This window comes from Paenibacillus taichungensis (assembly GCF_013359905.1).
Lineage (GTDB): Bacteria > Bacillota > Bacilli > Paenibacillales > Paenibacillaceae > Paenibacillus > Paenibacillus taichungensis.
In genome coordinates this window covers 173,015-230,685 of sequence record NZ_JABMCC010000101.1, presented here as the reverse complement: position 1 = coordinate 230,685, position 57,671 = coordinate 173,015, and the positions used below count along the sequence as shown (strand labels likewise).

At 46.4% G+C, this 57,671-nt stretch carries 60 protein-coding genes (2 of these 60 running past the window's edge); 49 read left to right on the top strand and 11 right to left on the bottom strand.

The genetic code is table 11. The features are described from left to right. From dapA to HP548_RS07615, 32 genes are all read left to right on the top strand, one after another. Positions 1-684: the 3' portion of a 4-hydroxy-tetrahydrodipicolinate synthase gene (dapA, locus tag HP548_RS07770; protein ID WP_099853255.1), read on the top strand. Its footprint begins 192 nt before the window's first position; only the last 684 of its 876 coding nucleotides appear in the window; its start codon lies beyond the left edge, outside the window; the stop codon is at positions 682-684. 477 nt (positions 685-1,161) lie between these two features. Further along, positions 1,162-2,841: a ribonuclease J gene (locus tag HP548_RS07765; RefSeq protein ID WP_053783840.1), complete on the top strand. Its 1,680-nt coding sequence runs from the start codon at positions 1,162-1,164 to the stop codon at positions 2,839-2,841. Positions 2,842-3,056: 215 nt separating this feature from the next. Further along, positions 3,057-3,830: a ClpP family protease gene (locus tag HP548_RS07760; protein WP_373561665.1), complete on the top strand. Its 774-nt coding sequence runs from the start codon at positions 3,057-3,059 to the stop codon at positions 3,828-3,830. Beyond that, positions 3,827-4,057 (top strand): YlzJ-like family protein, encoded by a 231-nt coding sequence (locus HP548_RS07755; protein WP_063566367.1) that lies wholly within the window; start codon positions 3,827-3,829, stop codon positions 4,055-4,057. The genes HP548_RS07760 and HP548_RS07755 overlap by 4 nt, the downstream gene beginning before the upstream one ends. 90 nt (positions 4,058-4,147) lie before the next feature. Beyond that, complete coding sequence (locus HP548_RS07750; protein ID WP_175381341.1) at positions 4,148-6,889, top strand: FtsK/SpoIIIE family DNA translocase; 2,742 nt, start codon at positions 4,148-4,150, stop codon at positions 6,887-6,889. Positions 6,890-7,076: 187 nt separating this feature from the next. Further along, positions 7,077-7,907, top strand: coding sequence for a spore cortex-lytic enzyme (sleB, locus tag HP548_RS07745; RefSeq protein ID WP_175381340.1), 831 nt, complete (start codon positions 7,077-7,079; stop codon positions 7,905-7,907). A 126-nt stretch (positions 7,908-8,033) separates the two neighbouring features. Continuing rightward, positions 8,034-9,314, top strand: a complete 1,281-nt coding sequence (gene yfmF, locus HP548_RS07740) for an EF-P 5-aminopentanol modification-associated protein YfmF (RefSeq protein WP_099853249.1) — start codon at positions 8,034-8,036, stop codon at positions 9,312-9,314. 3 nt (positions 9,315-9,317) lie between these two features. Next, positions 9,318-10,598 carry an EF-P 5-aminopentanol modification-associated protein YfmH gene (gene yfmH, locus HP548_RS07735; RefSeq protein ID WP_099853246.1) on the top strand — a complete coding sequence of 427 codons (1,281 nt, stop codon included), beginning with the start codon at positions 9,318-9,320 and terminating at the stop codon, positions 10,596-10,598. A 1-nt stretch (position 10,599) separates the two neighbouring features. Next, positions 10,600-11,370 (top strand): elongation factor P 5-aminopentanone reductase, encoded by a 771-nt coding sequence (ymfI, locus tag HP548_RS07730; RefSeq protein WP_076289541.1) that lies wholly within the window; start codon positions 10,600-10,602, stop codon positions 11,368-11,370. A gap of 175 nt (positions 11,371-11,545) precedes the next feature. After that, a complete protein-coding gene (locus HP548_RS07725) occupies positions 11,546-11,809 on the top strand; it encodes a DUF3243 domain-containing protein (RefSeq protein WP_062833846.1) in 264 nt (87 codons plus the stop codon). 197 nt (positions 11,810-12,006) lie between these two features. Then, entirely contained in the window at positions 12,007-12,774 is a 768-nt protein-coding gene (locus HP548_RS07720; protein WP_024630282.1) for a DUF3388 domain-containing protein, read from the top strand. A 66-nt stretch (positions 12,775-12,840) separates the two neighbouring features. Next, positions 12,841-13,893, top strand: a complete 1,053-nt coding sequence (locus tag HP548_RS07715) for a helix-turn-helix domain-containing protein (protein ID WP_099853240.1) — start codon at positions 12,841-12,843, stop codon at positions 13,891-13,893. 68 nt (positions 13,894-13,961) lie between these two features. Beyond that, complete coding sequence (locus HP548_RS07710; protein WP_157258470.1) at positions 13,962-14,132, top strand: hypothetical protein; 171 nt, start codon at positions 13,962-13,964, stop codon at positions 14,130-14,132. A 152-nt stretch (positions 14,133-14,284) separates the two neighbouring features. Beyond that, entirely contained in the window at positions 14,285-14,776 is a 492-nt protein-coding gene (locus HP548_RS07705) for a YajQ family cyclic di-GMP-binding protein (RefSeq protein WP_017689115.1), read from the top strand. Positions 14,777-15,098: 322 nt separating this feature from the next. Continuing rightward, entirely contained in the window at positions 15,099-15,686 is a 588-nt protein-coding gene (gene pgsA, locus HP548_RS07700; protein WP_063566359.1) for a CDP-diacylglycerol--glycerol-3-phosphate 3-phosphatidyltransferase, read from the top strand. 107 nt (positions 15,687-15,793) lie between these two features. Beyond that, positions 15,794-17,050 carry a competence/damage-inducible protein A gene (locus HP548_RS07695; protein ID WP_076289543.1) on the top strand — a complete coding sequence of 419 codons (1,257 nt, stop codon included), beginning with the start codon at positions 15,794-15,796 and terminating at the stop codon, positions 17,048-17,050. 239 nt (positions 17,051-17,289) lie between these two features. Then, the gene (gene recA, locus HP548_RS07690) at positions 17,290-18,354 is read left to right on the top strand and encodes a recombinase RecA (protein ID WP_076289544.1); all 1,065 of its coding nucleotides are present in this window, start codon (positions 17,290-17,292) and stop codon (positions 18,352-18,354) included. 336 nt (positions 18,355-18,690) lie between these two features. Further along, the gene (locus HP548_RS07685) at positions 18,691-19,428 is read left to right on the top strand and encodes a regulatory protein RecX (RefSeq protein ID WP_076289545.1); all 738 of its coding nucleotides are present in this window, start codon (positions 18,691-18,693) and stop codon (positions 19,426-19,428) included. Positions 19,429-19,738: 310 nt separating this feature from the next. Continuing rightward, positions 19,739-21,280 carry a ribonuclease Y gene (rny, locus tag HP548_RS07680; protein WP_062326115.1) on the top strand — a complete coding sequence of 514 codons (1,542 nt, stop codon included), beginning with the start codon at positions 19,739-19,741 and terminating at the stop codon, positions 21,278-21,280. A 162-nt stretch (positions 21,281-21,442) separates the two neighbouring features. Beyond that, on the top strand, positions 21,443-22,237 hold the full coding sequence (locus HP548_RS07675; protein WP_024630289.1) for a TIGR00282 family metallophosphoesterase: 795 nt from the start codon (positions 21,443-21,445) through the stop codon (positions 22,235-22,237). Positions 22,238-22,354: 117 nt separating this feature from the next. Beyond that, positions 22,355-22,615, top strand: coding sequence for a stage V sporulation protein S (locus HP548_RS07670; protein WP_019005392.1), 261 nt, complete (start codon positions 22,355-22,357; stop codon positions 22,613-22,615). A gap of 93 nt (positions 22,616-22,708) precedes the next feature. Continuing rightward, positions 22,709-23,695 carry a dipeptidase gene (locus HP548_RS07665; protein WP_175381339.1) on the top strand — a complete coding sequence of 329 codons (987 nt, stop codon included), beginning with the start codon at positions 22,709-22,711 and terminating at the stop codon, positions 23,693-23,695. 212 nt (positions 23,696-23,907) lie between these two features. After that, the gene (gene pduL, locus HP548_RS07660; RefSeq protein ID WP_053783855.1) at positions 23,908-24,480 is read left to right on the top strand and encodes a phosphate propanoyltransferase; all 573 of its coding nucleotides are present in this window, start codon (positions 23,908-23,910) and stop codon (positions 24,478-24,480) included. A gap of 307 nt (positions 24,481-24,787) precedes the next feature. Further along, on the top strand, positions 24,788-26,344 hold the full coding sequence (gene miaB, locus HP548_RS07655; RefSeq protein WP_076289547.1) for a tRNA (N6-isopentenyl adenosine(37)-C2)-methylthiotransferase MiaB: 1,557 nt from the start codon (positions 24,788-24,790) through the stop codon (positions 26,342-26,344). A 251-nt stretch (positions 26,345-26,595) separates the two neighbouring features. Further along, positions 26,596-27,060, top strand: a complete 465-nt coding sequence (locus HP548_RS07650) for a RicAFT regulatory complex protein RicA family protein (RefSeq protein ID WP_217504645.1) — start codon at positions 26,596-26,598, stop codon at positions 27,058-27,060. 245 nt (positions 27,061-27,305) lie between these two features. Continuing rightward, positions 27,306-27,731, top strand: a complete 426-nt coding sequence (locus tag HP548_RS07645) for a PaaI family thioesterase (protein ID WP_175381338.1) — start codon at positions 27,306-27,308, stop codon at positions 27,729-27,731. A gap of 58 nt (positions 27,732-27,789) precedes the next feature. Then, positions 27,790-28,593, top strand: a complete 804-nt coding sequence (locus HP548_RS07640; RefSeq protein ID WP_062326181.1) for an NUDIX hydrolase — start codon at positions 27,790-27,792, stop codon at positions 28,591-28,593. Between the two features lie 64 nt (positions 28,594-28,657). Beyond that, positions 28,658-29,227 carry a cysteine hydrolase family protein gene (locus tag HP548_RS07635; RefSeq protein WP_175381337.1) on the top strand — a complete coding sequence of 190 codons (570 nt, stop codon included), beginning with the start codon at positions 28,658-28,660 and terminating at the stop codon, positions 29,225-29,227. A 200-nt stretch (positions 29,228-29,427) separates the two neighbouring features. Beyond that, positions 29,428-30,882, top strand: coding sequence for a nicotinate phosphoribosyltransferase (locus HP548_RS07630; RefSeq protein ID WP_063566350.1), 1,455 nt, complete (start codon positions 29,428-29,430; stop codon positions 30,880-30,882). A gap of 314 nt (positions 30,883-31,196) precedes the next feature. Continuing rightward, positions 31,197-31,844, top strand: coding sequence for a hypothetical protein (locus HP548_RS07625; RefSeq protein ID WP_175381336.1), 648 nt, complete (start codon positions 31,197-31,199; stop codon positions 31,842-31,844). A 97-nt stretch (positions 31,845-31,941) separates the two neighbouring features. After that, entirely contained in the window at positions 31,942-32,961 is a 1,020-nt protein-coding gene (locus HP548_RS07620) for an acrylyl-CoA reductase family protein (protein WP_175381335.1), read from the top strand. 74 nt (positions 32,962-33,035) lie between these two features. Continuing rightward, positions 33,036-33,590, top strand: coding sequence for a hypothetical protein (locus tag HP548_RS07615; protein WP_175381334.1), 555 nt, complete (start codon positions 33,036-33,038; stop codon positions 33,588-33,590). A gap of 41 nt (positions 33,591-33,631) precedes the next feature. Here the strand turns inward: HP548_RS07615 and HP548_RS07610 are convergent, their stop codons facing one another. Continuing rightward, positions 33,632-34,153 carry a MogA/MoaB family molybdenum cofactor biosynthesis protein gene (locus HP548_RS07610; RefSeq protein ID WP_099853702.1) on the bottom strand — a complete coding sequence of 174 codons (522 nt, stop codon included), beginning with the start codon at positions 34,151-34,153 and terminating at the stop codon, positions 33,632-33,634. A 166-nt stretch (positions 34,154-34,319) separates the two neighbouring features. On the opposite strand from HP548_RS07610, the gene HP548_RS07605 reads away from it, so the two are divergent. Continuing rightward, on the top strand, positions 34,320-35,459 hold the full coding sequence (locus tag HP548_RS07605) for a CobW family GTP-binding protein (RefSeq protein WP_175381333.1): 1,140 nt from the start codon (positions 34,320-34,322) through the stop codon (positions 35,457-35,459). A 67-nt stretch (positions 35,460-35,526) separates the two neighbouring features. Next, the gene (locus HP548_RS07600) at positions 35,527-35,862 is read left to right on the top strand and encodes a four-helix bundle copper-binding protein (RefSeq protein ID WP_076289555.1); all 336 of its coding nucleotides are present in this window, start codon (positions 35,527-35,529) and stop codon (positions 35,860-35,862) included. A 144-nt stretch (positions 35,863-36,006) separates the two neighbouring features. Here the strand turns inward: HP548_RS07600 and HP548_RS07595 are convergent, their stop codons facing one another. Then, on the bottom strand, positions 36,007-36,372 hold the full coding sequence (locus tag HP548_RS07595) for a hypothetical protein (protein WP_175381332.1): 366 nt from the start codon (positions 36,370-36,372) through the stop codon (positions 36,007-36,009). A 130-nt stretch (positions 36,373-36,502) separates the two neighbouring features. Here HP548_RS07595 and argS point away from each other — a divergent pair, with 130 nt between their 5' ends. The 5 genes from argS (at position 36,503) to HP548_RS07570 (ending at position 41,280) form a co-directional block, all read left to right on the top strand. Beyond that, positions 36,503-38,242 (top strand): arginine--tRNA ligase, encoded by a 1,740-nt coding sequence (gene argS / locus HP548_RS07590; protein WP_175381331.1) that lies wholly within the window; start codon positions 36,503-36,505, stop codon positions 38,240-38,242. A 4-nt stretch (positions 38,243-38,246) separates the two neighbouring features. After that, positions 38,247-39,290, top strand: a complete 1,044-nt coding sequence (locus HP548_RS07585) for an ATP-binding cassette domain-containing protein (RefSeq protein ID WP_175381330.1) — start codon at positions 38,247-38,249, stop codon at positions 39,288-39,290. After that, positions 39,287-39,997, top strand: coding sequence for a hypothetical protein (locus HP548_RS07580; protein WP_175381329.1), 711 nt, complete (start codon positions 39,287-39,289; stop codon positions 39,995-39,997). Before HP548_RS07585 ends, HP548_RS07580 begins: the two co-directional genes overlap by 4 nt. A 102-nt stretch (positions 39,998-40,099) precedes the next feature. Next, positions 40,100-40,651, top strand: a complete 552-nt coding sequence (locus HP548_RS07575) for a hypothetical protein (protein WP_175381328.1) — start codon at positions 40,100-40,102, stop codon at positions 40,649-40,651. Beyond that, positions 40,651-41,280, top strand: a complete 630-nt coding sequence (locus tag HP548_RS07570) for a YdcF family protein (protein WP_175381392.1) — start codon at positions 40,651-40,653, stop codon at positions 41,278-41,280. The genes HP548_RS07575 and HP548_RS07570 overlap by 1 nt, the downstream gene beginning before the upstream one ends. 79 nt (positions 41,281-41,359) lie before the next feature. Here HP548_RS07570 and HP548_RS07565 read toward each other — a convergent pair whose 3' ends face one another. From HP548_RS07565 to HP548_RS07545, 5 genes are all read right to left on the bottom strand, one after another. Beyond that, positions 41,360-41,533: a hypothetical protein gene (locus HP548_RS07565; protein ID WP_167434745.1), complete on the bottom strand. Its 174-nt coding sequence runs from the start codon at positions 41,531-41,533 to the stop codon at positions 41,360-41,362. A gap of 25 nt (positions 41,534-41,558) precedes the next feature. Beyond that, the gene (locus tag HP548_RS07560) at positions 41,559-42,323 is read right to left on the bottom strand and encodes a DUF4097 family beta strand repeat-containing protein (RefSeq protein ID WP_175381327.1); all 765 of its coding nucleotides are present in this window, start codon (positions 42,321-42,323) and stop codon (positions 41,559-41,561) included. Positions 42,324-42,343: 20 nt separating this feature from the next. Further along, entirely contained in the window at positions 42,344-43,027 is a 684-nt protein-coding gene (locus HP548_RS07555) for a TetR/AcrR family transcriptional regulator (protein WP_076289562.1), read from the bottom strand. A gap of 327 nt (positions 43,028-43,354) precedes the next feature. Next, on the bottom strand, positions 43,355-45,445 hold the full coding sequence (locus tag HP548_RS07550) for an ABC transporter ATP-binding protein (protein WP_076289563.1): 2,091 nt from the start codon (positions 45,443-45,445) through the stop codon (positions 43,355-43,357). Between the two features lie 12 nt (positions 45,446-45,457). Further along, positions 45,458-47,203 (bottom strand): ABC transporter ATP-binding protein, encoded by a 1,746-nt coding sequence (locus tag HP548_RS07545; protein ID WP_076289564.1) that lies wholly within the window; start codon positions 47,201-47,203, stop codon positions 45,458-45,460. A 532-nt stretch (positions 47,204-47,735) separates the two neighbouring features. Between HP548_RS07545 and HP548_RS07540 the strand changes: the two genes are divergently transcribed. After that, on the top strand, positions 47,736-48,032 hold the full coding sequence (locus tag HP548_RS07540; protein ID WP_024630313.1) for a HesB/YadR/YfhF family protein: 297 nt from the start codon (positions 47,736-47,738) through the stop codon (positions 48,030-48,032). Between the two features lie 71 nt (positions 48,033-48,103). Next, positions 48,104-48,553 (top strand): NUDIX domain-containing protein, encoded by a 450-nt coding sequence (locus tag HP548_RS07535; protein WP_076289565.1) that lies wholly within the window; start codon positions 48,104-48,106, stop codon positions 48,551-48,553. Between the two features lie 125 nt (positions 48,554-48,678). Here the strand turns inward: HP548_RS07535 and HP548_RS07530 are convergent, their stop codons facing one another. The 3 genes from HP548_RS07530 to HP548_RS07520 form a co-directional block, all read right to left on the bottom strand. After that, on the bottom strand, positions 48,679-49,194 hold the full coding sequence (locus tag HP548_RS07530; RefSeq protein WP_063566333.1) for a hypothetical protein: 516 nt from the start codon (positions 49,192-49,194) through the stop codon (positions 48,679-48,681). 185 nt (positions 49,195-49,379) lie between these two features. Beyond that, positions 49,380-49,823: a DUF441 domain-containing protein gene (locus HP548_RS07525; protein ID WP_024630316.1), complete on the bottom strand. Its 444-nt coding sequence runs from the start codon at positions 49,821-49,823 to the stop codon at positions 49,380-49,382. A gap of 5 nt (positions 49,824-49,828) precedes the next feature. Then, entirely contained in the window at positions 49,829-50,827 is a 999-nt protein-coding gene (locus tag HP548_RS07520; RefSeq protein WP_175381326.1) for a YpdA family putative bacillithiol disulfide reductase, read from the bottom strand. A gap of 174 nt (positions 50,828-51,001) precedes the next feature. Here HP548_RS07520 and HP548_RS07515 point away from each other — a divergent pair, with 174 nt between their 5' ends. The 6 genes from HP548_RS07515 to HP548_RS07490 all read left to right on the top strand — a co-directional run bounded on the left by HP548_RS07515 (position 51,002) and on the right by HP548_RS07490 (position 56,215). Further along, positions 51,002-51,595 (top strand): DUF2087 domain-containing protein, encoded by a 594-nt coding sequence (locus HP548_RS07515; protein ID WP_175381325.1) that lies wholly within the window; start codon positions 51,002-51,004, stop codon positions 51,593-51,595. A 484-nt stretch (positions 51,596-52,079) separates the two neighbouring features. Next, positions 52,080-53,171 carry a ribosome small subunit-dependent GTPase A gene (gene rsgA, locus HP548_RS07510; RefSeq protein WP_246317981.1) on the top strand — a complete coding sequence of 364 codons (1,092 nt, stop codon included), beginning with the start codon at positions 52,080-52,082 and terminating at the stop codon, positions 53,169-53,171. A gap of 56 nt (positions 53,172-53,227) precedes the next feature. Beyond that, the gene (locus HP548_RS07505; protein ID WP_076289569.1) at positions 53,228-53,566 is read left to right on the top strand and encodes a L,D-transpeptidase; all 339 of its coding nucleotides are present in this window, start codon (positions 53,228-53,230) and stop codon (positions 53,564-53,566) included. A gap of 66 nt (positions 53,567-53,632) precedes the next feature. After that, positions 53,633-54,166, top strand: a complete 534-nt coding sequence (locus tag HP548_RS07500) for a GNAT family N-acetyltransferase (protein WP_175381324.1) — start codon at positions 53,633-53,635, stop codon at positions 54,164-54,166. Positions 54,167-54,338: 172 nt separating this feature from the next. Further along, a complete protein-coding gene (locus HP548_RS07495; protein WP_175381323.1) occupies positions 54,339-55,814 on the top strand; it encodes an aldehyde dehydrogenase family protein in 1,476 nt (491 codons plus the stop codon). 248 nt (positions 55,815-56,062) lie between these two features. Beyond that, a complete protein-coding gene (locus HP548_RS07490; protein ID WP_170867771.1) occupies positions 56,063-56,215 on the top strand; it encodes a hypothetical protein in 153 nt (50 codons plus the stop codon). Between the two features lie 125 nt (positions 56,216-56,340). Here the strand turns inward: HP548_RS07490 and HP548_RS07485 are convergent, their stop codons facing one another. Further along, positions 56,341-56,580 (bottom strand): hypothetical protein, encoded by a 240-nt coding sequence (locus HP548_RS07485; protein WP_063566326.1) that lies wholly within the window; start codon positions 56,578-56,580, stop codon positions 56,341-56,343. A gap of 423 nt (positions 56,581-57,003) precedes the next feature. On the opposite strand from HP548_RS07485, the gene HP548_RS07480 reads away from it, so the two are divergent. After that, positions 57,004-57,324: a hypothetical protein gene (locus tag HP548_RS07480; RefSeq protein ID WP_090896181.1), complete on the top strand. Its 321-nt coding sequence runs from the start codon at positions 57,004-57,006 to the stop codon at positions 57,322-57,324. Positions 57,325-57,380: 56 nt separating this feature from the next. Then, positions 57,381-57,671 carry the start of a type VII secretion protein EssC gene (essC, locus tag HP548_RS07475; protein WP_175381322.1) on the top strand. The gene runs 3,714 nt beyond the window's last position, so 291 of the gene's 4,005 nt are visible here — the first part of the coding sequence; it begins with the start codon at positions 57,381-57,383; its stop codon lies off the right edge, out of view.

The window sequence follows — 57,671 nt, the reverse complement described above, 5'->3', positions numbered from 1 at the left end:
GCGGTAAAACATGCGGCTGGACGGTGCAAAATCATTGCTGGAACGGGTAGCAATAACACCGCTCATTCAATCCATCTGACTCAGGACGCTGAACGTGCTGGTGTAGATGGTGTTTTGCTGGTTGTTCCTTATTACAACAAACCAAGTCAAGAGGGAATGTTTAGACATTTTGAAGCGATCGCGAACGCGACGAAACTGCCAATTATGTTGTATAACGTTCCTGGACGTACAGCAGCTAGTCTTTCGGCTGCAACAACGATTCGTTTGGCACAGATTCCTAACATAGTAGCTACGAAGGAATGTGTATCGTTGGAGCAAGTCACGCAGATTGCTGCGGGTGCACCGGGACATTTCAGGGTGTATTCCGGTGACGATGCTTCTGGCTTGCCAGCCATTGCTGTAGGTGCTTACGGGATCGTTAGCGTTGCTAGCCATGTGGTAGGCGCTGAGATGAAACAAATGATTGATTCCTACTTCGGTGGTGCACCTGTACAGGCGGCTCAGATACATCAGAAGCTGTTTCCGGTGTTCAAAGGTCTATTTGAGTGCCCACAGCCTTTACCGAACCCTGTAGCGGTGAAATACGCTCTGACATTACGTGGTCTGAACGTAGGATCTGTACGCCTGCCGCTTATAGCTGCAACAGAGGATGAGCAAGGCTTTATTCGTACCTTGTTCAACTAGCAATAATACGATATTGAACTGATTCGTTAACTTTTATAGACCCATAGAAATTGCAGAAGAACCGCTCCTCATTTAAGAGGAGGCGGTTCTTTTTTTTGACGACGATGGTTAGGTTTCTTTTCACAACTGGAGGCAAACCTAGAGGTTAACGAGAGAGTGACTTGTTTTTTTTGTTTTTAATCATGTATAATGATGTCAAGTGACTGGGTGCGGTATTTTTTTGAAATTGAAAGCGACATCGTTTCTTGGTGTAGCTTTGTGGTGAAAAAGGAAGGAACGGCTAAGAAGGATCATTTCAAAATCCATCTTGTTGGTGAAGGGGAATAACTTCGAAGAACTTCTTCCAAATATCGTGAATAAAGGTGCTCTTTTGCATTCATCCCTATTTACGGGCATGGGTGTGATGGACTGCTTTTCTTAACTTACAATAAAATAATAAGGTACGACGTCCAACTACCATAGGAGGTTTAGATTCATTTGTCTAAGAAAAATAACAACGATAAACTGATGATTTTTGCTTTGGGCGGCGTAGGCGAGATTGGTAAAAATATGTACGTCATCCAATACGCGAACGACATTGTAGTCGTAGATGCTGGTCTTAAATTCCCGGAAGAAGATATGCTTGGAATCGACATTGTCATTCCTGACATCTCTTATCTAACTGAAAACCGTGACAAAGTAAGAGGTATTATTTTGACTCACGGACATGAGGATCATATTGGTGGTCTGCCATATGTTCTGAAACACTTGAATGTTCCTGTATACGGAACAAAGCTTACTCTCGGACTTGTGGAGAACAAGCTGAAAGAAGCCAATTTGCTGGGTGAAACAAAACGCATTCTGATTGATGCGGATTCCGAGATTCAACTCGGCTCTGTATTGAAAGCAACGTTCTTCGCTACTAACCATAGTATTCCGGATTCCGTCGGCGTATGTGTCGAAACACCGGAAGGCGCTGTTGTTCATACAGGTGACTTCAAATTTGATCACACTCCAGTAAATGGTCAATATGCAGATCTCCAGCGTATGGCACAGATCGGAACCAATGGCGTACTCGCCCTCTTGTCCGATAGTACCAACGCAGAGAAACCTGGATTTACACCTTCGGAGAAAAATGTGGGTATCGTTCTGGAAGATATCTTCCGTAAAGCAAGCCAACGTGTCGTTGTAGCAACATTTGCTTCCAACGTACACCGGATTCAACAGGTTATCAATGCAGCTGAAGTAACTGGACGTAAAGTCGCAGTTATTGGACGCAGTATGGTAAATGTGGTGGGTATTGCTTCTGAACTGGGTTACCTTGAGATTCCAGACGGCATGATCATTGAACCGGAAGAAGTAGGCAAAATGGCTGCTGACCGTGTAGTAATTCTCTGCACAGGTAGCCAAGGCGAGCCAATGTCAGCCTTGACACGTATGGCTCGTTCCACTCATCGTAAAGTAGATATTTTGCCTGGGGATACAGTAATTATTGCTGCAACTCCAGTTCCAGGTAATGAGAAGTATGTAGGCCGTACGATTGACGAACTGTTCCGTCTGGGTGCCAACGTGCATTACAGCGGTGCAAACAGTGGCGTTCACGTATCCGGTCACGGTAGCCAGGAAGAGCTGAAACTGATGCTTAACCTGATGAAACCGAAATATTTCCTGCCGATTCACGGTGAATTCCGTATGCAGCGCCGTCATGCGGTATTGGCTGAATCTGTAGGTATTGATCCAGACAACATTTTCATTACGGATATCGGTGAAGTGGTTGAAATTCAAGGCGGAGCAGCACGCAAGGCAGGTAAAGTTACTGCAGGTAACGTGTTGATCGACGGCTTGGGTGTAGGCGATGTAGGTAACATCGTATTGCGTGACCGTAAATTGCTGTCACAGGATGGCATTCTGGTTGTCGTGGTAACACTGAGCAAACAGGATGGCAAAATTGTTTCCGGTCCAGACATCATCTCCCGTGGATTTGTCTATGTACGCGAATCGGAAGGACTGCTTGATGAAGCCAATCGCATTGTCAGCAGCACACTGCAGAAGTTGATGAGTGAGAACGTTAACGAATGGGCTTCACTCAAAACGAATGTTAAAGATGCACTCGGACGCTTCTTGTATGAGCAAACTCGTCGTAGACCGATGATTTTGCCAATCATTATGGAAGTTTAAAATAAATCAAACAAAAACATAAATTCAGGCACACAGTCGCCCCTTCTCTACGAGTAATATTGGACGGTTCCTCGTAGAGAAGGGGCTTTTTTTGTTGTTTTCTGGCCCTACACCAGATTGTGGAGAAATTGATGAATAATCGGGTATAAGTCAGCTGGAACATTCCCCATACTAAGGAAATACATTACATGTTTCTGGAGAAGGGGAGTAATCGAATGAGCGAATACATGAAAAACAAGCAAACACCGAAATCGGAACAACCGGGCACCGAGGCACCGGAAGTGCCTGCACAAGAGGAAAAGGGTATGTCACCTGTAACGGAGGCTATTCAGCAATTTGGACAGACGCAGTCACCTGCAGCTGAATCGAACATTTTCTGTATGACCATTATCGGTCAGGTGGAAGGGCATTTAATTTTACCTCCGCAAAACAAAACAACAAAGTATGAACACCTCATTCCTCAGCTGGTTGCAGCAGAGCAGAATCAGCGAATCGAAGGCATTTTGATCATTTTAAATACGGTAGGAGGAGATGTGGAGGCGGGCCTGGCTATTGCCGAAATGATTGCTTCACTTAGTAAACCTACGGTTACCGTCGTCATTGGAGGAGGGCACAGCATTGGGGTTCCGATCGCGGTTGCCTCAACCTATTCCCTGATTGCGGGTAGTGCAACAATGACCATTCATCCGATCCGTATGAACGGACTCGTGATAGGCGTGCCTCAGACGTTTGAGTACATGGAGAAGATGCAGGAACGTGTCGTAAGATTTGTTACATCGCACTCCAATATCTCTGAAGAAATGTTCAAGGAACTGATGTTTAAAACGGGTGAACTCAACCGCGATATCGGAACAGCTGTGGGTAGCGCTGATGCGGTTAAATATGGATTGATGGATGCCGTAGGCGGGATCGGACAGGCCATCGCTCAGTTGAATCAACTCATAGGAGACAAAAGACAGACGCTGCAGGCAGGAGGCTATACCCAATGACACTTTACACAGTGATGCCACCTGAACTGCTGTGGTCAGGGATGTGGAATGAAGGAGAAGACACCCGTGAGATCAAGATGAACGGATTATTGATGCAGGTCAGACCTGTTAATGAAAATGAGGCTGTTATAGTACGTTTACTTGAATGCCCCTTGGAAGCTTATCTGAATCCCGCTAATATGCCCGGATCTATCGTTCCACTTTCGGGTAACCCGGGACCAACATAACGCGACCAAATAAGACAAATTGAGCAGAAAAAGAACATATGTACGGATTATATTTGTATGGTATAATATTCTTCTGGGGGTGACCTGATTTTGGCCAGAAGAAAAAAGAGGAAAAAAAAGGCCGCAGCTTTTAGCGGCGTTTTAAAATATGAAATTTACGGCATTGTGCTTATAACCCTTGCCGTCATTGCTTTGTCGGGTGAAGCAACCGTAGGGCGCTCGCTTTCCAAGATGTTTGGGTTGATGCTTGGCAAGTTCTATTTTGCGATTCCGCTTATAGGGATCTATTATGGCTTAATGGTGATGATTCATCGAAAATGGCCGAGCGGCTGGACAACGCGCAAGACAGGGCTCGTATTGCTGGTGTTTGCTTTAACACTGATGAGTACCGTCTCTGCCATGCACCAGAAACTTATACCAGTTGGAGCCCTGGAGCCAGGTGCTGTACTTACACAGATACATAATGATATGCAAACCGAGTTGCTCACGCCTGCTGCGCCAGGCGAACGGGATTCGATGCTCAATAAGGACATTAGCGGCGGTTATATAGGAGCGGCGCAGTTTGCCTTGTTCTTGTGGTTGTTTGGCAGCTTGGGAGCCCGATTGATTATGATCGTGATGTTCGTTATCAGTTTCATGTTGATTACCAATCTTTCTTATGTCGATCTGATTCGCATTTTCAGAACGAAAATATGGGATGCAGGTAGTGCGATGTACAAAAAGCTGGAGGCTAGACCAGTAGCACGTGCTACTTCAAGCTCTACGAGCAAGAAAAACGGGAATGTTCGCAAAGTGGTACCTGTTCCAGTAGACGACGAGGAAGATGATGACGATTACGATGATCTGCAGAATCAACAGCTACCGAAACGAAAAGCACCGATTTTTTTCCAACTCTTTGGAAAATGGGGTTCTGATCGGGAACGGACGAAGGCTGAGCGTGGAGTGGACGAGGATGATTCTTTAGACGCGGAACATGTCGTCTACCGTGCGGAGCAGGAAACTCCTGCGGATTCATGGCATGATGAGCCAATCATCGCATCCGATGTAATGGCTCCTGCAGCAGTTCCTGTGCAATCAAGACCTAATTCGGCTCCAATCATCCGTGACTTCTTTGAACATGTCAGATCCGAGGATGCTGGTAAAGATGATGATCTGGATGATGCGTATCCTTTCCCAGATGATCTAACGGATAACATGCAGGCAGAAGAGCCTCCAATTAAGATCTCAGATGAACTTGTGGATAACAATGAGTGGCCTGAAGCGGCGGATGCTGGAATAGCTACGATGGATGCTGTTGAGGGTAGTTCGGACGTTGGGTCTACGTTGAGTAATGGGGCTCAAGGTTCGGTTGTTTCAGATACGGAGGGGCAGGAAGTGCAGCCAGTTAAGCCACCACCACCACCTCCGAAACCTTATAAACTTCCGTCATTCAGACTTCTTTCCAAGCCTAACAATGGAGGTAAGGGTGGCGATCAGAAGGATTACATGCAGACTGCACGCAAGCTGGAAGCAACGCTGGAAAGCTTCGGTGTTCGTGCCAAAGTACTTGAAGTAGTCAGAGGCCCTGCTGTTACACGGTATGAGATCCAACCGGATATTGGTGTGAAGGTTAGCAGAATTGTAAGTCTGACAGACGATATTGCTTTAGCCCTGGCGGCTAAGGATATCCGAATGGAAGCACCAATTCCCGGCAAATCCGCAATTGGTATTGAAGTACCTAATGGAGAGGTATCCGTAGTAACAATGCGGGAGGTTATGGAGACTGCCACATTCCAGGAAGCCGAATCCAAAGTGACCATTGCATTTGGGCGAGATATCTCTGGACAGACGATCATCGGTAATCTGGCTCGTATGCCCCATTTGCTGGTGGCTGGTGCGACGGGTTCAGGTAAATCAGTATGTATCAATGGTATTATTACGAGCATCCTGTACAAAGCGAAGCCAGATGAAGTGAAATTTTTGATGGTCGATCCCAAAATGGTCGAGCTAAACGTATATAACGGTATTCCGCATCTGATGGCACCGGTCGTAACGGATCCTAAAAGGGCCTCACTTGCTCTCAAGAAGATCGTTGTTGAGATGGAGAAAAGATATGAGTTGTTCTCCAAATCCGGTACACGTAACGTTGAAGGTTATAACAATCTGATGAAAGACAACCCAGCGGCGGTTTTGCCTTACATCGTTGTTATCGTGGACGAGCTGGCTGACCTCATGATGGTTGCCGCCGGTGACGTGGAAGATGCGATTGCTCGATTGGCTCAGATGGCGCGTGCAGCGGGTATCCATCTGATCATTGCCACACAGCGCCCTTCTGTGGATGTTATCACTGGTGTAATCAAAGCCAACATTCCGTCCCGGATTGCCTTTGGTGTATCCTCTCAAGTGGATTCTCGAACCATTCTGGATATGGGTGGGGCCGAGAAGTTGTTGGGCCGAGGAGATATGCTGTTTATGCCTATGGGAGCTTCGAAGCCGGTTCGTGTACAAGGCGCTTTCATGAGTGATGAGGAAGTTGAAAATATCGTGAATTACGTGCGTGGTCAAGGTGAAGCGCAGTATGACGAATCCATTGTTCCTGAGGTGGATGATTCCGTTCAGGCAGCAGATGAAGTGCAGGATGAGTTATATGAACAAGCAGTACAGATTATTTTGGAGGCGAAGCAAGCTTCCGTTTCTCTATTGCAGCGCCGAATGCGAGTGGGTTACACGCGCGCAGCACGTTTGATTGACTCCATGGAGGCCCGAGGTGTGATTGGTCCTTACGAGGGCAGTAAACCAAGGGAAGTATTGATCTCACTGGAACAGTATCAACAGAATAAAATAAGCTCGTAATACACAGCATGTGTAAAAGATCCAAGCCCTTAACCTTACTGGTTGAGGGCTTTTTGCATGCCATTTGACTGAAGATTTGCCATGATGTCCAATGATCGGAGGATTTGGTGCATAGGAACGAAGTATGCTTGTCATAATAACCTTAGCGATTCTGTTAATCCCACAAGAGAAAGGTAGAGCACAGTCGATGCGAAAAATGAACATATGGCTTTTCACTGCTATTTTGCTGATGTCCGCATTGGGAATTCGTTATTTGCTTCCTGGGAATACAGCAACCGAAAGTCCAAACCCAAGTACCCCGCAAGTCGAAGAGCAGTCGTTACCCACCTTTAGCACCAATGCTGTGAAATATGGAAGTTACGGTCAGGATGTATACGAGCTTCAAGGCCGGCTAAAATATTTGGGATTTTACAATGGTAAAATTGACAGTAATTTCGGCAGCACCACATTGAAATCAGTAAAATGGTTTCAATCGGAATTCGGCATGAAGGCAGATGGTGTGGTTGGAGCCAAAACCAAGCTGAAACTTTACAATGCTTCAAAACAATGGTCGCCAACAGAAACACCGTTGCATAAGGATCAAACCTCAGGAGAGAGTGGCAACAATAACAATACTGCGGATAAAGAGCAGGACAATATGGGCTCTGCCAATTCCATGGGATTGTCAGAGAACGAAATCAAAATTATGGCTAACGCGGTATATGGTGAATCTCGCGGAGAGCCATTTGAAGGTCAAGTGGCAGTAGCGGCAGTTATCCTGAATCGTGTGAAATCGCCGAGTTTCCCGAACACACCATCAGGAGTGATTTTCCAGCCGGGTGCGTTTACTGCCGTTGCAGACGGCCAGATTTATCTGGAACCGAATGCTCAAGCTAAAAAAGCAGTTGAACAGGCGATGAATGGTTGGGACCCATCCGGTGGATGCCTCTATTATTTTAATCCGAAGACAGCTACATCCAAATGGATCTGGACACGTCCTCAGGTAAAAACAATTGGGCAGCATATATTCTGTATGTGATGATCTTGGAAGCAACCAGAAGGCGTGACTTCGGTTGCTTCTTGCCTTTTGAATGGGTTAAAATGGTTGTTACGTTTAAGCTTCACTTATTGCATGATAAATGACGCCGTAAAGGGGTTTTGACATTTGAATACATCAGGATTTGAACGAGGAAACCGGAAAGAATTCCGCATACATGTTCTTCCTACGAAACGTTTTAAGACATTTGCGATCTCGCTTTACGCAGGGGTTCCCCTGCAGGAAGATACGGTTACCAAAGTAGCCTTAACACCTTTCGTACTTCGGCGCGGGACCGAATCCTATCCGGAAACAACGCAATTTCGTGAACAATTGGAACATTTGTATGGAGCGGGTTTTGGCTTTGATGTCTATAAACGTGGCGATTACCAGATTGTACAGTTCCGTATGGATACCATTAATGATTCCTTTGTTGGCGGAGACGAGCAGCTGTTGGATCGTTCTTTTGCTTTTCTAGGTGAGGTCCTCACACGCCCTGCACAGGAAAATGGACATTTCAGAACTTCTTATGTACAAGCTGAGCGGGAGACTGTTCGCAAAATGCTGGAGTCCATCGTCAATGACAAGATGCGTTATGCTGCGGAACGTAGTATTGAGGAGATGTGTAAAAACGAACCTTACCGCTTGCACCCGCTTGGTGAACGCAAGGATTTGCCGGGCATTGATCCAGATACATTGACAGCTTCGTATCAGGAATGGTTGCAGCAGGCAAGTATGGACTTGTATGTGGTGGGCGACACCACGCTGGAAGAGGTAGAGAATCTGGTTCAGCGTTATTTCAATGTAGAACGAGCGACCTCTTCTGACTATCATACACAGGAAGCTATTCGTGGAGATAAAGAAGTGGAAACCGTTGTAGAACGGCTTAATGTTAATCAGGGTAAGCTCAATATGGGGCTTCGCACGTCTATCACTTATGGTGACCCTCAGTATGCAGCTGCTTTGATGTATAACGGCATTCTCGGAGGATATCCTCATTCCAAGCTGTTTGTTAATGTTCGTGAAAAAGAAAGTCTTGCGTACTATGCCTCTTCCCGTTATGACGGGCATAAAGGGATTGCAACGATCCAATCCGGGATAGAAATCCCCAATTACGAAAAAGCCGTCATGATTATCAAGCAGCAGCTGGATGAAATGAAGAATGGGAATATCACTGACCTGGAGATGTCCCAGACCAAGGCGATGATCCGTAATTTGCTCAAGGAAATGCAGGATTCTGCATTTGAGCTGATTGCTTATGATTTTAATCGACAATTGTCCGGCAAAGAACGGACCGCCGAGGAACTGCTGGCCCAAGTAGAACAGATCAGCAAAGAAAATGTTCGTGAGGCGGCAGAGAAATTCCGTCTGGATACGATTTATTTCTTGCGTGATGAGAAGGGGGAATAGTCGGTGGAGAGCATAACATACGATCGCTTGCAGGAAACGCTGTATTACGAAGTGATGGATAACGGGCTGCATGTTTATATTCTGCCTAAACCGGGTTTCCAGAAAACATATGCCACATTTGCAACCAAATACGGCTCTGTGGACAATCATTTTAAGGTTGAAGGACAAGAGGAAGTGAAGGTTCCGGACGGAATTGCCCATTTTCTGGAACACAAAATGTTTGAAGAACCAACAGGAGATATTTTCGCTACATTTGCTTCTCATGGAGCTTCTGCCAATGCTTTTACCAGTTTCGATCAGACGGTTTATTTGTTTTCGGCAACGGAACATGTCAATGAAAATATACAAACATTAGTTGATTTTGTGCAAAATCCTTACTTCACCGATCAGAATGTGGAAAAGGAAAAAGGGATCATCGCACAGGAAATTAATATGTATGCGGATAATCCGGATTGGCGCGTTTATTTTGGCCTGATTGAGGCGATGTATCAGAAACATCCTGTGCATATTGATATCGCCGGAACCGTTGAATCCATTGGTACTATAACCAAAGAAACGTTGTACACGTGTTACAACTCTTTTTATCATCCAAGCAATATGCTTCTGTTTGTCGTGGGTGGAGTAGATCCGCAGGAAGTGATCGATATGGTTCGTTCGAACCAGGCGAAGAAAAATTACAAGCCTCAAGGGAAAATCGAGCGGATTTTTGAACCGGAACCTAAGCAAGTGGGCGAAGCTAGACGTGAATCCAAATTGGCCGTTTCCCTGCCCAAATGTTTGTTTGGTTTTAAGGAAACTGAAGTGGGACTTACTGGAGAAGACCTGCTGCGCCGGGATATGACAACTAAACTAATGATGGATCTGTTATTTGGTTCCAGTACCCCGCTATTTCAAAAATTGTACGATGAAGACCTGATTTCGGACAGCTTTGGGCATGAATATAACAGTTCGCCGCAATATGCTTTTTCTGCTATTGGCGGGGATACCAAAGACCCGGATCAACTGCTTGCGCGTATTCGTGAAGAAGTCGATGCTATTGTGGAAAAGGGATTTGATGCAACCGACTTTGAGCGCGCACGCAAAAAGAAAATAGGTGGATATTTGCGTATGCTCAATTCACCAGAAAACATTGCGAATGAATTCACGCGTCAGCAATTCCGTGGTGGTGATTTTTTCAACATGCTCTCGTTGTATGAATCGCTCACACTGGAAGAGGTAAACCTTAGATTGAAAGAGCATATTCGTTGGGATCAACTGGCGATATCGCTTGTCGTGAGTCCTTAATATGGAGAGGGGAACAGGACAATTGAAGCCAATTGGAGAAATGACAGTACTTGTAACAGGCGCGAGCGGAGGCATTGGAGCAGCTATCGCAGAGCGTTTTGCCAAGGTGGGCATGAATGTAGTGATTCACTATATGAAATCGCATGAAGCAGCTAATGAAGCGGCGAGAAGGTGCATGGAACAAGGCAGTGGTAAAGTGATGACGGTGTCTGCTGATCTACGCAGTCGGGAGCAAATTGAACGAATGCGTGAGAAGCTGGAATCACATGGGCTGATGCCGGATATTCTGGTGAATAATGCAGGGATATCTCATTATGGAATGCTGTCCGATGTTACGGAAGAAATCTGGGACGAAGTGATGGCGATCAATCTGAAGGGCACGTTCTTGTGCACACAGGAAATGATGCCTCACATGATCTCCCAAAGATATGGTCGAATTATTAACGTGTCGTCTATCTGGGGACTATCGGGTGCCTCTTGTGAGGTGTTGTATTCTACAACCAAAGGCGGTGTAAATGCTTTCACCAAGGCTCTTGCCAAAGAGCTGGCTCCATCTGGCGTAACGGTGAATGCTGTAGCTCCTGGTGCAGTTCAAACATCCATGTTGAACCATCTGGACCAGGATGAACTAAAAATGCTGGAAGAGGAAATTCCGGCAGGAAGACTTGCCCAGCCAGATGAAATCTCATCACTGGTCTACTTCCTTGCACTTCCCGAGTCTGGATACATTAATGGGCAGATTATAAGTCCAAATGGTGGCTGGCTCACGTAATATATGGGGGAGCGCAATCAATTTTGTTTTAAATACGGGGTAGTTTCTTGATGGAAATTAATGATTTGTAGATGATCTTCGATTAATTCAAAAATGCTCGTATATAAAATGTCCGGGAAGCACATATTACAACTGTTGATTTTAAATCTCATGCGTCAGCTAAGGAGGATTTATCATGTCAACAGAAAAAACAGTGCTCTCAAGTTTTGACACATGGAAGAAGTTTTTGGGTGACCGCGTGCTGCAAGCAGAGAAGATGGGGATGAGTGAAGATACCATCAACAAACTTGCATACGAAATCGGTGACTTCCTGGATGAGAAAGTCGATCCGGCGAACCATTCCAACCGGGCATTGAAAGAATTATGGGATGTCGGCGATGCAGATGAGCGTCGTACGATCGCGTGCCTGATGGTCAAATTGGCCAAACAAAACGCATAAGATTACAGATGGAAAGCTCCCGCAAGGGGGCTTTTCTCTAATGATTACACATTGATTACAGACCTGTTCTTGTAATTCATTTTCATTTTATATATCATTAACGTGACCCATTTTTAGAAGATATCTCAGATTGTCGTCCAATGGACGCGTTCTGTTACTGTCGAATAATGTGGAATAATGCTTTACGGGGTGTTTAAATGGAATCTAAACAATGGTATATGGAGTATAAAATACATAAGAACAGACCCGGCCTTTTGGGGGATATTGCCTCTATGCTGGGGATGCTTGAAGTAAATATATTGACCATCAACGGTGTTGAAGGCAAAACCCGGGGGATGCTTTTGGAATCGGACGATGATGAGAAGATCCGTCTGCTGGGTGAAATGCTTGGCAAAGTGAACAGCATAACTGTGTCTGCTTTGCGTCAACCGAAACTGGTAGATATTCTCGCTGTCCGTCATGGTCGTTATATTGATCGTGATTCGGATGATCGCAAAACATTTCGTTTTACGCGGGACGAACTTGGGTTACTTGTGGACTTTTTGGGTGAAGTATTTAAGAGGGAAGGCAATCAAGTCATTGGTTTGCGTGGAATGCCGCGTGTAGGCAAAACGGAATCCATTATTGCAGGCAGCGTATGTGCGATGAAGCGCTGGACGTTTGTTTCCTCCACACTTCTTCGTCAGACCATAAGAAGCCAGATGTCAGAGGACGAATTGAATCCAAACAATGTGTTTATCATTGACGGAATTGTCAGTACGATTCGTTCAAGCGAACGGCATTATAATCTGTTACAGGACATCATGACGATGCCAAGCACCAAGGTTATTGAACATCCGGATATTTTTGTGCAGGAGTCTGAATATGATTTTAATGATTTTGACATTATTATTGAACTGCGCAACAATCCGAATGAAGAAATTATTTATGATACGTTTACGGCTAGCTACACCGACGAACTGTAACGCTCCGTACGGGATCATGAAATAGATAAGCAACAACCATAGAGATAAACATAAGGAGGAGATGGCATGTCTGAACTGGGTCAGCAGTTAAGGGAGGCCCGGCTGCAAAAAGGGATGAGTCTTGACGATGTACAGGAAATGACTAAAATTCGCAAGAGGTATTTGGAGGCAATAGAGGCAGGAGACTACAAAGTGCTGCCTGGCAGCTTCTATGTGCGTGCATTTATCAAAACCTATGCGGAAACGGTGGGACTAAATCCTGATGAGCTGCTGGAGGGACATAAGAAAGATGTACCTGCAGAAGAAACGGAAGCAACCATGGAGCCAGTTATTCAAAAGCGTTCAAGCCGCCCGGTAGAGCGCAGTAACCGCTGGATGTCTGTTGCGCTGATGTGGACTTTTCCGGTATTAATTCTTGTACTGTTGTACGTGTATGTAGTGATGAACAAAGATGATTCGGATACACAAGGGCTGGATCAGACGAAGATCACAGACAGCCAGCAGCAACCTCAAGATAAACCGGATGAGCCTACAGATAATGGCCAAGCTTCTAATCCTCCAGCTAATGAACCAGGTAGCGGAGAAACGAATGAAGGCGAAGCAGGCGGTAACGGTGGCGGAACAGCAGAGGGGCAGCCTGACGGACAAACTGACGGACAGACGGATGGTCAAACAACGGGTGAAAATGAAGAGAACCCAACAGACAATCAGCCAGCTTCTGTAACTGTTGCTGAAGACGGAAAATCAGGCAATATTACGAACTTCAAAGTGAACGGCAGTGCAGGGCAGCCTGTGACGGTTACAATTAAAGCAACGGGGCATAGTTGGCTGGAAGTATACAAGGGCGAGAACTCTAGTGGCGAGAAGTTGGAATACGGCAACACCGCTGAGGGAGACAGTTATACTTTTGAATTGGACAGTGCAGGAATGTATATTAAGTCCGGTTACGCTGCAGCGACCACAATTGAGGTTGCAGGGCAGGTTGTGACAGACGGGAAAGCGACGAACCGCATTCGGTTAAGACTTGGTGAGGATACGTCCTCCACTGGTACTGAAGGCACAACGACGAATGAAACAGGAAGCAATACTGAAGGAAGCACCGGCACTAGCGGCGAATAACCAAAGTTTCTGCGGGAGACACTAACCTTGTCTTCAACTTGCAGTCAACTTTTGGTGAAGTGAGGTGGATGGCTGTGACAGTCAGCTGGATCGTAACAGGTTTGGGGATCATTGTCAGCCTCCTGGGTTATTACTTGACTCCAACTGCTTGGGGTTACGGAATTTTGGGTTTTGGACTTGCACATGTACTTCTGGGTGTGCTTGACATGTTCAGACAACCTAATCGCAGCCGTTATTAGAAGGACAGCCGCACAAAAAGCATTTTTGGCAACCATCATAAGTGGCAGCCAAAAATGCTTTTTTATTTTGAAAAACTTCATAAAATTAGACTTTTGCTTGGCGTATCCTCTATAATGTTACAGAACATATGATTACTGAAAGGGTGACTGGTTTGAGTTCAGAAAATTCATTTGATATCGTGTCCAAAATGGACTTGCAGGAATTGACAAATGCCGTTACACAAACGGAAAAGGAAATTGGCACGCGTTATGACTTCAAGGGCAGCAAGAGCAGTCTGAAACTGGATAAGGATGCGTTAACGATCGTATCTGATGATGAGACCAAACTCAAGGCTGTTATCGATGTATTGCAATCCAAGATGGCTAAGCGGGGTTTACCTCTAAAAAACATTGATTATGCAAAAGTAGAACCAGCTTCTTCAGGTACAGTCCGCCAGCGTTTGAATTTCAAGCAGGGGATTGATCAGGATATCGCTAAAAAAATTAATATTCTGATTCGTGACTCTAAGATGAAGGTGAAGAGTCAGATTCAGGGAGATCAGCTCCGGGTAACAGGTAAAAGTAAGAATGATTTGCAAGCAGTTATGCAGTTGTTGAACGGTGCCAATCTACCTCTGGATCTGCAATATACAAACTTTAAGTAATATCTCCTCTTTGTAGCAAGGTATGTTTTTTGACACTACAATTGGCGTATATTATACTAAGTGTGCATTGCTGGCAGATAAGCATCAAAGCCCAGTCATCATCGTTTGCTGACTTTGTGAAAAGCAGTACATCTTCTGAAAGTCACCGGAACGTTTAAAACGGTTTTGCGTTTGAACGGTTGACTTTATTTTTTGCGTTTTTACATAGTGAGAGCACTTTAGTGCTGATTGACAGTGAAACTGTACATTTCATGTTCCGGATGATGAATACGGGATTAAGATGAATGTTTGGAGTAATGGAGGATAAGAGGGAGGGCGTCTTGTGAATTTACCCAACCGGATTACGCTTGCACGAATTTGCTTAATCCCTTTTTTGATGGTGTTCCTGCTCGTAGATTTTCCGTTTTATCCAGAGCCGTTGCAATTGGGAAGTTTATCACTTCCGTATAATCAGTTGATTGCTGCTGTCATTTTTATCATTGCAGCAAGCACGGATGGAATTGATGGCTATCTGGCGCGGAAAAATAATATGGTCACCAACCTAGGGAAATTGCTTGATCCGCTGGCTGACAAGTTGTTGGTTACTGCGGTGCTGATTTCACTTGTGGAAATGGGCAAGTTGGATTCCTGGATTGCTGTGGTCATTATTAGTCGTGAGTTTGCGGTTACCGGCTTGCGTCAGATTGCATTATTGGATGGTTCGGTTGTTGCAGCAAGTGCCTGGGGCAAACTGAAAACCGTCGTGCAAATTGTGGCGATTGTGCTGCTGTTGTTGAATAATTTCCCGTTCTCATTTACGGGTATTCACATGGACGTTATTGCCGTTTGGGCTGCAGCGATCATTACAATTTGGTCAGGTATTGATTACTTTATCAAAAACAAAAATTTGCTTCATTTATCAAAAGCGTAACGTTTGAGGTTAAATGGGTAAGCATGAAGAAATCATTTGTACGAAGGGCAATAGGAAATTATCCTATTGCCCTTTGATCACTCACCACGTGTACAGGAGGATGCTGAATGAAGGCAGAAATCATTGCAGTTGGCACAGAATTGTTGCTTGGACAAATTGTGAATACCAATGCCCGATATCTATCCCGTGAATTGGCTGCGATCGGGATTGATGTATATTTCCAAACGGTGGTTGGTGATAACCTTAATCGACTAAGTGACGCTATTCGCATCGCCCAGGGTCGTGCAGACGTCATTTTATTTTCCGGGGGCATCGGTCCCACACAGGATGATCTGACCAAGGATGCGATCGCGGCGGTCTTGAACCGCAAGCTGCATATAGATCGAATGGCTATGGACAAAATCGAGAGCTTCTTCAGAGATCGTAATGTGGACATGACCGAAAATAATCGCCGTCAGGCGATCGTTATAGAAGGTGGGACACCGCTGGCGAACGAAACAGGCCTTGCCGCAGGAAATGCGATTTCCGACAATGGCAAACATTATGTAGTGATGCCTGGACCGCCGAAAGAGCTGATTCCAATGTTTGAACAGGAAGTTAAACCTTGGCTGTTCCAGCATGTACTAACAGAAGAAATGCCGATTTACTCAAAAATGCTGAAGTTTGCAGGGATCGGAGAATCGGCATTGGAAGACCGACTCCTGGATCTGATTGATACGCAGACAGATCCAACGATTGCTCCTTATGCCAGTGAGGGAGAAGTTACGGTACGTGTATCTACAAAGGCTCCAAGTGAGAGTGAGGCGAAGCTGAAGCTGGACGCAATGGAAGTTCAGATCCGGGAACGATTGCCAGAGCATCTCTACGCGAACGAGGATGTGCCTATAGAGTACACAATCGTAACGATGATGTCTGATATGGGTCTGACCCTTAGCGCGGCTGAGAGCTGCACAGGAGGGCTCGTCATGCAAAGTCTGACGTCAGTCCCTGGCAGTGCTTCGATGCTTAAGGGTGGAATAGTATGTTACTCCAATGAAATTAAGGAGAAGCTGCTCCATGTGCCACATGCCTACCTAGAAGGTGAAGATGCACCGGGCGCAGTGAGTCCGGAAGTCGCCAAAGTGCTGGCAGAACAGATTCGCATGATTGGGGATGCCGACTTCGGTCTGTCGGTTACAGGTGTAGCGGGACCTGGTTATTCTGAACGCAAACCACCAGGACTTGTTTTCATCGCTCTGGCTCAACGTGGTAAAGAGACAGAAATTCATGAACTGCGCATTAATGGCAATCGGGAGACGGTGCGGATCCGTTCAGCGAAGGCGATTCTTTACCGTTTGTGGCGCAAACTTGTGGAGATGGACTAGTTCATAGCTCGGATTGCATTTGCTAAGGCAAGCAAGTATAATAAAGGAAGACGGAAGAACCGTAGAATCAGGCTTTACAGCCTTGTTTACGGTTCTTTTTTCTGTTTAATGGAAAGTTTGCTTGAGGAAGAGGCGCCTCGGCCTTCACAAAAAAAACGAATGTATGTTCGAAAAAAAGCTTGGCAAACGTGTTAAAACAAGGTATCATTATCTTATAAACAGTAAAGGGTGTGAGCTTATTGTCAGACCGTCGTGCCGCGCTTGATATGGCGCTCCGTCAAATAGAGAAGCAATTTGGTAAAGGATCCATCATGAAACTGGGTGAGTCGACTCACATGCAAGTGGAAATCATACCCAGCGGTTCCTTAGCTCTGGATATTGCATTAGGAACAGGCGGCTTGCCTAAAGGCCGTATTGTTGAAATATATGGACCAGAATCTTCCGGTAAAACAACTGTAGCATTGCATGCGATTGCTGAAGTACAACGGGTGGGTGGACAAGCTGCATTTATCGATGCAGAGCATGCTCTTGACCCGCAATACGCAAGCAAACTGGGTGTTAACATTGATGAGTTGCTTCTGTCTCAGCCAGATACGGGTGAGCAAGGGCTTGAAATTGCAGAAGCGCTTGTACGTAGTGGAGCTGTAGATATTGTCGTTATTGACTCGGTTGCTGCATTGGTACCAAAAGCGGAAATTGAAGGCGAAATGGGTGATTCCCATGTCGGTTTGCAAGCACGTCTGATGTCTCAGGCGCTGCGTAAACTGTCTGGTGCAATCAGCAAATCCAAAACCATCGCAATCTTCATCAACCAGCTTCGTGAAAAAGTCGGTGTTATGTTTGGTAACCCGGAGACAACACCTGGTGGTCGTGCCCTGAAATTCTACTCTACAGTACGTCTGGATGTACGTCGTATTGAGAGTATTAAATCAGGCAATGACATCATCGGTAACCGTACTCGTATCAAAGTTGTAAAAAACAAAGTGGCACCACCGTTTAAACAAGCGGAAGTGGACATTATGTACGGTGAAGGTATTTCGAGAGAAGGCAGTATCATTGATATTGGTACAGAGCTGGACATCGTGAACAAAAGTGGTGCGTGGTACTCTTACGAAGGCGAGCGTTTAGGTCAAGGACGTGAGAACGCCAAGCAGTTCATGAAAGAGCATCAAGATATTGCTCAAGTAATCGAGCAAAAAATCCGTGTAGCCAGCAACTTGACTACTGCAGTTCCTGTGCCTACGACTGAAGATCAACAAAAAGAAGCGGCAGAAGAACAAGAATTGTTTGAAATTAACGAGTAATGCTCTGAATCCCCGAAACTTGTCTGAGTGATCTTGGCTCGATCTAGATCTAGGCTAATGGGGTAAGGTGTGCGCTCGCGCTGTCCAACAGCCTCTGTCCGAATGGGCAGGGGCTGTTAGTACGTTTTCTGTTAGGGAGAGGCCGGACATTGTTTCCGGCCTTTTGTATTACATCTGGTGTCTCTGTGAAATTACGCTCTAAACGTATGCAGTTTATCTGTGTTATCTCCGTCGGAGATCTGCTAATCGGATTCAAGAAAGTCTTTTGTTTTGTTCTGTGCTATCAGTAGACACCAGGTGATACAAGTATCAAATGATGTGGAAGGGGAGACCGAAATGGATCAACATGAAGATGATTTATATGAAGAAGCCAAGCTGGAGGGAATCTCCCAATTCCCGGATAACGAAGAACTTATCATTACACGAGTTGAACGAACGAAGAGCAGGGAAGCTCGTTACCGAATTACCTTTGGTTTATATTCAATTACGGTGCTTGAAGATGTAATGATTAAATATCGGATGACCCGGGGAAATACGTTTCTGAAAAAGGACTTGGAAGATATCATTATTGCTGACGAGCGACAGCGGACGTATGTGCAGTCTTTGCGATATCTGGAGCATAAACCCCGCACACGCCACGAATTAAGTCAGAAGCTGCGTCAGAAAGAGTTTGCTGCATCGTTGATTGAAGAGGCCCTGGATCGGCTTGAGCGGGAGAACTTGGTCGATGACGAACTGTTTGCGAAGGAATGGACTCGTCAGCGTATGGAGGGCCAGCGGAAGGGAAAACTGTGGATAAGGCAAGAGCTGCGTCAGAAGGGCATTGCCAATGAGCTAATTGCTGAAGCGCTGGAAGGTGTAAGTACAGATGCGGAATATGAGACGGCTCTAACCGCCGGACGCAAAAAATGGAATCAGGTCAAAGGAGACATCCAGGAGAAGAAACGTAAAACGCTTCCCTTCTTGATGCGACGAGGTTTTTCCATGGATATGGTGCGTCGGGTCGTGAATTGTTTAATTGAAGAAGACGAGGCTAAAGACCTCGAAGATGACGAAGCGTTGTTATGGGATTAGCAGACTGGACCCACTATACTGCATTCTCTTGACAATTTCTTTCGTCAAATACTAAAATGGACATGAGTCTGTAAGAAATGGACAACCCTTTTTCCTTCCAAAAAAGCGGTTTCTGTTTTTTAAGATTTATACCATTCATGATTATGGGTTCGCTGGAAACGGTGAATAGTACATGGAAGCATGTACATGTGAAATGAAAATCGGCGGGGGATCGCCGTGAGTATTCGTTATTCCCAAAAATATGTAAGGCTTGAAAACAACAAATTGACCCAAGGAGTGCCTTGGAGGAACCAACGAGGAGGTGAACAGTATGGACATCGTAATCACGATCGTTCTCGTTGTGGCCGCGCTCGTTATTGGGTTCGGAGTAGGGTATTTTATTCGCAAATCTCTTGCAGAGGCTAAAATCTCCAGTGCGGAACAAGCTGCCGTGCAAATCGTGGAGAACGCGAAGAAAGAGGCAGAGGCACTGAAGAAAGAAACGGTGCTGGAAGCGAAGGACGAAATCCATCGCATTCGCGCCGAAGCTGAAAAAGACACTCGTGAACGTCGGAACGAAATTCAACGACAAGAAAGACGATTGTTGCAAAAAGAAGAGTCGCTGGATAAAAAATTGGAATCACTCGAACGTAAAGAAGAGCAAGTGGCTAACAAAGAGAAACGAATTGATGAGACACAGCAGCAGATCGAGATGATCTACAAAAACCAGGTGACGGAGCTGGAGCGCATATCCAACCTCACTATGGAAGACGCACGCAGTATCATACTGTCCAACGTAGAACAGGAAGTTCGTCATGAGACGGCTCAAATGATCAAGGACATTGAACAGCAAGCGAAGGAAGAAGCGGACAAAAAGTCCCGCGAGATTATTACACTCGCTATCCAACGCTGTGCGGCTGACCACGTGGCCGAAACAACGGTATCCGTTGTTACTTTGCCAAATGAAGAAATGAAAGGCCGGATTATCGGTCGTGAAGGACGTAACATCCGTGCGCTTGAAACCCTTACAGGGATTGACCTCATTATCGATGATACGCCAGAAGCTGTTATTCTGTCGGGCTTTGACCCGATTCGCCGTGAAATCGCCCGTACTGCCCTCGAAAAACTGGTGGCTGATGGACGTATTCACCCGGCACGGATTGAAGAGATGGTGGAGAAATCCCGCAAAGAAGTGGATGAGCGTATCCGTGAATACGGTGAGCAAGCTACCTTTGAAGTGGGCGTGCATGGTCTGCATCCGGACTTGATTAAAATTCTGGGCCGGTTGAAGTTCCGTACAAGCTACGGTCAAAACGTCTTGAAACATTCGATGGAAGTCGCTTATCTGGCTGGATTGATGGCTGGCGAACTCGGAGAAGACGTAACCCTAGCAAGACGTGCAGGTCTATTGCATGACATTGGTAAAGCGCTGGATCACGAAGTGGAAGGATCACACGTCGAAATCGGCGTGGAACTAGCGAAGAAATACAAAGAACATCCGGTTGTAATCAACAGTATCGCGTCCCATCACGGGGATTGCGAAGCGACTTCGGTTATTGCCATGTTGGTTGGCGCAGCAGATGCGCTCTCCGCAGCAAGACCAGGCGCACGCCGCGAAACGCTGGAAACGTATATCAAACGACTGGAGAAGCTGGAAGAAATTTCGGAATCGTTCGAAGGTGTCGAGAAATCGTATGCCATTCAGGCCGGACGCGAAGTTCGCGTCATGGTACAGCCTGAGAAAATCGACGATGCTGAAGCCTTCCGCCTCGCACGTGACATCACGAAGATGATCGAGAACGAACTCGATTATCCGGGTCACATCAAGGTCACCGTCATCCGGGAAACCCGTGCGGTTGAATACGCAAAATAGAGCATTACGGAAAAGTGGCCGCAGTAGTGGGCCACTTTTCCTGTTGATAGCCTGTTAAAAGGCATTTTTATAATAAAATTGATGAGCAAGAGATAGAGGTCCTGCGAAGTTTCGGATGCTTTGAAGAAGGCTGCGCATGGTAGGGATTAAGGAGGCAGTAAAATGAAAGTATTGTTTATTGGTGATATTGTGGGGAATGTGGGGCGTAAGGCACTGAAGGAGAACTTGCCCTACCTCAAAACGAAGTATAAGCCACATGTGGTCATTGTAAATGGGGAAAATGCAGCGGCAGGCCGGGGAATTACTGGGGCAATTGCGAATGAATTTTTCAACTGGGGTGTGCATGGCATCACCCTTGGTAACCATACCTGGGACAATAAGGACATATTTGATTTTATAGATGATGAGCCACGTATGATTCGTCCTGCGAACTTCCCTCCGGGAACGCCAGGCAGAGGGTACACGGTAGTCAAAGGAGAAGGCAAGGAGCTGGCGATTGTCAACCTGCAGGGCCGGACGTTCCTGCCTGCTCTGGATTGTCCATTCCGCGTTGCCGATGAGATTGTGGATGAACTGCGTCAAGACCATAAATGCATACTAGTCGATATGCATGCTGAAGCCACGTCAGAGAAGATTGCCATGGGCTGGCATCTGGATGGACGTGCATCGCTGGTCGTAGGTACACATACACATGTGCAGAGCAACGATGATCGTATTTTGCCTGGAGGAACAGCTTATTTAACCGACGCGGGTATGGTGGGGCCGCGTGACGGCATATTGGGCATGGAGCGTGAAGCGGTGCTTCGCAAGTTCTACACTCAGCTTCCGGTACGATTTGTTGTTGATGATGGCAAATGGCATTTCCACGGTGTATTTGTGGAGATTGATGAAGCCACAGGTGCTGCAACACGCATTGAGAAAATTCGTCTGATGGAGGACGAGTGGCGCATGGAATAGGGGTATTGTCCCATTTTGCAGGGAAACCCGTCTAAAAAGAAGGAATTTTTTTGCCTCCCGCGAATAACATCTAGTAAGTGGAAACAAACATTCAACATTCCCAGGGAGGTACTTACCATGGAAGTATTAAAAGTTTCAGCAAAGTCCAATCCCAATTCCGTAGCCGGCGCTCTTGCAGGTGTTCTTCGTGAACGTGGAAATGCTGAACTGCAGGCAATTGGAGCGGGAGCACTGAACCAAGCCATTAAAGCGGTAGCGATAGCCCGGGGATTTGTAGCACCAAGCGGAGTTGACTTGATTTGTATTCCAGCTTTTACAGACATTGTGATCGACGGCGAGGACCGAACGGCCATTAAGCTGATTGTGGAGCCCAGATAATACATGCGTTTATGCATTGAACCTGTTTACGAAGTAGACAGGTTTTTTTGCGTTTTAATTCCATAACATAACCGTGTAGAAGGAGAGATTTTGATGCACAACTGGCGAGTAGCCGATTTTCATTGTGATGCTTTGAGTAAAATGCTGATGAACCCTAGCCATTCATTTGAAAATGCTTCACAGCTGGATGTGAATCTGGAACGTATGAGGGAAGGTAACATTGGTTTACAGGCCTTTGCAATCTATTTGCCCGAAGTGCTTGGCAGAGGCAAGTTTGAACATGTGATGGGCCAGTTGGACATCTACCGCAAGCGAGTGGAGATAACCAAAGAACGAACTGAAGGCACACATACATTATTATGGCGAGAACAGCTTACGCAGATCGGGCAGACGGACAGACCATGGGGGCTACTCACACTTGAGGGTGTAGATGGACTGGAAGGCAATCTCTTTTATCTGGAGTTATGTTATCAAATGGGTGTACGGATCGTTGGGCTTACCTGGAACTATGCCAATTGGGCAGCTGATGGTGTACTAGAGAAGCGTGGAGCGGGACTTACGGAGAAGGGCAGGGAGCTGGTTCAACTGTGTAACCAAATCGGCATGCTGCTGGATGTTTCGCATCTGACCGAAAAAGGCTTTTGGGAACTTGCTGACCTTAGTGAACGTCCTTTTATCGCTTCGCATTCCAACAGTTATGCCATCTGCCCGCATGTGCGTAATTTGAAGGATGATCAGATTCGAGCTATTATTGCCCGGGAAGGGCGCATCGGACTGACGTTTGTGCCGTGGTTTGTGAAGCAAGAAGGCGAAGTATGTATTGAGGATCTACTGCCTCATATTGAACGGATATGTTCCCTGGGTGGGGAGCATCATCTGATGATGGGGTCTGATTTTGACGGAATTGCTACGTATATCCATTCGCTTGAACATACCGGGCAGTATCCAAAGCTGATAAATACGCTGCTCAAGCACTACGACGAATCAATCGTTCGAGGTTGGATGTGGGGCAATGCGATGAGTTATTTAGGAGAAAACTTGCCGGAGAAAAATTTGAAGATGGAACATGGGAAATCATGATACTGTTGGCCATCTGAATAAAACGAACTGAAAGCAAAAGTCGTACATCTTAGACGGATTTACCAAATGTTAGGGATTAATGATTGCAAAATAAGTGTATTTCATGAATTTTCAGCAGTTCGTTTTCATTTCACCTCAAAAAGGGGTATAATACCATAGGATTGTTAAGAGCCTGGCTACAGGCCATAGATAAACAAGGAGTGAAATTCACAATGAGCAAAACAGTACCTGTGGGCGTGTCTGCCCGTCACATTCATGTATCTCAAGAGCACGTTGAAATTTTGTTTGGTAAAGGCTACGAATTGACTGAGTTTAAACCTCTGTCCCAACCAGGACAATATGCTGCTAACGAAACCGTAGCGGTTATTGGTTCAAAAGGACAGTTTGATAAAGTGCGTATCCTTGGACCTGTTCGTCCGGAAACGCAACTGGAAATCTCAATGACAGACTCTTTCGCTATTGGTGTTAAGGCACCTGTACGTGAATCCGGAAGCATCGAAGGTACTCCAGGTATCACAATTAAAGGACCTGCTGGCGAAGTTACAATCGATAAAGGTGTTATCGTTGCTGCTCGTCACATCCACTTCCATACTTCTGATGCTGCTAAATGGGGTATTGAGGACAAACAATTGCTGAAAGTTCGTCTGGGTGGAGATCGTGGTCTGGTACTGGAAAATGTACTGGCTCGTGTATCGGACTCCTTTGCACTGGACATGCATATTGATACGGATGAAGCTAATGCAGCTGGCGCTCGTAACGGCGATACTGCTGAAATCATCGACTAATCACATGGAACCAATCTTCAGCCGTGATCCTGGCGGTTTGAATGAACTTATAAACCTGAGTATATCCACAGCGTCGCTACATTCGACCTGAGGATAGCTCAGGTTTTTGTGTTTTCGGGCTGTTTAGCACACCGGCGGGGATTTCGAATGAGGCGAAGAGGCAGCGGCTTTGGATGTGGAACTACAGCCCAATTCATGTTATAATTTGCTGTAATGCTCTTTTGATGTATAAAGCGTGCAAATCACGTGAAACAAGATGAAATAACGATTTTTTATTAATAGAGGCTGTAAGGAGTGACCGAAGGAAATGGCTAAAGACTCAAAAAAGGATTACTCCCAATATTTTGATTTCTCCGATGCCAAAGTAATTTCGCAAGATGAATTCAGCAAAAAGATAAGAATCCGGGGCCGGGAGATTAACATCAAGTCGGAACCCAATCATCGTCAGGAGAAACAACGGGGCAAGGAAGACGTCCAGGTGCTTTATGAAACGGCCGTACCCGATGAACTGAAAAACGTGGGGAAAGGCAAACACTATATCGTATATACGTACGGATGCCAGATGAACGAGCATGATTCGGAGACCATTAAAGGGTTACTTGAATCAATGGGGTATCAGGCTACCGAGGATCGCAAAGAGGCAGATATCATTCTGTTAAACACATGTGCGATTCGGGAAAATGCGGAAGATAAAGTGTTTGGTGAGCTGGGCCATCTGAAAACCTTGAAAACCGAACGTCCAGGCTTATTGCTGGGTGTGTGTGGTTGTATGTCGCAGGAAGAAGGCGTCGTGAACCGGATCATGCAGAAGCATGGCTTTGTGGATATGATTTTTGGTACACACAACGTGCATCGGCTGCCACATCTGATTCAGGAAGCACTGTTCAGTAAAGAAATGGTTGTTGAGGTATGGTCCAAGGAAGGCGACATCATTGAGAACCTACCGAAAAAACGTGAGGGCATGCGCGGCTGGGTGAACATTATGTATGGTTGCGACAAGTTCTGTACATATTGCATCGTCCCGTTCACACGGGGAAAAGAGCGCAGTCGACGTCCGGAAGATGTCATTGCTGAAGTTCGCGAACTGGCAAGACAAGGCTTCAAGGAAATCACGCTCCTCGGCCAGAACGTCAATGCTTATGGCAAGGATTTTACGGATCTGAAATACAGTTTCGGTGACCTGATGGATGATATCCGCAAAATCGATATTCCACGGGTTCGGTTTACAACCAGTCATCCACGTGACTTCGATGATCATCTGATTGAGGTGCTTGCGAAGGGCGGGAACCTGGTGGAACATATCCATCTGCCTGTGCAGTCTGGCAGCACGGAAGTGCTGAAACGTATGAGCCGCAAGTACAGTCGGGAACACTACCTGAAGCTTGCTGACAAAATTAAAACTGCAATTCCAGATGTCGTGTTAACCACTGATATTATCGTAGGTTTTCCGGGGGAGACGGAAGAGCAGTTCGAAGATACGCTGTCACTAGTCAAGGAAGTTGGCTACGACTTTGCCTATACATTTATCTACTCTCCGCGCGAAGGTACACCTGCTGCAGTGATGGAGGATAACGTGCCCATGGACGTGAAGAAGGAACGTTTGAAACGTTTGAACGAGACGATCAACGCATACAGCCATAGCAGCAATGAGAAGCAGCGCGGCAAGGTTGTTGAGGTGCTGGTCGAGGGTGAAAGCAAACGGAATTCCAATGTTCTGGCAGGACGTACACGCAGCAACAAGCTGGTGCACTTTGAAGGACCTAAAGAATTGATCGGTACTTTTGTACATGTGGAAATCACCGATCCAATGACTTTCTATATTCGGGGTAACCTGCTCACAGAGCCAGTAGCCGCCAATCAGTAATACACAAACCTAATAAGATGAAATTCTTTTTGCACTTGGCGGGTTACGGCCTAGCGTAGCGAAGGTGACGGAATCGATTCTGTAGAAGCGAAGCGTTCGCCTTTGTCTCCAAATTTTAAACACGGTCCATCACAATCAGAAAAACTTGGAGACAACAGCGATCAAAAGAACGATCCGTAACCGTAGCGGTCACTCGAGCAGTCAACTAAGCTTAGTGCAATCGAGTAGTTCATCTTATATCATCTCATAGAATGGAGCGATTTCGAGTGGCGCAGGAAGAAGTGCAGTACAACCATTATGGAATGCCTACCTACGATACGCGCAATCTGGTCATACGCGACGACATTATGGGAAAAGCCAAAGAATTGGCTGATATGCTTGGAACAAGCGAAGAAGTTAAACAGTTCCAACAGGCTGAGTCCAAAATTCGTGATCATGAACGCATCCAGCAATTGATTGCAACGATTAAAAAGAAACAAAAGGAAATCGTTGCTTTTGAAAGCTTCAAAAATGCAGACATGGTCAGCAAAATTGAACAGGAAATTGAGGATCTGCAGGCAGAGTTGGACGGCATTCCACTTGTTACAGAATTCCAGCAAAGTCAAAGTGATATCAATTATTTGCTTCAGCTTGTTATTTCTGTAATCCGGGATACCGTCTCCGAGAAAGTGAACGTGGAGGCAGGTACGGATACGCCTCCGACTAGCTGCGGGTAAGTGAACGGAAGGGTGCGGACGCAGTCCGCGCCTTTTTTGATCATCTCAGACTCCACGTGGTGGGGTTATTTTGTGTGGTGGGCTGATCAAGACAAATTCACTGGATAAGACCTGTTCCGTAAGAGCAGGCTTAATATAATAACCAAGCACTTTAGATCAACTACGAAAAGAATCAATGCTGGTAAAATCAACAACAACATACATCATGGGCTTTATACTTAAAGTGCACTAAAGGGGAAATCAATATGGGTATTTTGGACAAAATGGTTGCAGAAGGAAACGGAAGATTTTGGGGCTTCCTCGGTTGTCGGTTTATTAAAGGTGACGGAGAAGAAGTACAGATCGCGCTGACAGCGGGCGAACACCACACTAACTCCATGGGGATTATTCATGGTGGAGTGCTGACGTCTCTGATGGATCAGTGCATGGGCATGGTAGCTACAGCCGCAATGGCAGTAGACAGTTGTGTGACCACTAATCTGAATGTTCATTTCTTGGCACCCATGAAACAAGGGGAATTAATCGTGACATCAACGATCCTTCATCAAGCGGGGCGTAGTGTGACGGCACAATCTGAGGTCCGGGATGCATCTGGCACGTTGGGGTGTATGGCAACAGCTACATTTCGTATAGCGCGAGTAAAAGCGCAAAACACGGAATCCCAAGGTTGACAAAAGATATTATTATGTCATAATGAAAATATCAAAATGAGAATAGTCGGTGGTGCCCATGAGCGAAAACTACGAACAATTCAATGCTGAAAGCGATGAACAGGCAGCACGTGCCTATAGTTCCAAGAAATATCGTACACCCGATGGTGTTCCCGCGGATATCGTTATGTTCACCTTGACCAAGCGGGAGCGTAAGACGGTAACCAAGACACTTCCCATCCGGGAGTTGAAGGTCATGCTGATCAAACGCAAAGGATGGCCTTTTGCGGGAAGATGGGCGTTGCCAGGTGGATTTTGTCAGGAAAATGAATCCATCTATGGTGCTGCAAAGCGCGAGTTGATGGAAGAGACAGGTGTGGACGGCGGACATCTGGAGTATTTGAATGTATATAGTCAGCCTGGGCGTGACCCCAGAGGATGGATTATCTCACATGCGTTTTTTGCACTGGTAGAGGAATGGATGCTGGAACACCGTCAGGCGGCAGATGATGCTGAGGATGTTGGATTATTTACGATTCAGGAAGCATTGCAAGAGCTTGAGCTTGCCTTTGATCATCGGACGATTATAGAAGATGCGTACCGGCGTATTCAACAGCAAATGCTGGAAACGACGATTGCACGACAGTTCCTGCCTCGTGATTTTACACTAAGTGAGTTATACCAAGTGATTCAGAGTGTTGTACCTGACTTTGAAGAACCTAATTTCATTCGGAAGATCACTTCAACTCGCAGCCGCAAAGGCATTGTGGAAGAGGTTCGGGATGAAGAGGGCAACCTGCTAAGCTCCAATCAATACTCACAGCGTCCGGCGCAGCTATACCGTTTTACCGAGCTTGTACCTCGTCTTTCCATCTATACTTAATTCGCAAGCGAATCATGATGGATTGAATCAGGATCAACCTATTCTCAAAAAGGGAGTGTGGACGATGAAAGCACTGATTGTAATCGATTTTACACGTGATTTTGTGACAGGTTCGTTGCCTGTAGGCCAGCCTGCTGTGGAGATTGAGGAGACGATTGCAGCGATAACGGAGGCTTATTGCAAGAACAAACATGAGGTTGTTATGGCTGTCGACTTGCATGAAGAGAATGATCCTTACCATCCGGAAACGGCTCTTTTTCCGCCCCATAACATCAGGGGTACGGAGGGAAGACAGCTTTATGGTCGTCTGGCCCAGGTTATGGAAGAACGGGAATCCCAGATTCGCTGGATGGATAAAACAAGATACAGCGCATTCTGTGGTACAGATCTGGAACTGCGGCTGCGTGAACGCGGAATAACAGACATTGCACTGATCGGTGTATGTACAGATATTTGCGTACTGCACACGGCAGTAGATGCTTATAATAAAGGTTTTCACATAACGGTATATGAAGATGCCGTGGCGAGCTTCAATCAAGCAGGACATGATTGGGCGCTTGGACATTTTCGTGCAAGCCTTGGGGCTCAGGTGGTCAAAGCGAGCGATACCGTTCTCGCAGGCTTGAACCTATAAACGAACCTGTGATCCATCATATTCTGTTGGTTGAACAAGTGTTATGTTACAGGGGAATATGGTGAATAGGAATAAACCGGAGACTTATGCAATGGTACGTAACCATAATCATGAATCATGTGCAATAAGTCTCCACATGTTGACCCGTGTAAGCAGGCAGAGCCTGCCGGCACAAGCGGAAGTCAGAGAGGATGAGACAAATGCAGACGACTAGCCTGGCTTTACATACGGATAAATATCAAATCAATATGATGTACGCCCATTGGGTGAATGGAACTCACAAACGGAAAGCGGTGTTTGAAGCCTATTTCCGCAAGCTTCCTTTTGGTAACGGATATGCCGTTTTTGCCGGCTTGGAACGTATTGTGAATTATATCAGCCAGCTTCGTTTTACGATGGAGGACATCAAATATTTATCCAAACAAGAGGAAAATTACGATCCGGTCTTTCTGGAAGAGTTGCTCCAGTTTTCATTTCAGGGGACGATTCATTCCATGAAGGAAGGCGCGCTTGTTTTCCCTGATGAACCGCTCATTCGGGTAGAAGGCTCCATTATGGAGACACAACTGGTGGAGACGGCGATACTTAACTTCATGAATTATCAGACGTTAATTGCAACCAAGGCTTCCCGGATCAAACAGGTGGCAAGTCAGGATACTTTGCTTGAATTCGGAACACGACGTGCACAGGAAGCGGATGCGGCCATTTGGGGAGCACGTGCCTCGTATGTGGCAGGATTCCATGCAACGTCCAATATGCTGGCTGGAGAGCGTTTTGGAATTCCGACAGCAGGGACACATGCCCATTCTTGGGTGCAGAGTTTTATGAGTGAGCAGGAGGCGTTTGACGTCTATGCCAAGGTGCTTCCCGATCAAGTGACACTGCTAGTGGATACCTTTGATACATTGAACAGTGGTGTTCCTCATGCAATCAAGACCGCCAAGAAGCTGGAGAGCCAAGGCAAAAAGATGAACGCCATTCGTCTGGATAGCGGGGACCTTGCGTATCTATCTATTCAAGCTAGGCAGATGCTGGACGACGCTGGACTGGATTACGTCAAGATTGTAGCTTCCAACGACCTGGATGAAAATACGATTTTCAACCTTAAGGCGCAAGGAGCTCGCATTGATACATGGGGAGTTGGTACACAGCTAATTACCGCTTCCGACCAGCCTTCTTTGGGTGGTGTGTACAAATTGGTGGAGCGCGAAGTGGATGGTGCCATGCTGCCTACGATCAAAATTTCGGCGAATCCTGAAAAAGTCTCCACGCCAGGTAAAAAAGAAGTCTTCCGGATTATTGATCCGAAACATGGCAAGGCGATTGCAGATTATATCTGCTATCCAGGAGAAGAGCAGCCGCTACAGGGAGGGCCGCTCAAGCTGTTCAACCCGCTACACCCCTATCTGAAAAAGACGGTAACCCGCTACGAAGCAGTAAACATGCTGGAACCGATCTTTGTGAATGGGCGCAAAGTGTATGAATTGCCTACTCTGGATGAGATTCGCAGTTATCACCGTGAGCAGATGGATCTCTTCTGGCCGGAATATCTGCGTAAACTCAATCCTGAGATTTACCGCGTAAATATCAGTCCTGCGGCCTGGAATATGAAGCAGAAGCTCATTGCTGAACACGTGCAATCCACCGAAGAATAAATCAAATAAAGGGGCATAACCGGAAGCAAGTAGGCCGGGTTATGCCTTTTTGGTTTCCTTTTTACTGCTAATTGTCCCACATGACGAATGACTGTGTGTGAAACATCATGGACGGACATTCCATGAACTGAGGTATACTGTACCTTCAAAGGACACAGGTTCATAAGGGAAATAAACCAATTATTTCTCGGGAAAGCGCAGGAGACGTCAAATGCTGCATCTTTCCGAGCCTGCCTTTCGACAGGATCCGTTTCAGTGGCTGTTTCAATTGCACATTAGCCGGGGATGAATGAAATAGGAGGTGCAACGCAACCATGAGATGGATTTTGGCACTGACCTGGCTGGCTTTCATTGCGTATGCCTGGATTTGGGCACCTGGGCAGCCTCTTGGGAGTGACCCTGTGTTTAAAGAGCTGATTACACTGCAAAGCAAGGAACCCTGGCTGCTAACCGTATTTTCGTGGCTTGGGATTTTCCCGGCCATTTTTGCTTGCCTGCTGTTAAGGAGGTCAGGGAAAGCGAGAGGATCTCATGTACATGCTTGGCCCTTTGTATTGCTGTCTTTTGGATTGGGAGCCTTTGCGCTGCTGCCTTATTTTGCGTGGTCCTCGCAAACACACAGAGGTTCGGGGTACGAACAACTGTCTTTTGCCAGGCAACGTGAATCAGGTATCGGACGTGTGGCAGCTCATAAGCTGACCCAGATGGTTCTTTTGCTGCTTACACTGGGAACAGGCTTCTATGCAGTGACTCAAGGTAATCCTGATGTATACATGGAAGTGTTCAGAGAGTCTTCCTTTGTACATATTATGACGATTGATTTCGTCATCCTGACTTTGCTTTCCGTGATCGCATTGTTCAGGGATGCTTCTCTCAATCGTCGTTCTTGTGGGTGGGCCGTTGCAGGGTTGATCCCATTGATAGGCCCTCTCATTTATTTAATGACAGCCCGGAGAGATTGAGTTTGACGGAGGCCGCCCTTATACTTGTTTAACTGAAGGCGAATAATTCATGATATGAATAAAAATATGTAAATCTTAATTAAGGAGAGGGTAACGAATGAAGAATAATTTTCCAGCCTATGTCGTGCGTAAAGAAGAACAGGGCGGCGTGAAGGCGGCTATGGAGCAGTTGACGAAAGAAGACTTGCCTAATGGTGACGTAACCCTACAGGTTCAATACTCAAGCGTCAATTTTAAAGATGGACTCGCCACAACAGAAAAGGGCGGTGTGGTTCGTGAATATCCGATCGTACCGGGAATTGATCTCGCAGGGATTGTAGAGGAATCCGTGAGTGGCCGATTTGCACCGGGGGATCGGGTGATCAGCACAGGCTTCGAGCCAGGCGTGTCTCATTTTGGAGGGTATAGTCAATATGCGCGTCTGCGCAGCGAATGGCTTGTTTCTCTGCCGCATGGACTGAGTGAGAAGGAAGCGATGGCGATTGGAACGGCAGGGTTCACGGCAGCACTTTCGGTAGATGCTTTGTTGCGGGCTGGAGTGACTCCGGAGATGGGCAATATTCTGGTGACGGGAGCTACCGGAGGAGTAGGCAGTATGGCGGTGGCTATCTTGTCGAAGTTGGGATTTGAAGTGACAGCAAGTACAGGCAAAAAAGATCAACAAGAGCAGCTGCTTCGGAATCTGGGTGCCTCACATGTCATTTCACGCGAAGAAGCGGACGCGCCAGCCAAAGGAGCAATGGGCAAACAGCTCTGGTCAGGTATAATTGATCCTGCAGCAGGTCCGGCACTGGCCGAGCGTCTGAAACAGATTCAATACGGAGGGGCTGTTGCCGTGTCAGGCTTAACCGGAGGGGCTGCGTTCGAGTCTACTGTATTTCCGTTTATTTTGCGGGGGATTCAATTGATTGGGATTGATTCTGTCTATTGCCCGATGGAACGGCGGGAACGGATATGGAAACTACTTGGCGGAGAATGGAAGCCTGATCGGGCACTGGAGCTGGGGATTCAGGAGATCTCATGGGCACAACTGCCTCAGACACTGGAAACGATCCTCAAGGGCGGTGCTGTAGGTCGTACTGTAGTTAATACGATGTCGGTTACGCCTGCCGAATAAGATTCTTTTCTCCTAGACATGCTAACTCTACCTGAGAGCGTCACCGTGCATGTGGCGGGAAAGGAAGGATGAGTATGCGTGTTAACGGAAAAGGATTGCATTATAGATCTGGACGTGTAAAGTCTGTGCTGATCAGTATGGTCGTGGTGCTATGTACAATATCGGTAGTAGCGTGTTCAGCATCGAATGTTGAGCAGGAACGAAAAATATATACCCGACAAGCGACGGATGAAGGAATTGTTCGGGCAAAGAGTCAAGGTCACGGGTTAAATGGTCCATTAATTCAGGAGCTGGATGAAGCTTTTGCTGCAAAAGGCATAAAGTTGATGAATAATATGTCTGCGGATGATGGTGAGGACGGCATATCTTATATGTACTTGCTGAATGGAAGTGGCAGACATATTGTAAAAGTCCACATTTTCAGTGATGCCCCTACAAGAGTAGCCCGGATGAACGAAATGTACGGTAATGATGGCAATGAGGCTGTGATGGAAAATGTACTTGGCAAAACAACGATTCGCAGCAAAGACTACGTATCACTGGTCTATACGGCTTCAGGTGGAGAAAAGGACGATTATGAAGAAGACGTTATGCAAGTATTCCAGCATGTGCTTGAGCAACTGAAGTAATCGACTCCACTAAAATAAATCCGATAAACCCGTCTGATTATTCAGACGGGTTTATATATTTCACGCATGACATGCCTCAGCTCAGGCAAAATAAGTTTTTCCATTGCCAGTTTGACAGCTCCCTTGGAACCTGGCATGGAGAATACGGCTGTACGCCCAATCGTTCCGGCTACCGCTCGGCTTAGAATGGCAGCAGAACCGATATCCTCGGTATAGCTGAGGAAGCGGAAGATTTCTCCAAACCCCGGCAGCTCCTTATCGAGTAGTGAAGACACTGCCTCGTATGTTGTATCTCGGGGTGCAATTCCGGTCCCTCCGCTGAGCAGCACCGCTTCGATATCGTCACGAACGGCTGCATCCTGCAGGATGCTTCGAATGGTTTCAGTTTCATCCGGTGTAATGATATATTCGACGATCTGGTAGCCTGAATCGGTCAGCAGCTTATGCATAAGTTGTCCGCTTGTATCAGTGTCCTTCGTGCGGGTATCTGATACGGTTACAATCATACAGGATACCGTGTCAGGGGCTTCCTGACGATGTTGTTCCACTGAATTGGTCATAATACATCCTCCTCCAATCAACATGTTCTCATAGCATAGACCATTCAGTAGAATGAGGCAATGGACTTGCAAATAGAAGGCCAGGATTGCGCAAAGATTGCAGGATAGTGTACACTCGCTAGGATAGAGATAGATCAGTTCCATTGGACAAATAGAGAGGTGAACAACGATGAGTGAATTAAAAACAAATGAATCATCCATACCTGTATATATATTGTCAGGCTTCTTGGGCAGTGGTAAAACGACACTGCTTGTTCAACTGATTGAACATTGGCAGCAACAAGGTCTCCGGCCCGCCGTGGTCATGAATGAATTGGGTGAAGTCAATCTGGATGGTCAGATTGTGGATGCTTCCGTGCCCATGATGGAAATGTTGGGAGGATGCATTTGCTGTACAGTACGCGGTGACTTGGGGCTGCAGCTTGCTGATCTTGTGCAGGAGGAATCGCCTGATGTCATTATCATCGAAGCAACGGGAGCAGCAAACCCGATGGAGATTCTGGATGCAGTAACGGAAACATCCCTCTATATGCGACTGGAATTGAGAAGCCTGATTACTGTAGTAGATGCTGCGCATCTGTCAGGGCTGTACCAGGAGCAGAAGGGACAAACCTTCAAGCTGATGCAGGAGCAGATTCGCTGTGCGTCTGTACTTCTCCTGAACAAAACGGACCGGGTGAATCAGCAGCAGCTTGCAGATCTGCAGGATCTGTTGGCACGCTGGAACGGTTTCGCTCCGGTACTGCCTACGGTGAAGTGTGAAGTCGATATGGATGTGCTGCTTCGTAGTGGAGACAATGTGCATGCCTATCAATCTGTTGAGGAAACGAGTAAACACGCGGAGAAGCAACATCACGTGCATTCCGAGGCTTGCGCAGAGCATGGATGCAGCCATGATCATGGACATGAACATCATGAGCATGTGGATCATGATCACGAAGAACATCAACATTCTCAGGGGAATGACCATGAACATTCTCATGATCACAACCATAGACATAATCATCCCCATGCTTCGCATGAGCATGTCATGGTATATACACACTATTTCACCCAGCCGGTGAACAGTGAGGCCTTCGAGCGTTTGATAGCTGAGTTACCACGCGATGTGTATCGGGCAAAAGGGATTTTATCCTTTAGCGATACGTCCAGCCGGTTTTGGTTCCAATATGCTTACCGGGAATCGGATTATATGAAGATTACGCCTCAGGGGGATGTGCCTAACGTAGCTGTGTTTATAGGTGAACATTTCGATCAGTCGGTTATTCGCAACCAATTGCTGGAATTAGAGGCAGCAAATCAGGTTTAATGATTCAAGGTTCCTCCAGACGGGGTATTAAGAAGCATAGCAAACTTAGTCTGGGAGGTAACTTTAAATGACACAACAACAATATCAACAATGTATCGATGCTTGCCTGGAGTGTATGAATGCTTGCAACGTATGTTACATATCGAGCTTGAAAGAATATGATCTGGCAATGCTGCGTGATTGCATTCGTTTGGATCGGGAATGTGCAGAAATCTGCAGTTTTGCTGCTCAAGCCATGACACGCGGAAGTGATTTCATCGCCGAAATTTGCGCACTGTGTGTGAAAGCATGTGAAGCTTGTGCTGCTGAGTGTGGCAAACATCAACATGATCACTGCCAGGCTTGCGCAGAAGCTTGCCGCAAATGTGCAGAGGCTTGCCGCATGATGGCCGCAGTAGCGTAAATATAACTCCATTGAATTAAATTGAATTAAAAAATAAAAAGCCTGGGCAATCTGCAAAGATGCTTGGCTAATCCCCTCACAAAAGAGAACGTAATAAGACATCCGATAAGATGTACTTCAACGTTTTCTGCTGGAGGGGATTTTTTATCGATACAGCATAGTAACGTCTTTCTCAACCAGATGGCGAGAACCTCTATCGCAAGCAGGCCCTCCATTGGGAAATGCACGTAACAGGTTGCCAAAACAGAGCTTGATCTGTATAATGATGGCAATGAATTGAAACGATGAATATCCGTGATCGGGAGAGTAGCCAGAATCCATGCATGACAGCGAGCCGGGGCAGGTGGAAGCCGGTATGACATGACCTGAGTGAAGCGCACCCGTGAGATGGTTGTCCGAAGGCATGTTTACATCCTTGAGAGGGTGCAGAGCATGGACTAGAGGGCAATCCGGTAGGCGGCCGTTAATCGCACCGAGCGGAGCAGGCAGTGAATGCACTATGATGTACATTTACAACCTGCTCACCTAGAGTGGTACCGCGGGAACTGTGAAGATCAGTTCTCGTCTCTGATATAGAGACGAGGGCTTTTTTTGTTTTCTATAGTATGGCTAAATATGATAATGACTAGGAGTGTTCGACATGTTGATGAATCAGGCAGCAGCACAACTTGCTCCGTTAACGGGATTGAAGCAAGACGAGGTGTTGAGATTACTGGAGGTTCCACCACAGGCGGAGATGGGAGATGCAGCGTTTCCCTGCTTTATTCTGGCCAAGTCGTTGAAAAAAGCACCCGCGGTTATCGCCATGGATATCGCTGCTGAATTACAGACCGTTGGGCTGGATGCTTCAGCAGCAGGACCTTATGTGAATATACGCTTCAATCGGGAAGATTTGGCGCCGAAGTTGCTGCAAGAACTGGGACTTAAAACATTTGGCAAGCTGCAGCTGGGGGCAGGTGCACGCGTGGTGATCGATATGTCATCGCCTAACATTGCCAAGCCATTCGGAATTGGTCATCTGCGCTCCACCGTGATTGGGGCAGCATTGTATCGTTTATATAACGAGGCAGGCTATACTTCGGTCAGTGTGAATCATCTGGGGGATTGGGGAACACAATTCGGTAAACAGATTGCAGCCTACAAACGTTGGGGTAATGATGAAGCGCTACAGGCTGAGCCGATTCGTACATCTTTGGAGCTGTATGTGCGTTTTCACGATGAGGCGGAGAGCGATCCATCTCTGGAGATCGAGGCACGAGATTGGTTCCGCAAGCTGGAGCAAGGGGATGAAGAGGCACAGCGGTTGTGGACCTTTTTTGTAGAAGTGAGCATGAAAGAATTCAACCGGATGTATGAGCGTCTGAATGTACAGTTTGACCATACGCTGGGTGAGAGCTTTTATAACGACAAGATGGGTGCAATAGTTGAAGAACTGAAAGCCAAAGGATTGCTCGAAGAGAGCGAAGGCGCATTGGTGGTACGTTTGGAGGAGGAGAATATGCCACCTTGCCTGATTATCAAAACGGATGGAACAACCATCTACCCAACACGGGATCTGGCAACAGCCGTTTATCGTCATGATGTGATGAAGGCGGATAAAATGCTGTATGTAGTCGGGGGGGAGCAGAAGCTTCACTTCCGTCAGGTATTTGCGGTATTATTACGGATGGGGTATGCGTGGTCTGAGATTTGTGAACATATTCCGTTTGGCTTGATGCGTTTCGAAGGGCGGAAGATGTCTACCCGCCGGGGGAAAGTTGTCTTTTTGCAGGAGGTACTGGACGAGGCGGTCGCTCGTGCATTACAGATAATTCAGGAGAAAAATCCGGATCTGCCGAATTCGCAAGAGGTTGCGGAAGCGGTTGGTGTAGGTGCGATTGTATTCGGAGATCTGCGCAATAACCGGTTGAACGATGTCGATTTCTCGCTCGAAGATGCGGTGAGTTTTGAAGGGGAGACAGGACCTTATGTGCAATACACACATGCTCGGATTAACAGTGTGCTTGCGAAGGCGGTAGAGGCAGAAAGCGTGGAAAAAGAAAATCAATTAGAGAATGTTCGTAGCAGTAGTAGTAACAATGCTGGGGCAAACTCAGATAACAAGTCGGTCAGGGTCGGTGACACTTCATGGGCATTGCTGAAACTGCTGGCGGATTATCCGCAGTATCTGGAAAAAGCAATTCATCGTAACGAGCCTTCGGTCATTGCCAAGTATGCGATAGATGTTGCCCAAGCGTTCAACCGCTTTTACCATGCGGAACGGATTGCGGATGCGCCGGCTGACGTCAAACCCTTCCGGGTGGCGTTAACAGAGCGTACGGCGGAGCGTCTTGCCTACAGCCTACATTTACTGGGCGTTCAGGCTCCTGAACGGATGTGATTCTATGGGATGGAGGACAAGTAGATTCTTCGATAAAGCAGGAAAAACAGCAGCAGGCTCAAACGGACGAATCATATCGCTACAACAGGTGAGCAAACGACTTGGGGATGTGCAGGTATTGAATGATATCAATCTGGAAGTAGGTCAGGGGGAGTGCATCGTCCTGGTAGGCAGGAATGGCTCAGGCAAAAGCACATTGCTGCGTGTGCTGGCAGGTATGTTACTGCCTGACTCAGGCTCGCTGTGCAAGTCCAGGCATGGGCGGATTATGTATGCACTGGATGGACTGTCACGCCTGCCCTTCACATCAAGAGAGTACCTGTGGGAAATGGGACGTATTCGTGGCATGCGACCTGAGGTATTGCGTCTACGGATAGGCGAATTAAGTGAGCTGTTATTCGTGGGCGCGGCGCTGGATCAGAATCTGCCTCAGTTATCCAAAGGGACTTTGCAGAAGGTGAATTTGATTCAGGCTTTGCTGCCTGGACCTGATGGGTTATTGCTGCTTGATGAACCATTGTCCGGTCTGGACGTTCCGGCACAGGAAGCAATTGTAGCTTTGCTCAGACAGTGGAAACAGGAAGGAAGCCAGATTGTTACAGCTTGCCATGAGCCATTGCTAATTGAACGTCTCGCGGATCAGGTCATCGTGTTACAGAAGGGAACGGTGCTGCGTCGCTGGAGCCAGGAAGATTTGCAGCAAGCAGCTGAACCCACTGTAAGTATTCAAAGTGTGATGGAAGGGCTGGAACAATCCGTTATCGATGCGCTGCTTGTTGATCAACCGGGAATCATTGCATGCCATCGCAGCATGGTTCGTCGGGATTATGGTCGAGAAGTGTGGGATTGGAAGGTGTCACGCAGTTCGGCAGATCGGATTCTTGGAATGATTCTGGCAGCTGGCGGTTCGATTGTGTCTGTACAGCCGGAAGAGAGCCGATTAAATATGGAAGGGTTGATGGAGGGGCGGCACCCAGGTGAGGCTATAAGCAGGGAAGTTGCTGAGAACCTTTCCTCCATATCTACGGCAGGAGGCGACCTCCAATGATCTACTTGACTCGTTATTTGTTAAAACATTACATACGTTCACAGAAATATGTTGCGCCGGTGATCTTTTATATCATTACGATGCTGCTTATCTATTCCTACAAACCTAATCCGGTTGCGGACAGTTATAGCGTTACGGCCATGCTGCTCTTTTTTGGTGCGGCCTGGCTGGGCTTGACGGTAATGAATACGGAACCTGCGGGGCAGTATCAATTGCTTGTTCTGCATGCAGGAAGCAAACGCAAGGTTGTCTTCGCACAATTAATTTGTGCGTTGATCATGCAGTTCGGCCTGACTGCAATTACCGTGTTATATCCGGTTGTTACGGGCATGTTTGGAAGGATACCGAGTACTGGGGAGTGGATCATGGCTTGGGCCGGACATTTGGCGTTGGCGCTCCTGGGTCTGGGGCTCAGTGTGTTCTTCCAAAAATCATACATTCCCATGCTGAGCCGCAGCATGCCGCCTTTCATTGTGGTGATGTTATTATCGTTTGTTCAAGGTTCATTAAGCGGACATTTACCTGAATCCATACAGTGGGTTGTCAAGATTCTGCCTCCGGCCTTTTATCTGGTTCGTGAGATGATGTTATTTGAAGAATCGGAGTTGGGGGCTGTGGTTTTGACGACAGTGTGGGCTGTACTCTATGCCATAGTTCTACTTATCATTCATGTATGGTTATCGGGAAGAAGGGATATACGGAGTTAGAGGCTATTATTCCGCTTAACTTGAATGTTGGTCCATGTTTCGTTACCATAGAGGGACGTTAGAATGGAATGTATTGTACGGAGATAAAGGGGGCGCTCGCTTATGCAAAATTCAGACATTCAGCAGGGTGACATGCTGGACAGCGAACACTCCAGGGAATTGTTTGCATATTACGGATTGGCTGTATATTATGGACAGGCGCTTGAACAGCAACTGGTCAATCTGATTTTATTAATGAAAATGTCCCAGGGCAAAGTTGTTTCCGAAGAAGATCTGGAAGATCTGTACGAACGGAAGATGAGCAGTTCACTCGGGCAACTCATTCATGAGGTGCGTCATCATTTTACTTTTTCGGAGGAAGAGACTCGTCAGTTGAATGAACTATGGAAACAGCGTAATAGCATTGTACATCACTATTTCAAGGAACGAATTCATGAGACATTCAGTCCTGAAGGACGATCACGCATGATCAAGGAGCTGGAAGATTTCAAAGACCGTGCACAGGAACTGGAGATTAGTCTTCAGCAGTACACAGGTGCCTGGATTGCAGAGCTGGGGTTGGATGCTGAATCCGCGGCGGCGTTGCAGACACTCGAACGTATGCATGCAGAGAGCATGCACGCCCGGGCACTGGAAGAGGATGAATCATTGTGATGGAAGGCAAGTCCCGGATACGTAAAATAAAAAGCAGACGCTGGCTTGTAATATCCATTACATTGCTCGTGTTGCTTGGGGTTATATGGACGTTAACTACGGCCTCGCTCATCTGGACCTACACCGATGAGGAATCATCCAGACAAAGTGATGCGGCTATAATCCTCGGTGCAGCCGTAGAAGGGGATAACCCTTCACCCGTATTTCGCGAACGTATTGAGCATGCCATTTTATTATATCGCCAGGGGACGATCAGCCATCTGCTCTTTACTGGTGGTTCTGGCAGTGCAGGAGAACGAGCCGAAGCCGAAGTAGGACGAGATTATGCTGTTGCACATGGTGTAGATCCTGCAGATATTCAAATGGAAACAGAGTCAAGAATTACGCAGGAGAATCTGGTGAACTCGCTTAGCGTTGGGAAACAGGCGGGGTTTCACACCTACACCATTGTAAGTGACCCGCTGCACATGAAACGGGCGATGAAGCTCGCTAGTGGACTCAGCATGGATGCTGTTCCGTCCCCAACACGAACGACGGCTTACCAGACCTGGCGAAGCCAATTTCCTTTTCTGGCAAGAGAAACGATATTATATATGGGATATACGGTCAAAGAATGGATAGATGGATAGATGGATAGACAATCCGCAGCAGCACGGAAAGTGACTGGTCTGCGCGATTGTCTTTTTTGCACATGGTGATGAGGCGTTTCTAAGTTCCGGGATAATTAATCGCTGCACTAACCAGTGCGGCTACCCCAAAACCGATGAACCACCAAGGCCAGCGCCGATGATTGCTTTTGCGTATACCGATGAACAAACTGATGATCCCCGCAAGTAATACCACGGTAGCCAAGCTGCTGCCAACGATCCAGCCAATGCTCATATGTTTACCTCCTCTATATGGAATGTTAAGAAAAGCTCCCTATGGAGAGCTTCCCACCTCTGACCTCTGCTTGAAATGGATAAGTACCGTTACGATACGTATGTTGATTATGATTGGATTGAAGCGGGAAATCACTGTTGAATCGGCCTCCGGCCTGTTTGAAGTCTAACTTAAATCCATCGTTATCTGCTGGGATTCGCACTTCAACGTTACAACCTGTGGAGCGACTATCCAGAGATTGAAGCATCGTTGAGGAGTGAACGGTGAGTGGGCTGCCTGTCACTTTGGATTGAATATGGGTGAACTGACCGGATAACTGAACAGGTGAAGAAGTGGCTTGCAGTTGCATATGTTCTGCATGGAGGTCTGTTGCTGTAACCCGACTGCCCACTGATCGTAGACGGATATGCTGGGCATGGCCAGTTAAGGTGAGCTTGCCGGATGTACAGTCACAATCCCATTGTTCGGAAGAAACGTTATCTACAAGAAAGTGGGAACCAACTCCGTTGATCGATAGCCTTTTCAAGACACCAGGCGGCAGTATAATGTGGAGCGATGTGCGATGGAAGTTAATGCCCAACGGAAAAGCTTGTTTTCGTCCATCGATCAGATGTAATAAACCTTGGCTGACGTTAGTTTCAAAACATCTAGTTCTTGGGAAACGAGCCGAGCCCCATTGAGTAACACGAATAATCGCTTCTGTACCTTGGCTGATATGCACTTCGCCTTGCATCCATTCCAGAGAAAGGGCCAGAAGGGGTTCTTCAGACAACCATTCTTTGCAAATCATATGATTAGGTTTCAAAATGGTTATCCCTCATTTCTGTCATCGTCTTCATCCAGAATAGGATAAGCATCCATCGCAGCATGTTGGTCTAGAATACGTTTAATTAGTGATTCACTCACAATATCGGCACCAAGCATGTTCATCAACCGCTGTAAAAAATAAAGACGTTGCTTTGTTTCGCTTGAATTGCGGCCGAACAGTGTTGGATTAATCCATATATTGACCAGCATCATGAATACTTCTGCACAAGCTTCGGGATCTTCGGTTTGAATAGATCCATCTGTAATGCCTTCACGCAAAATCGCTGCAATCACCGGGGCATCAATCCGCACCGCCTGTTGAATCCCTCGTACAATGAACACTGGATTTTTGATCTGGGTTCGAAGTACGTGATCCAGGGAATGGGCCTGTTGATCAGAAACGACATACTCCAAAATCTGAATTAACTTCTCTCGTGCTGGTGTGGTCGTTGTATTTGTAACTAATTGATCCAGCATTTGAGCGGAATAGTTGAACTGTTGTTCCATGACCGCGTCCAGTATTTCCTCTTTGGATCTAAAGTGATGGTACACAGCACCCTTGGACATGCCGAGGGTAACAATGATGTCCTGAATACTTGTTTTTTCAAATCCTTTATCTGTGAACAACTGCGCAGCGACGTTCAGAATCTGTTGTACCGTCTGTTCAGGGTGCTTGTTTCTGGCCATAATAACCTCCTTATATTTTAGATACCGACCGTTGGTATGTATAATACAGAGAGATGTTTCCATTGTCAATAAGAGGAAATCAGAAGGAGTGATACACGTAGGAAGTTTATATGGATCAAATCTGAGTTAATTGAGAAAAGGTAAGATCAAGAAAAAATAAATAAGAGCGGAGAAAAGTGAAGTGGGACCAGAAAAGTAGATAGAGCAACCAACCTTCTTTCGGATTTTGGGTCATGGACAAAATAAAACCGATATGCCTACAGACCAAGAGGTCCGCGGGCATATCGGTTATTTGTTGAAGTATATCTGCATTTATTCCCGGTTTACTTACACGCCGCCTCCAGCAAAGGAGGAAGTGGTTCGAATGGCCTCGCCTATTGGGTTGTTTCCATTCGTATCCGGTGCTGTTTGAGCACCTTGCTGTAGCTGATACATCTGATAATAGCGACCTTTCAGTTCCATCAATTCATCATGTGCACCTTGTTCAACGATCCGTCCGCGATGCAGGACCAGAATCTGGTCTGCTGAACGAATGGTGGACAGACGGTGGGCGATGATGAAAGTGGTCCGTCCTTTTTTGAGGACTTCGAGCGCATTTTGAATTAATGCTTCCGTTTCCGTATCAATGTTCGCCGTAGCTTCATCGAGAATCAGAATGGCTGGATCGAATGCCAGTGCACGAGCAAAGGAGATCAATTGCCGTTGTCCGGCAGATAATGTGCTTCCTTTTTCGATAACCGGCTCGTCGAATCCTTGCGGTAGATGGGCGAGGATTCGCTCAGCACCTACATCGCGCAGCGCCTGTTCAATCTGTGCACGAGTAATCTGCTCATCCCCGAGACTGACATTGGAAGCAACGGTACCCGTGAATAGGTACGGATCTTGCAGTACAATGCCCATATGTTCGCGAATCCACTGTTTAGGCAGATCCTTCACGTTCTGACCGTCAATCGTGATCTTGCCCTTCTGTGGATCATAGAACCGGAACAGCAGGTTGATGATCGAGCTTTTACCGGAACCGGTATGGCCCACCAGGGCGACCGTTTGACCTTGTGAGGCTTTAAACGAGATGTTGTTTAGCACATAATCTTTTTTATAGGCAAAAGATACATCGTCAAACACAACATTTCCTTTGTACCTCGGCATCGAGCCATCGGTTACCGGTTCACCTTTCTCATCCATCAGTTCAAATACACGTCCGGCGGATACCATAGAGGAGTCCAGGTTCGCGAGTTGGTTCACCATACCTGTAATTGGCTGGAACAAACGTCCGAGAACGTCAACGAATGCATACAGTACACCAAGCGAGATGATACTCGTGCCGTCCAGCACACTAGAGCCGAAGTACCACAGGACAACGGCAAAAGCCATATTCCGCAGGACGTTAACCAGGTTGTGTGAGGTGAAAGCGTTCAGGTTGAGCATTTTGTTCTGGTGTTTCATATAATCATCATTCAGATCCTCGAATTCCTGCTTGGTCTGTTTCTGATGACGGAATACCCGGATAATGGACATCCCCTGAATGGACTCGTTAATAATCGCATTAATTTCACTCAGACGTGAACGAATGATCGTGTTGTACCGAGTTGCGATTTTACGATAAAGCACAATCCACAGAACCAGCATCGGCACAACGAACAGCGAGATCAATCCGAGGCGGAAATCCAGCAGGAAGAGCGCAACGTACACTCCAGTAATCGTAATGATGCCTGAGAAAAAGTTCGACAGAACGGCAACGAACAGATCCTTGACGGCTTCGGTATCGTTGGTGACCCGGGAGACCACTTTACCTGCGGGCAGGTTGTCGAAAAAATGTACGGGCAATCGCTGGATGTGTGCATACACATCGTTACGGAGTCTTTGAATGACTTTGTTGGCAGATGATTGTAACCAGTATGTTTTACCAAACTCCATAATGACTGAGATGACAAGGAAGATCATGTAATACACAATCAGCTGATAGATGCTTGGCATTTCCGGTTTGTAAAAGGCAAATAGTTCACCAGCGGATAAAGGCACCGCCGCATATTGACCCGTCACTTCGCCTGCGCGTGTAACCGTCAGTGTTCCGTCCGCGTATGTTCGATCCCCATCGGGGGCACTAACGGGTTCATTTACAAAATAAAAACTTCTACCGGCTTGCAGTACGCGTACTTCGGTACCTTTCGTTTCTTCCGGTTCAAACCGGCCTTCACGTTTGTAGTTCTTTCCATTGTAGACCGCTGCTTCGCTAGAAGCAGTAGTCTCATAGAAAGGCTGCTCAATAGCAAGCAAATGATTGTCGATCATGGACTTGGCGATGAAAGGGCCGGCAAGCTCGGCGGCAACTCCAATCGTAAGCATAATTAAAGCGGCAATAAACGTGCCTTTGGCTTTTAGGGCATATTGAAGCAGCCGTTTGCCTGTATTAGACTTCAAAGCGTTAACCTCCTACGTGGACAAATTAGACTCCACCTGCTGCCGTTCATACTGTTCACGGTACCAGCCGTTCATAGCAAGCAGTTCCTGATGGGTTCCTTCTTCCGTTATTTTCCCGTGCTCCAGTACGATGATTCGGTCTGCGTGTTCAATAGCGGACAGGCGGTGAGTCGAGATCAGCGTAGTTTTGCCCGAGCGTTTGTTGCGTATATTTTCGATAATTTTAGCTTCGGTTCTTGCATCGACGGCGGATAAAGCATCATCCAAAATCAAAATGTCTGGATCGGCGATAAAGGCACGCGCCAGCGATACCCGCTGTTTCTGTCCACCGGACAGCGCAATTCCTTTTTCACCAACGAGTGTGTCCAGACCATCGGATAAAGTGCCCAGATCTCCGTCAAAGGCTGCGGTGCGAATCGCTTCCATAATTACATTATCATCAGCACCAGGCTTACCGAATTGAATGTTCTGACGGACTGATTTGGAGAACAGCACCTGTTCCTGTGGAACATATCCAATCCAGCTGTGCAGGTCATCTTTGGCGATATCCTGAATCGGATGACCGGAGATGCTTAACTTACCCGATCCGGCCGGGTATTCATGAAGCAATTGTTTGAGCAGGGTGGATTTTCCGCTACCTGTACGTCCCACGATCCCCAGTGTCTGCCCGCGTCGAAGTGAAAAGCTGACATGACTTAGATTGTCTACAGTAGAACTAGGATAACGGAAGGTAACATCCTGCATGGCGATTTCTTCAGGATTAGTAATATGAGCAGGCTGCTCAACATCTTTCACGGCAGGTTCTACAGACAGCGTCTCGTTAACACGATCGAGTGAGGCACTACCACGCTGCATCAGGTTAATCAACTCGCCAATCGCAAACATTGGCCAGATCATCATCCCCAGGTACATATTGAACGATACGAGATCCCCTAGGGTAATTTCATTATGAAAAACAAGATAAATGCCGTAGGCAAGTGCAATCACATAACTGAGTCCGACACATAACCGGATGGTAGGTTCGAACAGTGCATCCATCTTGGCAACGGCCAGATTTTTGCGGTACACATCTTCAGTGACATCAGCGAACCTTTTCTCGTCCAGACGTTCCTGAACATAGGCACGCACAACTCGAATGCCGGCAATAGACTCAAGCACCTGATCGTTCATATCCCCGAATGCATCCTGTGCCAGTGTGTATCGTTGATGGACAGCTTTACCATAGATCATCATGGCGATGGCGATAAAAGGCAGAGGCAGAATTGCGGCCAGGGTCAGTTTCCAGCTAACCAGAAAACCCATGGCGAATAATACGGTTGCCAGAAAAGCAGTGGAGTCGGTTAACGTCAGCATGCCGAAGCCTGCTGTGGTAGCAATGGAACGAAGATCATTTGTGGCACGCGCCATCAGATCGCCGGTTCTGTTTTTCTCAAAAAAGGGCGGGGTCATTCGCAGCAAATGGTCCATAAAGCGTGACCGCAGCAAGCGTTCAACCAGATTGGCACCGCCAAACAGTTTGTGCATCCATATGTACGTTGTCAAATAGATAATGATGACCGATCCTAGAATAAGTAAAATGTAACGTGTGAGTGAGGCGCCGGTGATGGAACCGCGTACAATCTCGTCAATGGCATTGCCCAGAAGACGAGGTGGCAGCAGTTCAATGATGCCCACCATAATAAGCAAGGTGACACCAATGAGGTATCGTTTGCGTTCCAGCCGGAAAAACCAGGCCAGATTTTTAAGTACAGAGAACAAGTGGTATCCCTTCCTTTCAAGTTCGTGAAATGCATGTTCCGTTCATGTTCAGCCATTTGAGCCCACAAAAAAAGACATACCGCACGCAGGCGGTATGTCTTGGGTATCATTCATACGGCAGCATGGCTCCGAGAGCAGAGCCACCACCGTAGATAAAGTTCGATTGTGAGAGTACAAAACAGCAAACCTGAGTAGAGGCTTCTGTGATGCGGTCTTATGAACGGAATAACGATTTCATGGGTGCTCCGGTATTTAGTTGTATGCTGAATTGATGTAGATCGTCATTGTTAAACACCGTAACCACCCTTTCTTTTTTTGGTAATAAATTGCATGTAGATCTCGTATGTTTGCATCTTAACACCGAGTTTTACAATCTGTCAAACGTTTTTCCAAAACAGAAGATGCAGCGCAATGTGATGGAATTATGACAAGTAAATGAACTTTTTTTGCGTATTTGGGGTGGTTGAGGTTTGTAATCAGGCCATTGTAGCGATATGATGGAACATATATATAGAGAAGGAGCTGACACCAAATGAGTACCATACATGTATCTGACCGCGCTGCTCGCTGGTATAAGGAAGAACTGAATTTGAACGAAGGAGACAGCATTCGATTCTTCGCCCGTTATAGCTCCGGCGGAGGTCTTCATCCTGGCTTCTCCCTCGGAATCGCCGTGGAGGAACCGAGACATCCTGCTGATCAAACGAAGGTATCGGGTATCCAATTTTTTATGGAAGATCATGATTACTGGTATCTGAAAGGTCATCAACTTCATGTAGATGTTGTTGAAGAAGGACAGGATATCGAATATCGCTACACCGAGATTTAACGTAATATCTCTGCGTATATAGAATGGCTCATCACCGGTCGCACCGATTTTCGAACAGGAGGAGATACGACATGAATCCGCCAGCCCGAGATTTGGCCCAGTATATCGCGAATCGCTCTCATATTGTTGTTAAGGCGGCGGTTCGGGCCGAGAATGAACAAGGTGAATTATTGCTGATCCAGCATGCTGAACACGGACATTGGCGTATTCCTGCGGGACAGATGCGCCCGGGAGAAGCCATTGAGGACACCGCGCACAGGGAACTGTGGGAAGAGACGGGGTGGACCACCAATCATATGATACTTGAAGGTTTGCATTCCGGTCCGAATCTGAGACATTTGCATGCCAGTGGGGATGAAGAATATTTTGTGATTGCCATGTTCAGGGCACAAATTGTTCAGGATTCGCTCGTAGAATCACGAGTAAATAGCGAGGCCGGGCTGAAGTTTTTTGATCTCAAGTCATTGCCCAGGCTGAATGATCTTAGCCGCTTGCTGCTGAGGTCTTTCGAAATAGAATAAACGGAACAAAGAAGAAGCCTTTCCTGCCCGGAAGGCTTCTTCTTTGTTGTGGAAATCACAATCTAAATGGACCAATGTCCATGAGTAGTATAATCACTCTTGTGAATCAGCAGTTCCTGGCCTAACTAGACTTGATCAAGCGGTTCTTCATCATCCATCGCAAAATCAAAATCGTCAATATCGAAGACCTGCACGGGAGATGCCGATTCAATAATACGTGCGATCAATTCGACCTGATCGGTAAGTATAGGGGTATCCAGGCGCTGTGAAGTGAGAAGCAGCTCGGTCTCAATGGGATCAAAATATTCACCATATTGTGCGGTATCAACCGCATTAATAATGGCGATGGAGACCTGGTCACCGAACAAAATGGACGGACTTTTGGCCCAGGGAACAGCCAGGGCACGCTCTATTTTTTTCTTATTCAATGGTTCTTCAAAATAAGAAATCATTTCATTAATCTTGGATTTCACATGCTGGTCATCCGCCGGATTATCCATCAAAGGGTCAGGGCTGGTCTGAAATTCATATAACTCCAGGATGGTGGTGTAAGGAACAATATATTCAACAGGCGCCGGCGGCGCGAGTAATTGACCGTAAATTGCCACCATCACGGCTTCTGTAACAAACTGACGTGACATGGGTTCCTGAATCCTCCTGCGGCCATTAATAGTTGCGAGATGAATCAATTTTCTTTTGTATGATGGATCATCAAATTGATTTCTCTGCTATGGACTTGGGTGCTTGAATTGCATGAATAGAAGTATATCATACAACGGTGGGAAAAACAGCCAGTCCGCAGAAGGATGTCAAGTCCCAACTTTGATCATGATTTTCCGAGCAGTAAGGATAAAATTCCTGCTGCAATCAGGGGACCAACCGGTACACCTTTGAACAAGGCAACCCCAAGCACCGTACCAATAAGCAGCCCGGCAACGACGGTTGGCTGTGTACTCATCAGAGTAGCTCCTCGTCCTCCCAGATGGGCGACAAGTAATCCTACACCAATGGCGAGCAGCGATTTCCAGTGCAGAAAAGACTCTCCAATCGTCTGTAAACTGATTTTGCCACTGGCGAGAGGTGCCATAACACCAATGGTCAGGATGATGATACCGATTGTAAGTCCATACTTTTCCAGCCACGGAAAAGCCTGATTAAGGTTCAGCACCCGCAGCAACAACAGAAATACCATGGCTACGGTTACGGGTGTATTACTGCTGATAATACCTAGCGCGGCAAACACGAGCAACAGCAGTGAGGTCATATCCATCGATTTCATTCCCTTTCGGTCTGCCCGCGATGACGACCTACAATATGTTCTGCAATATATCTTCCATGCCAGCGCCCGGATTCAATAAACACTTCATTGGCATTGCGGCCTGAAGCGATTACTCCACCAACGTATACGCCTGGTACACTACTCTCCATTGTCTGTGGGTCATATACGGGTTTATCCATATCCTCAGACATCTCCACACCTACGGAAGAAAGCAGCTTGCGGTCAGGACGGAAACCGGTCAAGGCCAGCACAAAGTCATTGTCGAGTTCACTTGTGGAGCCATCAGAATGGAGCAAACGAATGGAATCATCCAAAATTTCATTTACACGTGAGCCAAGGTGCAGTGAGATTTTGCCTTTTTGCACCATGCTTTCGAACAATGGACGAACCCATGGTTTAATATGTTCCGAAACACCGCTCCCACGATAAACCATGTCAATATGTGCACCGACACGAACCAGTTCCATGGCAGCATCGACAGCTGAATTACTGCCTCCAATAATGGCGACATGTGTGCGTGTGTAAGGATGAGCTTCACGGAAATAATGAGTGACTTTATCCTTGTCTTCGCCAGGGATGCCAAGATAGTTAGGGTGGTCAAAATAACCTGTAGCAACAACGACATTTCGTCCTTTATGAACGATTGTCTGCCCACGACGATTGACCGTATGTACCTCGAACGTGCCATCGTCTTTACGTTTGATTTCTTGGGCTTCTTCATAGTTATGAACACGCAGGCCGAAATGTTCGGCTACCTTGCGATAATAGGCGAGTGCCTCGTAACGAAAAGGTTTGTCGTTCGGTGTGCTGAATGGAACATTCCCGATCTCAAGCAATTCCGCTGTACTGAAAAACTGCATATGGGTTGGATACAGATAAATAGATTGGACGATATTGTACTTTTCAACAATTACAGCGGACAGTCCCAGCCGCTCGCATTCAATGGCAGCAGATAGACCGCATGGGCCTCCGCCGATAATAATGACATCTTCCATGTTCTTAATCCTCCTTATTTCAAGCACTATAATCCTACCGTAAATATGGGTTTAATGCCAGTTCAAGAAGGATACGGACGTAAAGAATTGATCTTGATCTTGGGAATTGACTTAAGAAAGGGAAAAGATTAATATCAAATTAGATGATCATCTAACGAAAGTGAGTTGAACGAAATGCAACTGGAGAAGATTGTGGCTTACCATAAAGCCTTGGCTGATCCGACTCGACTTCGGATGCTGCTGCTGTTATCCCAGGGAGAACTGCATGGTCAAGCGCTTGCCGAGAAGCTTAACTTGTCTCAGCCAACCGTTACACATCATGCATCCAAGCTAAGAGAAGCAGCGCTAATCAAGGAACGCAGAGAGAAAAATACGGTGTTTTTCTCGCTCAATCCCTATTTTATCCGGGAGCACGCGCAGGCTTCAGTTGATTTTATTTTTAGACAAGAGGAGGTTGCCGATATGAGTGATGTGAATGAGACGCTGAAGGCATCTGTAATGCGGAATTTCTTCTCGAAGGATGGACGATTGCGTCAGATCCCGGCTCAATATAAGAAAAAGCTGATTGTACTGGGACATTTGGTGGAGCAACTGGAATTCGAACGGAAATATACGGAGAAAGAGATCAATGCATTCATTCAAAACTATCATGAGGATTTTGCCACTATTCGTCGGGAGTTTATCATGCACCAGTTCATGTACCGGGAAGATGGGATCTATGAACTGAATCCGAAGGAAATGTGGACAAAATGGGATCAAGTGAAATAATTGAAAAATAATTAAACTTGACAAAAGCGGTTGAAGCTGTGTAACATGATGGATAATTCTACAAGGGAGGCGATGTTAAATGACAAATCTAATGGCAGTATACGTTAATTTGAATATGAACAGCGTCTCCGGAACGGATCAATGCATGTAATTTTTTACGGCAGTTGGACAGTATTGTTCGCAATATTGTCCATATGTACGTAACATAGGATAACATGCACAGATGAAGCCACGGGTGACGTACCCGTGGCTTTTTGTATGCCAAAAATGGGTTGTTTCTGGATAACGAGTATCGGATTGGCGTAATGATGCTTCTGATATGAATGCCATAAAAACAATCATCTATTCGGCTAACTTCTTGTTTCCGCGGGTGTATTGCCGATCGTGGCTTATTTGGTTTTGATACCGGACCGGAGCGTTCATTGTTGATTGTTGTCAATGTCAATAAAGGATAACACACCAATTACCGGGAGGAATTTTTAATTTGAATAACACGATGGAGAAATACGGCTGGTCTACAAAGTGGCAGGAGTTGTGGCAGCAGACGGGTATGGAAGAACAATTAAGAAAACCAGCAAGAATTATTGCGGATCACGGGCAATTGCTTCGCCTGATTACGGCTGAGGGAGAGTGCTGGGGACGGATATCGGGACGGATGCGTCATGATAATGAAGAGACTGGCATTGTACCAGCCGTTGGGGATTGGGTGGCTGTTACAGGGCAAGCTGGAGAAGAAGCCATCATTCACAGCATTGTGCCACGTCAGAGCAGGGTATCCAGACAAGCCGCTGGTCCAGTGACCAAAGAGCAATTGATTGCGGCGAATGTGGATACATTGCTGATTGTTGCCGCTCTTAATCATGATTTTAATCTGAGACGGCTCGAAAGATACATTATGATGGCCTGGAATGGTGGAGTCAGACCTGTCATCATTCTAAGTAAAAGTGATCTGAGCGAGAATGTGGAAGAACAAATTTCGCTGGTGGAAGGCATTGCTCCTGGAATTGAAGTGTTGGCAATATCGGCTGTTCAGGATCAGGGCAAAACTTTACTTGAAAAATTTCTGTCTCCAGGCACAACGGTAGCCCTGACGGGTTCTTCCGGTAGTGGCAAGTCTACCCTGGTCAACTGGATGATGGGCGAAAGCGTACAGATTACGCAGGCCGTTCGTGAGGACGACAGCCGTGGACGACATACGACCACTCATCGGGAAATATTTGTACTGCCGCAGGGAGCAGTATTGATTGACACGCCGGGAATGCGTGAACTCAATCTGTGGGATGAAGGTCAGGATGGTTTGTCACATGCCTTTGGTGAAATTGAGCAGCTTGCAACGGAATGCAGGTTTCAGGATTGCACGCATACCCGGGAAGCCGGTTGCGCCGTGAAGGAGGCTATTCAGGAAGGTTCGTTGGATGAAAAAAGGCTGGGCAACTACTTGAAAATGCAAAAGGAACTGAAATTTCAGCAGCGCAAGGAAGATGCCGCATCTAAACGACGTACTGCTTCAAGCAAACCCGTCAGTTCACGCAAACCGAAACATGTCCGCAGTACAAAAGACTGGGAAGAGGCCTGAGACCAGGTGGGCATCCCTCTATATCCTGCATAGGATAGATTAGGAGGGATGCCATCATGCCAGATTACAGCATCATCGTGGACCTGTCGGATCATATGTTATATCTTTTGGATGGCTCACAGGTGGTTAAGGGCTATCCTGTCGCTATAGGCAAGGTGCTCACGCAGACGCCTAACGGCGTGTTTACGATTATTAACAAACAAGAGAACCCTGGAGGGCCATTTGGCGTTCTTTGGATGGGGTTGTCGGCGCCGCATTATGGGATTCATGGAACCAATGATCCTTCATCCATTGGCAAGTCCGTTTCTCATGGATGCATACGCATGTATAACTCGGATGTGCTGGACCTTTCTTCCAAAGTGTCAGTCGGTACACAAGTAACGATCCGGCCCTAGGGCCGGATTTATCTGATGAAGGGGATTGTAAAGTCACGGCTTGGCCGAGAGAAAGGGAGTAATAACATGCAAATCAGACCAGCGCGTGAAGGGGATGCGGAAGCCGTAGCCCATGTACATACAGAGAGTTGGAAGACAACATATCGAGGGATCGTGCCGGATGATTTTTTGGACAATCTGACTACAGAATCAAGGTTGTCCCAATGGGAACGAAATATCCGTTCTGGCGAAAAGGATCAGATTCTGGTGGTGGCTGAGCAGGAAGATGGGAAAATTGTCGGATTCGCCTGCGGTGGAAAGGAACGTGAAGGCAAATTGCCTTACGATGCTGAGTTGTATGCTATTTATTTACTGAAAGAAGTACAACAAACGGGTATCGGCCAGCAGCTGGCGAAACACGTCGTTCGTTATCTCCATTCCCTGGACATGAGAAACTTGTTGATCTGGGCACTGGAGCAAAATTCAGCCTGTCGTTTCTATGAAAAAATGGGCGGAATCCCTGTCCAAACACAGCAAATCCGAATTGGGGGTCAAGATCTGTTAGAGGTTGCTTATGGTTGGGAGGACTTGACTCTATTTGGAGAGAACGGTTCCCAGTAGTTGAATAAATGCAAATTTAGATTAATCTATTAGGCTTTGAGAAGCATCTTCCCTTCTGAGGATGCAAGGATTTCATCTGTTCTTCACGTTTGCGCAATCCTTAACAAGGTTAATGAACTACTACACCGTTTTGAGGTGAGATATTCAATCTTGATTGGGAGGCGTTATTCAGATGACTTTAATGGAGACAGAACATACAACATGGACGAAACAATTTATTAATGGCGAATGGGTAGAAGGCTCCGGCGAGAAAACAGTGGAAAATAAAAATCCGTATACGGGAGAGGTCATCGCAACCTGGCGATCCTCGAACAAGGAAGATATAGATCAGGCATATGAGGCGGCTCAAAAGAGTTTGATGGAATGGAAGAAATCCCTGCCGGCGGTAAAAGAAGGTGTACTCCGCAAAGTTTCGGCTCTAATGGTAGAGCGCAAAGAGGAAATTGTAAAACTGCTTATTACGGAGTCCGGGAGCACACGCATCAAGGCGGAGGCGGAGTTTGCTTCTGCGAAACGGATTGTGGATGAAGCAGCTTCGTTCCCTTATCGGATGAAGGGGGAGATTCTGCCCTCAAATACACCTGGGAAAGAGAATCGAGTTTTGCGTGAGCCCAAGGGAGTTATCGGCGTGATCGGCCCTTGGAATTTTCCTTTGCACCTGTGTCTGCGTTCCGTAGCTCCGGCTATTGCTCTGGGTAATGGAGTCGTTATTAAGCCTGCGTCCGATACGCCGATTACGGCTGGTTGGCTTATTGCTGATCTTTTTGAGCAGGCTGGATTGCCTGAAGGTGTACTGAATGTGGTTGCTGGAAGCGGGAGTGAGATTGGGGATTATTTTGTAGCGCATCCGGTACCCAAAGTCATTTCCTTTACTGGCTCCACAGAGGTGGGGCAGGGCATCGGTAAACTCGCAGGTGAGCATTTGAAAGAAACTGCGCTTGAACTTGGGGGAAACAATGCGATGATTGTTCTGAAAGATGCCGATATCGAACGTGCTGCAGAGTCTGCGGTGTTCGGTAAATTTCTGCATCAGGGGCAAATCTGTATGGCACTTAATCGTATTATTGTGCATGCTGATATTTACGATAAGTTTGTGGAATCCTTTGTCGCCAAAACGAAAAAAATTCAGGCAGGTGATCCTTCGGATTCCCAAACGCTGGTAGGTCCGCTCATTCGTGAGAAGGAAGTGGAGCGCCTGCTGGACTTGATTAAGGGAGCCAAGGCAGAAGGAGCAAGATTGCTGCTGGGCGGTACTAGCAAAGGCAGTGTGCTGGAGCCGACCATACTCGCAGATGTGAAACCGGAGCAGCATATTGTGCAACAGGAACTGTTTGGACCTGTCGCGGTATTAATGAAAGCGAAGGATGAGCAGGAGGCCGTGCGTTTGGCAAATGATACGCCTTATGGATTGAGCGGCTCCGTATTCACCGGAAATCTGGAGAGAGGGTATCAAGTTGCCCAGCAGATTGAATCGGGCATGGTGCATGTAAATGATCAATCCGTGAACGATGAGGCGCATGTGATGTTTGGTGGTGAGAAATCATCGGGTATTGGTCGTTTCGGTGGCGATTGGGCGATTGAAAAGTTCACACGGACTCGCTGGATCAGCATTCAGCATCAATATCGGGAATATCCCGGAGTTCAATAATTCGACAGTGAACATGGATTAGAAAACGTTCTGTTTTATAATCAGCTAGGGTTCGAGAAAGAGTGACAAAGATTGCGCAGAGTCCGCCACATACTTGATGAGGCGGACTTTTGCATGTTTTTACACGTTTGAAAAACAGGCGAGGAAATGGTGTGAATAAGCTGTTTGGTATACCTGTAATCTGGTTATTTATGGATACACGGGCAGAACAGATCCGTAAATCCAATAGGTAAAGGGGCCTGAACTTCATGTCCATTGACCGTTTCATTCTGAGAAAGCTGAATACTTGTCAGGAAGAAAATACGCGTGATAATCTGGTTCGGTTGTTTGTCATTCGAATCCAAAAGGCCGAGATGGAAGAAGAACATGAAAATGCTTATGTCGTCAGCCGATTGCATTAGAAATAGATAAAAGAGATGTGGTACACAAAAAAGGAAGCTTGTCCTTAGCGGCAAGCTTCCTTTTCCTTATGTTCGCGAATGAATGAATTCGCAGTTTCCATGTTGAATTAAACAACTGACTCATCTTAATAAAGGGATAAGGCGAGGGAGTCATTTTCGCTACGGCTGTGAAGAATGGCTTCACCACCGACAATCTCAATACTAATCAAAGATTGCAGACATTTCTGTAAAGCACGTTTACCATTGCTAATCTTGTTCTCAAGTGCACTGCTAAGCAATCGTAGTGTCTTTTGTACAGGTTGTTTGTTTTCTTGATTGAAATATACAGGGATTGATTTGTTTTGAAAAGTTATTAGTGTTCTCACTAGAAATCACCTCACGAGAGTTATTTCTTACTGGTTATATTAAATTCCAATGCTTAAAATTACCTTAAAATCAGCTTATGAAAACATAAAGGTGAGCAATGTTTGAAAAGTGTTCACAATTCAATTGTGGGCGAAGCATTAAAAAGTCCCGAAAAATCAATTCGTAGCTCCCATTTATATGGAAGAAACACGCATAGTTTCGCATCCTTGCAATAATTAACGTGACTACTGCCTCGAAAGTTCTGAGTCGAATGGACGATATTTTAATATATACGTGGGTCATATGTAACAAAATTACAGGTTGCACATTGCAAACAGGGTGTTTATGTAAGAAAATAGGGATGGAATAGCGTTTCATCTGCATTATTTTGATTTAATTTGACACTAGGACAATTTACATATGAGACCATGGGAGGGATTATTTTGATTCTTACCGTGTATTCCGGCCGGGAGGAAGGCGAGTGGTTCGACATCGAGGTCCCGGATGAATGTACTATTGAACATCTGAAGACATTGCTGGGAGTCCGTATTTTCGGTCAGGCACCGGGAGAGGGCATTCAGTACATCCTTGAAGCCAAATTTCCGGAAGGATTGTGGTTCTCTCCACAAAACTCACAACAGTTAATGGAAACAGGGCTGCGTCAAGGAAGTTGTGTACGGGTCCAGCGGGCGTTTTCCACCACTTCTGAAGAAGCGCCGGTGTATGGAAGACGTTCATTGTTTCAGCAGGACAGCAACGAATGAACAATCTGAACGTATATATTGTTTACGGCAATGAAATATAAGGAGGTCTTCTCTTCGTGAATGTGTTATATCAGCGTTCTCCAAGAATGACACCGGTTCTCAAGGAAGAAAGGCTGGAAATTCTAAGGCCTCCTGCAGAACCAAACAAACCTACATTTTCAATGATTTCTATTATTGTACCGATCATGATGACGATGGTCAGCATCGGTTTCTACGTATATATCAATATGAGCGGCAAAATGAACAATCCAAATTATATGATGTTTCAGATGATGACGGTTATGATGATGCTTACTTCATACACGATTCCGTTTTTTGTATATCTGAGCAACAAGAAGTCCTATCGC

What these genes read in the sequence shown, in the direction of transcription:
- HP548_RS07760 (WP_373561665.1), top strand. Translation starts at nt 3,057, where the DNA reads ATGAGCGAATACATGAAAAACAAGCAAACACCGAAATCGGAACAACCG.
- HP548_RS07755 (WP_063566367.1), top strand. Translation starts at nt 3,827, where the DNA reads ATGACACTTTACACAGTGATGCCACCTGAACTGCTGTGGTCAGGGATG.
- sleB (WP_175381340.1), top strand. Translation starts at nt 7,077, where the DNA reads ATGCGAAAAATGAACATATGGCTTTTCACTGCTATTTTGCTGATGTCC.
- ymfI (WP_076289541.1), top strand. Translation starts at nt 10,600, where the DNA reads ATGGAGAGGGGAACAGGACAATTGAAGCCAATTGGAGAAATGACAGTA.
- HP548_RS07725 (WP_062833846.1), top strand. Translation starts at nt 11,546, where the DNA reads ATGTCAACAGAAAAAACAGTGCTCTCAAGTTTTGACACATGGAAGAAG.
- HP548_RS07720 (WP_024630282.1), top strand. Translation starts at nt 12,007, where the DNA reads ATGGAATCTAAACAATGGTATATGGAGTATAAAATACATAAGAACAGA.
- HP548_RS07715 (WP_099853240.1), top strand. Translation starts at nt 12,841, where the DNA reads ATGTCTGAACTGGGTCAGCAGTTAAGGGAGGCCCGGCTGCAAAAAGGG.
- HP548_RS07710 (WP_157258470.1), top strand. Translation starts at nt 13,962, where the DNA reads ATGGCTGTGACAGTCAGCTGGATCGTAACAGGTTTGGGGATCATTGTC.
- HP548_RS07695 (WP_076289543.1), top strand. Translation starts at nt 15,794, where the DNA reads ATGAAGGCAGAAATCATTGCAGTTGGCACAGAATTGTTGCTTGGACAA.
- HP548_RS07685 (WP_076289545.1), top strand. Translation starts at nt 18,691, where the DNA reads ATGGATCAACATGAAGATGATTTATATGAAGAAGCCAAGCTGGAGGGA.
- rny (WP_062326115.1), top strand. Translation starts at nt 19,739, where the DNA reads ATGGACATCGTAATCACGATCGTTCTCGTTGTGGCCGCGCTCGTTATT.
- HP548_RS07675 (WP_024630289.1), top strand. Translation starts at nt 21,443, where the DNA reads ATGAAAGTATTGTTTATTGGTGATATTGTGGGGAATGTGGGGCGTAAG.
- HP548_RS07670 (WP_019005392.1), top strand. Translation starts at nt 22,355, where the DNA reads ATGGAAGTATTAAAAGTTTCAGCAAAGTCCAATCCCAATTCCGTAGCC.
- HP548_RS07665 (WP_175381339.1), top strand. Translation starts at nt 22,709, where the DNA reads ATGCACAACTGGCGAGTAGCCGATTTTCATTGTGATGCTTTGAGTAAA.
- pduL (WP_053783855.1), top strand. Translation starts at nt 23,908, where the DNA reads ATGAGCAAAACAGTACCTGTGGGCGTGTCTGCCCGTCACATTCATGTA.
- miaB (WP_076289547.1), top strand. Translation starts at nt 24,788, where the DNA reads ATGGCTAAAGACTCAAAAAAGGATTACTCCCAATATTTTGATTTCTCC.
- HP548_RS07650 (WP_217504645.1), top strand. Translation starts at nt 26,596, where the DNA reads ATGGAGCGATTTCGAGTGGCGCAGGAAGAAGTGCAGTACAACCATTAT.
- HP548_RS07645 (WP_175381338.1), top strand. Translation starts at nt 27,306, where the DNA reads ATGGGTATTTTGGACAAAATGGTTGCAGAAGGAAACGGAAGATTTTGG.
- HP548_RS07640 (WP_062326181.1), top strand. Translation starts at nt 27,790, where the DNA reads ATGAGCGAAAACTACGAACAATTCAATGCTGAAAGCGATGAACAGGCA.
- HP548_RS07635 (WP_175381337.1), top strand. Translation starts at nt 28,658, where the DNA reads ATGAAAGCACTGATTGTAATCGATTTTACACGTGATTTTGTGACAGGT.
- HP548_RS07630 (WP_063566350.1), top strand. Translation starts at nt 29,428, where the DNA reads ATGCAGACGACTAGCCTGGCTTTACATACGGATAAATATCAAATCAAT.
- HP548_RS07625 (WP_175381336.1), top strand. Translation starts at nt 31,197, where the DNA reads ATGAGATGGATTTTGGCACTGACCTGGCTGGCTTTCATTGCGTATGCC.
- HP548_RS07620 (WP_175381335.1), top strand. Translation starts at nt 31,942, where the DNA reads ATGAAGAATAATTTTCCAGCCTATGTCGTGCGTAAAGAAGAACAGGGC.
- HP548_RS07615 (WP_175381334.1), top strand. Translation starts at nt 33,036, where the DNA reads ATGCGTGTTAACGGAAAAGGATTGCATTATAGATCTGGACGTGTAAAG.
- HP548_RS07605 (WP_175381333.1), top strand. Translation starts at nt 34,320, where the DNA reads ATGAGTGAATTAAAAACAAATGAATCATCCATACCTGTATATATATTG.
- HP548_RS07600 (WP_076289555.1), top strand. Translation starts at nt 35,527, where the DNA reads ATGACACAACAACAATATCAACAATGTATCGATGCTTGCCTGGAGTGT.
- HP548_RS07595 (WP_175381332.1), bottom strand. Translation starts at nt 36,372, where the DNA reads ATGTACATCATAGTGCATTCACTGCCTGCTCCGCTCGGTGCGATTAAC.
- argS (WP_175381331.1), top strand. Translation starts at nt 36,503, where the DNA reads ATGTTGATGAATCAGGCAGCAGCACAACTTGCTCCGTTAACGGGATTG.
- HP548_RS07585 (WP_175381330.1), top strand. Translation starts at nt 38,247, where the DNA reads ATGGGATGGAGGACAAGTAGATTCTTCGATAAAGCAGGAAAAACAGCA.
- HP548_RS07580 (WP_175381329.1), top strand. Translation starts at nt 39,287, where the DNA reads ATGATCTACTTGACTCGTTATTTGTTAAAACATTACATACGTTCACAG.
- HP548_RS07575 (WP_175381328.1), top strand. Translation starts at nt 40,100, where the DNA reads ATGCAAAATTCAGACATTCAGCAGGGTGACATGCTGGACAGCGAACAC.
- HP548_RS07570 (WP_175381392.1), top strand. Translation starts at nt 40,651, where the DNA reads ATGGAAGGCAAGTCCCGGATACGTAAAATAAAAAGCAGACGCTGGCTT.
- HP548_RS07565 (WP_167434745.1), bottom strand. Translation starts at nt 41,533, where the DNA reads ATGAGCATTGGCTGGATCGTTGGCAGCAGCTTGGCTACCGTGGTATTA.
- HP548_RS07560 (WP_175381327.1), bottom strand. Translation starts at nt 42,323, where the DNA reads ATGATTTGCAAAGAATGGTTGTCTGAAGAACCCCTTCTGGCCCTTTCT.
- HP548_RS07555 (WP_076289562.1), bottom strand. Translation starts at nt 43,027, where the DNA reads ATGGCCAGAAACAAGCACCCTGAACAGACGGTACAACAGATTCTGAAC.
- HP548_RS07540 (WP_024630313.1), top strand. Translation starts at nt 47,736, where the DNA reads ATGAGTACCATACATGTATCTGACCGCGCTGCTCGCTGGTATAAGGAA.
- HP548_RS07535 (WP_076289565.1), top strand. Translation starts at nt 48,104, where the DNA reads ATGAATCCGCCAGCCCGAGATTTGGCCCAGTATATCGCGAATCGCTCT.
- HP548_RS07530 (WP_063566333.1), bottom strand. Translation starts at nt 49,194, where the DNA reads ATGTCACGTCAGTTTGTTACAGAAGCCGTGATGGTGGCAATTTACGGT.
- HP548_RS07525 (WP_024630316.1), bottom strand. Translation starts at nt 49,823, where the DNA reads ATGGATATGACCTCACTGCTGTTGCTCGTGTTTGCCGCGCTAGGTATT.
- HP548_RS07520 (WP_175381326.1), bottom strand. Translation starts at nt 50,827, where the DNA reads ATGGAAGATGTCATTATTATCGGCGGAGGCCCATGCGGTCTATCTGCT.
- HP548_RS07515 (WP_175381325.1), top strand. Translation starts at nt 51,002, where the DNA reads ATGCAACTGGAGAAGATTGTGGCTTACCATAAAGCCTTGGCTGATCCG.
- HP548_RS07505 (WP_076289569.1), top strand. Translation starts at nt 53,228, where the DNA reads ATGCCAGATTACAGCATCATCGTGGACCTGTCGGATCATATGTTATAT.
- HP548_RS07500 (WP_175381324.1), top strand. Translation starts at nt 53,633, where the DNA reads ATGCAAATCAGACCAGCGCGTGAAGGGGATGCGGAAGCCGTAGCCCAT.
- HP548_RS07495 (WP_175381323.1), top strand. Translation starts at nt 54,339, where the DNA reads ATGACTTTAATGGAGACAGAACATACAACATGGACGAAACAATTTATT.
- HP548_RS07490 (WP_170867771.1), top strand. Translation starts at nt 56,063, where the DNA reads ATGTCCATTGACCGTTTCATTCTGAGAAAGCTGAATACTTGTCAGGAA.